Source organism: Desulfomonilaceae bacterium (assembly GCA_041662605.1).
Taxonomy (GTDB): domain Bacteria; phylum Desulfobacterota; class Desulfomonilia; order Desulfomonilales; family Desulfomonilaceae; genus CAJBEZ01.
The window spans coordinates 1-57,671 of record JBAZSD010000015.1 but is presented as its reverse complement, the minus strand read 5'-3'; the positions used below and the strand labels follow the sequence as shown (position 1 = coordinate 57,671).

Here is a 57,671-nt window from a genome sequence, read left to right as displayed (position 1 = left end):
GTTTCATCTTTTCCTGTCGGTCTCAACTTTGAGCCCTGGATGGAAAGATGAGCCTCATGCAAAAAATGAACGCGCCTATCGACAGAGCGGAATCAGCGATATTAAAAGCCGGCCAATGTAATCCCCTTGCGTAAACATCTATAAAATCAGTGACTTCTCCAAACAATATCCTGTCGATAAAATTTCCGGCGGCTCCCCCGAAAAATAGGGCTAATCCTATAACAGAATAAAAATCCAGCGGCTGAAACACAACTATCCAGGCTATTACAACCAGGGCCACAAATGACACGATCGACAAAGCGATTCTCCCCACGGTTCCAGCATTTTCGGCAAATACGCCAAAAGCGGCTCCAGGGTTTTTGACATGGGTAAAGTTCAATAAACCAGGTATTATGATTTCAGATGTATTAATAGGAATAGCGTTCAAGATCATAAACTTCGTTACTTGATCCAAAAGAATGACAAAAATTGAAACAAGCCAGAAAATAGTAAGTGTTTGTTTCCTGCTACGAACCATAATCTTAAAAATATATTCCGTCTGAGTCAGACACTGGATGTTATTCGACTTCGACCAACACAGCCGCGCACCTTGGGCAAAGATCAGGGTGCCTGGAGTTTGTTCCTATTTCAGAACTCCAGATCCAACATCGTGGGCACTTGGCGCCTTGGACGCGCACAACAGCGACCTCGACCCCCACTAGGGGATCCTCATCATCGGAAACTTTTGTCTCAATATTTCTCGACCGCAGTTCAATCTGAGACACTATGAAAAATCCCTCCGGATCTTCCATGGACTTCACTTTTTGAATGAAATCCTCTGGACCGCTAATTATGAGCTTTGCTTCGAGAGAAGACCCGATTGCTTTTGAAGCTCTAGCTTCCTCAAGCGCCTTTGAAGCTTCCTGTCTCAACGCCAACATATCGTTCCATTGAGACCTTTGTTCCTTCGTTAAGGTTACTCCCTCTATAGTGTCCGGAAAACATGTGAGATGAACACTCGACTGATTTCCTGCCCTATTTTGAAATTCGTTCCAAACTTCCTCCGCTGTAAACGCCAAAATAGGAGCCATCAATCTTATCAAGGCCGAAAGGATATTATCCAAGGCGGTTTGAGCTGATCTCCTCAGCCTTCCGTCTGACTTTTCGACGTACAACCGATCCTTGAGAATATCCAGGTACAATGAAGACAAATCCACTGTGCAATAATTGTACAGGGTGTGAAAGACCACATGGAAATCAAAATCCTCGTATGCCTTTTTAACTCTGGCTATGACAAAGTTGAGCCTGTCCAGAGCGAAGCGATCGAGCGCTGTCATCTCCCCGGGGGAGACCTGTTCGGCTGGATTAAAGTCAGCCAGGTTTCCCAACAGGAATCGGCATGTGTTCCGTATCCTGCGATAGGCTTCGGAAAGCCTATCGAGAATCTCGGGAGAAATTCTTATGTCATCACGGTAGTCCTCCGCAGAAACCCATAGCCGTAGAACATCAGCTCCATATTTGTCTATTATCTGAGAAGGTTGAATTACATTTCCTAAGGACTTGGACATTTTCTTGCCCTGGCCATCGACTACGAATCCATGAGTGAGAACGTTCCCGTACGGGGCGCGATCGCGCGTTCCAACAGAAGTGAGCATTGCGCTATGAAACCAACCTCGATGCTGGTCGCTGCCTTCAAGGTACATGTCACAGGGATATTTTAAAGATGGTCTGCTCTCAAGAACCGCTGCCCAACTCACTCCGGAATCAAACCACACATCAAGGATGTCCCGTTCTTTAATAAACGACTGTCCGTTACATGATGGACACTTGAGACCTGCGGGCGCAAGGTCTTGAACTGTAGACTCGAACCAAACATCCGCTCCTCTTTCTTCAAAGAGCTTCGCTGTTTTTTCAAAAAGTTCCGGCGGAGCTACCACCGTGTCACAGTCTGAACATCTAAGAGCGGTAATAGGAACCCCCCAACTGCGTTGCCTGGAAATACACCAATCAGGTCTGTGCTCGATCATGCCGTAAATTCTATCCCGGCCCCACTTTGGAATCCACCTGACAGTGTCGATCGCCTCAAGGGCGGATTCTCTCAAACCAGTTTTGTCCATGGAGATGAACCATTGATGGGTAGCCCGGAAAATGACCGGTTTCTTGCATCGCCAGCAATGAGGATAACTGTGATCCATTTCTTCGGAAGCCATGAGGGCGCCAACTTCGTGGAGCTTCTCTATGATCTCCCTATTTGCGCTGAAGACGAATTTCCCCGCGAAAAATCCAACTTCGTCGGTGAATCTCCCACGATCATCGACAGGCGCGTAAACGTCGATATTATATAAACGCCCGACTTCATAATCTTCCTGGCCATGACCAGGGGCAATATGAACTAGCCCTGTCCCTGTGTCCAACGTGACGAAATCCGCCAGAATTAGCTGCGAGGTTCTATCATAAAGCGGATGAGCGCATCTCAGACCTTCAAGAGTTTTTCCGGAGAATTCGGCGATAATCTTGAAGTCATTGATTCCAAACGTTTCCATATTTATCGACACTAATCGTTGAGCGAGAATGTAAACCTCGTCGCCCACCTTGACCGCGGCGTAAGTCTCGTTGGGGTGCGCCGCGATGGCAAGGTTTGCAGGTATGGTCCACGGAGTGGTGGTCCATATAATCACGGAAACCTTTTCGTTTTGAAGTCCTGGAATTCTGGAAGAAAAATCGTCAACAGCTCTGAATTTTACATATATGGAAGGACTAGCCGAATCGGCGTATTCCACCTCGGCTTCCGCTAAGGCCGTTACGCAGGATGAGCACCAATAGACCGGTTTCTTACCTCTATACACTGCCCCGGAATGAAAAAAATGGCCCAGTTCTCTTACTATCGCCGCCTGATAGCTGTAATTCATAGTCAGATAGGGATCCTGCCATTCACCGAGGACTCCGAGCCTTTGGAATTCCTTTCGTTGAATATCTATAAACTTCGTGGCATATTCACGGCATTTTTGTCGGACCTGCACCTCAGTCATCTGAGCCTTTGACTTCCCTAGTTCTTTGTCAACCTGATGCTCTATAGGCAACCCGTGGCAATCCCAACCTGGAACATAATCAGAATTGAAACCAGCCATGAATTTCGATTTCACAATTATATCTTTTAATATCTTGTTGAGAGCGGTTCCCAGGTGTATGTGGCCATTCGCATACGGAGGCCCATCATGGAGGATATATTTTGATCTGCCCTGCGCCGCTTCAAGGATTTTGTCATATATTTTTGACTCTTCCCAATGTTTTAAAATGTCAGGCTCTTTCTTGGGAAGGTTGGCCCTCATGGGAAAGTTAGTTTTCGGCAAATTTAGAGTATCTTTGTAATCCATTTTGTTTCCTCCGGAGCGCCGGTCGGAGTCGGTGGCGCCATTTTTCAGGTCCCATCATAATACAATCTTTTAAAATCAATCATTGTGCTGGTAAAGTCAACGAAAACATTTTTGAACGACGATGAAGATGGAGAGATTCTTTTGAACTTGGTTGAGTTATTTGATAGTAATTAGTATAATTGATTATATATGGTTAACAACAAAATATTATGAACAAGTTATTTTTATACATATTATTATCTGTTATAGCTGCTATTAATTGCAGTTGTATTGTGAAGTCCCTCAATCCAACTCAAGAGGAAGCTGTTCAACCTACTAAAGGTTACGGAACCCTATCAAACTTTCCATTTAAAGAAGCATGGTACGGCCTGTATTTTCAGGAAGATAAAATAGGGTATAGCCATTTCAAAATACAGCCTCAAAGGGAAAACTTTGTCATAGAAAGCGATTCGATGATGAGGCTGACAGCCATGAAAAAAACCAATGAAATCAAAATGAATGAAAAAATAACCGTGGCTCCGGACCTGTCATTAATCTCTTTTGACTCTACTGTGAAAATGAACCAAAAGAATCTTAAAGTTGAGGGCCATATAGAATCATCGACACTGCTGTTGAAAATGGACGCGGATAGCGAAAAGCTCGAACGCGAATTTCCATTAAAGGGGAAAATATTTCATACAAGCGCTATTTCTTTGATGCCTGCGATGAAGGGATTGAAAGATGGGTCAAAGTATTCATTCGATGTGTTTAATGTTGAAAGGCAGTCAATTGAAACAGTAGAGCAGGAAATCTCCAAAGTAAAGGGCGCTCCTGGGCCTTCAGACGCTGTATGGAAAGTAACGAACAACTATGGAAAGTCGGTTGTAATTTCATGGCTGAATCGCAAAGGGCTTGTGGTCCTCGAAAAAGGGTTGGACGGATCTTTGCTAACTATTCTCGAGGATGAAGAATCAGCCAAAAAGTTCCTTGAACAAAAAGCTCAGCAAAAAGACTTGGTTCTTGATTTCAGTTTGGTAAAAACTCCCAGGAAAATAATTAGTCCGGCAAAAACAAAATTCCTGAAAGCTCATATCCAGGGTGTTCAGTCAGAGATGTTCGCCCGCGATCATCGTCAAACCGTCAAGGATTCAACTCACGGTACGTCCGGGAACGATTTTGACGTCGAAGTACAAGTTGAAGATCTGAAACTTTTCAAGGGCGCGCAAGGCTTTGCAAAGCTCCATAATACGGCTGATGACGCCGGAGAAAATTTGTCCAGGTACCTGGTTTCAACATCTAGTATTCAATCTGACCATCAAGATATTAAGCAACAGGCTGGATTAATAGTTTCAGGAGCGTCCCAGGATTTGGAAAAGATTGTAAAGCTCGTGAACTGGACCGCTGACAACATTAAGGGGTCCATGAGAGATTCATTTTCATCACTGGACGTGTTAAAATCCAAGGAAGGAGAATGTCAGTCGCACTCTAAATTATATACTGCCATGGCCAGATCCGTTGGAATTCCTACACGCCTGGTTACTGGTCTGGTGTATTCAGACAATCTTGGTTTTTTGTATCACTCCTGGGCGGAGTCGTACGTCAAAGGATGGCTATCGGTTGACCCTACCTTGAGACAGGTTCCTTCAGACGCTACCCATATAAAGCTCGTCTCCTTGAGTGATGATGACCCCGGTCCAGTGCTTAAAGTCATGGGAAAAATCAAGATGCAATCAGTGGACTACCAATAAAAGTTAACCTAACCTTGCAATAGATTAAACACGTCAATATACTTGGAGAAGTCGCCGGGGCATTTTGAATTGGAGGAATAACAAATGACGGAAAAATGTAAAATAACCTACTGCGTAAGTTGAAGCTATCGTCCAAAAGCCGCTAGTTTGGCGGAAGAACTTACGAGAGAACTCGGAATCAAGCCCGAACTCGTCAAGTCCAGTGGGGGAGTGTTCGAAGTTGAATATGGAGATGACCTGATTTTTTCAAAGAAGGAAATAGGTCGGTTTCCTGATATTGGCGAAGTAGTGAACCTGATCAAGAAAAAATCGTAAACGTTGGATATATAATGGTAGTAAAATGTTTCTATTGTGAGAGCCTTCTTCATGTCGATGAAAACCGAATTCCTGGAGATCAGGATGTCCGTATCCGATGTCCAAAATGTGGAAAAGAAGGTTTGATCCAAAAAGAAGAAAATCCATTGGGTTCGATTGCCGACCATTCTCCAGTAATCGAGCCTGGTGGCCCAAGCTTAACCGAACAGAGCCCGATGACCGAAAAAAAAATGGACCAATCCTCATCAAAAAGGTCGGCTTCAGGTAAAGCGGGCGAATTAACACTTCCTGAAGACGCTTTCAATAATTTCAGGTTTCCAGCCGAAACGGGCGCGCCAAAACAAAAAAAGTCGTTTTGGAGTTCCCGTTCGGCATTAATTGCCTTTGTAGCCGTTTCGATTTTTGTGGTGATTTTTTTCGCAGCCCTTGTCAATATCATTCTTCCCGGGCTACCTCCGGCGGGAGTTGAACAAGTCACTTCATCAGACGCATCGGCTCATTGAAGCCGTAGGGAATACACCCTGAGCCTCCGGACTTTTCTTAGGCTCCAATTTCGATCAGATGTTTCTTGCCTAATAGTCTAATCTTAAGAGAGTCCAAGTGATTATTGACAGAGCGATTCAGGAAAAAAGAGAACGAGAGTATCTGGCCCCGTACGCCTTTCTCGCTGAAAATAGCGCAGGTAGGCAGTGGCAAGAACCTGAATGCAAATATCGAACTTCGTTTCAAAGGGATCGAGACAGGATAATTCATTCCAAAGCATTCCGGAGACTGGAGTACAAAACTCAGGTCTTTGCATATTATGAAGGTGATCATTACAGGACCAGACTTACCCATACTCTGGAAGTGGCTCAAATAGCGAGAAGCGTGGCCCAATACTTCGGAGCGAACGAAGATTTGACCCATGCGATTGCGTTGGCGCACGATTTGGGACACACTCCTTTCGGGCATGCAGGCGAAAAATCACTGCACCGATTAATGGCGGATTTTGGGGGATTTGAGCATAACCGCCAGTCTTTGCGGGTGGTCGATTTACTCGAAACCCGGTACCCTGATTTTCCCGGACTGAATCTCACATTTGAAACACGATCAGGGATCATCAGGCATACCACAAGATATGATCAAGCTCCGGAAGAAATGCTCTCAGAATTCTTGACTACGCCGCAACCAGCGCTGGAAGCCCAGATCGTCAATATAGCGGATGAGATAGCATACAGTTGCCACGACATAGAAGATGGATTGCGATCAGGCTTTTTCACTGAACATGACCTTGGAGAACTAAGTATTTGGAACGAAGTTACGAGACTCGTCAAAGACCGGCTCAAGGCTTTAGAACAAGACACATTTCTTTACCAATGCATTCGTTTTCTCATAGATCTGTTCATCAGAGACGTTGTAAGTCGCACTGAACAGCTTTTTAACAGGCTATGCGTAACCAAACCTGATCATGTCATGGCCGCGTCTGAAAATATTGTTTCATTTTCAGATATTATGCAGGGTTGGAAGACTCAACTCGACAGTTTTCTGTTCAACAATTTTTATACGCACTACAAGATAATGAGAATGCAGTACAAGGCTGATCGCTTATTGTCTGATCTGTTTCTTGAGTATGTTCAAAGACCTTTTCAGTTGCCTCCCGGAGTACAACGAAGAATTGACAACGCAAAAGAGCCCGTGGAGCGAATAGTCTGTGATTATATAGCTGGAATGACGGACAGGTTTGCTCTGTATGAACACCGCAAAATGTTTTTGCCCTATGAGTACTAAATAGAAGGTTAACACCTTTTTAGAGTTTGTGGAATCCGCGCCTAGCCGCTTTATTAGCCGCAGCCAGATCATCCGGGGTATTGACATTAATTTGGAATTTCAAATCACAATCTACGGCTTCGAGTTGATCTTGCCCGATTTCCAAAACATCAACGTAAGGGAATAGGTCAACAATTTTTAAATCCCCTATTTGCAGTAGCTTTTCTATGAACGGAATGCAGCGGCGGGAATAAACAGCATGAAGTGGTTCCAGAAAGCCATTTATCCTGGGAATGGTCACATCATGTCCTTCGTGTTTTCCGCAAATGTAACCGACAATACCTTGATTCAGGAAGGGCATGTCACATGCGAATACAAAGCCATATTCGGTAGAGCAATGACTGAGGCCTGTGTACAGCCCTCCCAAGGAACCATAGCCCGGTTTAATGTCACTATACATCGGTCTTCCCAAAAAAGAATAATCTTCAAAGGTATTAGTTATAAGGATGATGTTTTTAAAAAGGCGGTCGAGTATGTTCAATTCCCTTTCGATTATGGATTCCCCATCGATTTTGATCAGCGCCTTGTTGTGTCCACCCATCCTTCTGGACGCTCCTCCTGCCAGAACTATGGCCGTCAGGTGGGAGCAAACTTGTGACTGAACTGCTGGAATTTCGAGTTTCATGAAATCTGTTGTTGCCAATCCGGCCTCATGACCATAATATGTTGGTAATAACAAAAGAAAAGGCTAAAACGTGGACGATCATACGATACTTGCCACTGAGGAGAATTTCGGAGCCATATCGGTCTGTCCCGGAGGAATAGTCCACATCAATCTGGCTCATGTAACACTCAAGCTTCTTCCTTCGGATTTTGAAAAGTTTTCTGAACTTGTCGCAAAAGCAAGGCTAAATTTTGCCCGCCCCAAACGGACTGAGGGCAAGCCTCGTCTTCAAGTGGTCCCGTCCGATCCTGATCCCGTAGATGGTGATAAAAAAAGCTGAGAGATTTTCAGGATCTCTCTCTGGTTGAGGCTCAAAGCGTCAACAGTTGAAAATGTTTGGGAGTGAGACATTCATTTCGGAGTTGTGAGTTCAAGCTTTAGAGATTGAAGCTCATCAAAAACATTTCCCATCTCTTTTTTTAACAATATGAACGCTTCATGCGCCTTAGAAAAATCGTTGTTGCGTCCCATCATTTCAAGTGACAGCGCTGCCTGGACGGCGGCGTCCGCAGCAAAATTGCCTACTGAGCCCTTCAACGTATGAGCGGTTCTTTGCAGATCATCGGAAGAAGCCCGATCGATTGATTCGCCCACTTCATTAAGCATGTTGGGGCCGAGTTCCAGCAATAGCTGGATAAGTTCTAGAAGCAGCTCAGAGTTTCCACCAACTTGCCCCATAAGTCTATCCCTGTCAATTACCGGCACTTTTCCATCTCCTCCTCTTCTTGAAGCCCCGACTTGACGATATGAGTCAGAAATGTTGGGATTTCCTTGAGTACGTCCGTGGCCAAAATAACCCTGGCTCCATCCCTTTCTATGAGCCTATCTGCCAGGAATCCGTGAAGCCATACTCCAAGAGGCAAAGCTTCTTCTAACTTCAATTTTTGGCTGATCAGACCGGCGAGAATCCCGGTCAGAGCGTCTCCTTGTCCTCCGGAAGACATCCATGAGTTTCCTGTGGTATTTATGAAAGACTTACCGTCCGGACAGAAGGTCATTGTTCCAGCGCCTTTGAGAATCACCCAACACTTATATTGGTCAGAAAAACGCCTTCCTACATTAAATCGGCTCATTTGAATTTCCGAACAGGAAGCTCCGACTAACCTGGCCATTTCTCCCGTATGAGGTGTCAAGATAACTTTCGCCTTGGTTCCGGAAAGGAAGCTTAAATCCTTAGCGAGGCAATTGAGGCCATCAGCGTCAATAATTAAGTTACCGTCATAATTCTTGAGAAGATTCTGAATTATTGCGGTTGCTCCAGAGTTAGTGGACATTCCGGGACCAACCGCGACAATGTCCTTGTCTCTACATAACTCCAAAATACAATCTGCAGCGGAAGGGATAAAATAGCCTGATTCGTCTGGAACCGGCTCCGTCATCTCTTCAGTAAGTTTAATTTCCAGAATATGATTAAGGGAGGATGGAACGGCTACAGTCACCAATCCGGTGCCAATACGAGAGGCTGCCATGGCAGCCATAGCGGGAGCCCCTGTCTTACCAGTTGATCCCCCGACAATGAGCGTTCTGCCGAACATTCCTTTGTGAGCTGTTGGGTCAGATCTAATTTCCAAGTAGTTGGTCAGGTCAGGATTTTCATAGAGAACGACCGAAGGAGGATCACGTCGAACAGCCACTTGGGGAATACTTATGTCGACCAGCTCTACTTCGCCACAGAGAATTCGGCCCGGATACATGGCCATTCCCAATTTCTTAAACCCGTAAGTCACAGTGAGATCCGCGTGGATGGCCGCGCCCCTAATCTCACCTGTATCGGAATCAAGCCCTGATGGTATATCAACAGAAAGCTTGAAAGACGGCAGGGTGTTTATCATTTCTATGACTTCACGATAAGGTGATCTCACATCCGATTTCAGTCCTGTCCCTAAAATAGCGTCAACTATAACCTCACTGCCGGCCCATGTCGCCTCGACGGATTGGATCCCTTTCACCGTATCAACTTGCCAAATCTTGGCCCCCATTTTTTGCAGGATGTTGAGATTCGTTCTGGCGTCACCCTGTATTTTCTCAGGGGGGCTTAACAGGAATGTTTGAACTTCAGCTCCGGAGTTAATCAGATATCTGGCTATAACATAGCCGTCGCCGCCGTTGTTTCCTGGGCCCGCGATAACTGAAACCGACAGGTCGTCAAGTCTGTCCTCGAAAAGCGCTCTCAAAATTTCAAAAGTGGACCGGCCCGCGTTTTCCATTAGGACAACGCCGGGGATCCCAAATTGATTAATGGCCGCAGAGTCAAAGTCTCTCATCTGAGCGGCTGTCACCAAATATGAGTTCGCGAACTCCTCCAATTTCTAGACCTCCACAAAGACTAATTCTCCAAGATTATAGGAAAAGTGTCTAAGTCAGGCTTTGCCTCTAGCGCCCATAAAATCGCACGAATATCCGCTGCAAAGCATATTGTAACGACCGATTTGCTCTAGGGTGACCAAACCTTTCAATTCTGAGCCGTTCATGATCGGGACAGCCTTACTGCCACTTGCTTGCATTTTTTGAAGTACATCAGTCACAGGCGTATATTCACCGGCCGTAGGGAAATCTCTGACCATAGTTTCCGCAATGGAGGTCAATGGTCCTTTTTTGTGAAGAGTCTCTACGATGGCTTCTTTTGTAACAAGTCCTACAAGTCTTCTGTCATCGAGCACCGGAAAATCACCTTGAAAGCTTCGGCAAAAATGCTCGGCCGCGTCTCCAACGGTCTGAGAGGGCGTTAATGTCTCGAGTTCACTGATCATAACTCCGCCCGCTGTTACACCACCCAGGGCCACCATGAGTCCCATCTGACGTTCTTCCGCTTCAGCGCCCAGGTAGACAAAAAGCGCGATGAGAATCAAGAATATGTTTCCCGAAAAAAAACCCCAGAAAAACATAAAGATGGCAAAGCCCTGACCAACCCCGACTGCAATCTTGGTCGCCTTTAATGGCGATAAATATAGCGCAAGCGCGCCCCTTAAAACTCTACCACCGTCCATGGGGAAAGCAGGAACCAAATTAAAAAGGCCCAGAATAAGGTTGACGGCTGTCAGTTCGGCCAGCAGCCCCCCTTTTACCGAAAAATCGGAAATTGTCACACCAGTTCCAAAAATGTCGGCAACGAACCATAACAGAAAAGCCAACAAGAAACTTGAAGCTGGGCCTGCGATTGCTATCAATACCTCCTCAATGGGCTTGTCCGGGGTTTCCGCCATTCTGGACACCCCTCCAATGGGAAGTAGAGTAATATCCGTTACATTAATTCCGAAATGCCTTGCCACTATGGAATGGCTAAGTTCATGAAAAACTACTGAAGCGAAGACTAGAACCACAAAAATGACCCCTGCCAGGCCACCTGCCCCTATGACAGATCCTCCCACAAAATAAACTAGTATTAACAGCAGGATAAATGTTATATGCAGATTTAGTGGTATACCTAATATTGACCCGATTTTAAAAGACCATTTCATGGCCAACACCTCCTGATAGTGTATACTGGAACTTAATCGACTCAGTTTCAAAGGGTTAGAATGTTGGCATCCATTTTACTAGTAAAGGCATAGGTTCGCAAGGACACAGGTTGCAAGAAATAGCCAAAAAAACTCAAACTGATTCAGGGGGAGTTTAATGAAACAAATACTTCAAAACCTCGGTTCCGGTAAAGCGGAACTGGCGGAAATACCCGCTCCAAAGGTGAGGCCCGGACATTTACTGATCAGAACAGTGGCCAGCCTTGTGTCCTCCGGGACTGAACGAAGTGTCGTTGAACTTGGACAGGCGAGTTTACTTCAAAAGGCCAGAAAACAGCCTGAAAAAGTTTTTCAAGTTCTGGATAAGGTCAAAAACGAAGGGCTGTTCCAAACTATCGACGCGGTACGGGAAAAACTGGATCACCCAATTATTATGGGTTACTGCAATGTTGGGGTGGTAGTTGAAATTGGCGCAGGGGCGGATAATTTCAAGATAGGAGACCGGGTAGTCTCGAATAGCGCTCATGCTGAGATCGTACTTGCCCCGAAAAATCTTTGCGCCAAAATCCCCGACTCGGTTACTGATGAACAGGCCGTTTTTACCGTCTTAGGGGCAATAGGACTTCAAGGTGTTCGTCTCGCGAATCCCACACTTGGCGAAAATTTTGTAGTCACCGGATTGGGGCTTATAGGCTTGCTAACCGCTCAAATCCTAAGAGCGAATGGTTGTAGAGTGTTAGGCGCCGATCTGGATCCTGGGAAAATCGCGGCGGCTGAAGGTCTTGGAATTGAGACCGTAAACTTGTCTCTTGGCCAGGACTTGATCAAAACTGCAGGCGCATTTTCAAACGACCGGGGGATAGACGGGGTAATAATTACCGCGGCGACCGAAAGCGACGAACCCGTCAAACAGGCCGCCAAAATATGCCGGAAGCGTGGACGCATAGTCCTTGTAGGTGTAACTGGGCTAAATCTCGATCGATCCCTGTTCTACGAAAAAGAGCTTAGTTTCCAGGTTTCATGCTCCTATGGACCAGGACGATATGACCCGGAATTTGAAGAAAAAGGTAATGATTATCCTTACGGGTTTGTAAGATGGACTGAACAGCGTAACTTTGAAGCGGTCCTGACGCTTCTGGCTGGTAACGGGATCAGCGTGGAATCCCTGATTTCGAGACGTTTCGGATTTGAACAGGCGGTTGCGGCTTACGATCTGCTCGCCTCTAATGAGCCGTGTCTGGGGCTATTGCTGGAGTATGATTCTGGCGATTCGAATATTGTCGCGCTAACCAGTAAAACTGTCAGGTTGACCGATAAACCACCCAAGGACCATTCCCGGACTCAGGCTGATGGGGCGGAACCTCATATAGAACCTGTTGTTGGGGTCATAGGAGCGGGCAATTATGGGCTGAGAACCTTTCTTCCCGCGTTAAAATCCATTGGTCCGAGACTTGAGACGCTAGCCACATCTACAGGTGTAAGTGGGGCTTATTCAGGACGAAAATTTGGCTTTAACAACGCGACTACTGACACTCAGAGCCTGTTTAATGATCCTGAAATTAACACCCTTTTCGTGCTGACCAGACACAACACGCATCCTACTCTTGTTTGCAAGGCCCTGGAATCCGGGAAAAACGTTTATGTGGAGAAGCCTCTGGCAATCCTGCCGGAACAGGTTGAAACAATTGAGGACGCATACATAAGGTCACGCGGTTTTAGTCCCGCTCCAATTTTGATGATCGGTTTCAACAGAAGGTTTTCGCCTCATGTACAAAAGATGAAACAATTGCTGTTAGGCATCCGTCAGCCAATATCAATAATAATAACAGTCAACGCAGGGGAAGTTCCTGCAAGCGATTGGACTCAAGACCCTAAAATCGGGGGTGGCAGAATAATCGGCGAAGGGTGCCATTTTGTAGATTTGTTGTACTATCTGACAGGCTCCCAGGCTGTTTCGGTCTGCTCAACAAAGATGGGCTCCGCCCCAGGGGTATTTATCGCTGATGATAAAATGAGCTTTACCATTAAATTTGAAAATGGCTCATTCGGAACGGTTCATTATCTTGCGAATGGAGCAAAGTCTTTTCCGAAGGAGCGTATCGAAGTCTTTTGTGAAGGTCGTATCCTTCAACTGGACAATTTTCAGGTTTTGAGAGCATATGATTGGCCAGGATTTAGGAAAATGTCACTATGGAGACAAGATAAGGGACATGTGGAATGCATTAAGAGGTTTCTTGACGCTATTCGCGTTCGCGGGGAAGCCCCTATTCCATTTAGAGAGATCATAGCGATAACCAGGACAACGTTTGAAGTTGTTAAATCCGCTGTCAATTAATATGAAGGGAAAAATTGTTGAGTAGTCTTTATGAACATGCGCTTTGTATTCATCCATACTATCGGGACAGTCACGCCGGATCACTTGGATTAGCGGTGTTTCCCCCGATTGGACTTGAATATGTCATGGCTGCCCTGCAGCCACACGTAAAAGAAATAACTTTTGTTGATCTTCGACTTCCAGGTCCTTTGAGAGACCTCAAAAAACTGAAGGGCTTCATAGAAAAAGAAATCGACCTGTTATGCGTGAGCATTAACTGGGAATACCATTTCCCAGAGGTCTGCTCCCTAATAAATAGTCTCCCTTCACAAGTCACAACGATTGTTGGCGGTCAGCAGGCGACCGATAGCGTTGAAGAAGTTTTTCAGCTATGCCCATTTGTAGACATTCTGGTGAGAGGAGAGGGTGAGGAGACCATCGCCGAAATAGCTCAGGGGATCCCACTTAAGGATATCCTGGGAATATCATATCGAAACGGCTCTCAGATTGTTCACAACGCCAACAGACCTCTAGGGGAAATTGATCGGTATCTCCCCCCAAATCGTAGCTTAAGAAGCCAGGAATACGACCTTAATTTCGGCGGTTATGCGCTACCGCTAGAATCTTTTGATATGATCCTGACATCCAGAGGTTGTCCTTACAATTGCAAGTTCTGCACTTTCAACCTCAACCCATGGACTCAAAAACGTCGTTATTCAGTGCGTCCCATTGACGCAGTTATGGACGAAATCAACCAGATCAAAGCGGGAATCATCCTGATAGCGGACGAGAATTTTTTTGTAAACCCTAATAGAGCAAAGGAAATCTGCGAGCGTCTTACCGCGAGTGGTTCCAAAAAGAGGTTTCTTGTTCAGGCCCGTATTGAGATATTTGAACGTCCCGATGTATTGGAAGCCGCCGCAAAGGCGGGAATAAAGATATTCCTGCTTGGAATTGAGTCTCCCAGTGACAGGATCCTCGAACAACTCAACAAGGGGTTTGACACGGGTAAACTGCGCAAGGCCTTCGAAGAATTCCGAAAACATCCGTTTTATTATCATGGCTATTTTATCTACGGTAATGTGACCGAAACGGAACAGGAAATGCTTCGCATTCCATCGTTTGCGAAAGAACTGGGTCTTGATTCAATAACTTATCAGAAACTTCGTGTAGACAGATATTCACCTTTGAGAGAGCTGGTCGAAGCGACACCCGGGTATTACGTGGGGGACGACAGGATTGTATATTTGGAAGGATTTGGGCGTCCAGGCCTTAAGCGGATCAGCCGGGAGATAACTCGTCGATTCTATACGCCCAGCCAATTAATTTCGCTAATTCGAAAACTGTTTTCAGTTGAAATGTTCACTTCGAAAAATATTCCGGCCCTGTTGTCCAGTTTACCTATGGTGCTGGCAAATATGATCGGACGAAAAATAGACAAGAAAGCCCGGCGACTCGCCGCTCGATTCAACTTATGAGATGAAACCGGCCCTCTTTTATTGTTGGATTGACCAAAATTACCAATCGGAACGGTAATAGAACATGTCAAGGGTTTATGATTATGATCTGGTTGTAATCGGCGCCGGCATCGCCGGTTTCGTCTCCGCCGTCACAGCCAATGGCATAGGTAAACGAGTCGCGGTAGTTGAGAAACGTAAAGTAGGTGGTAATTGTACAAACTTTACGTGTATTCCCAGCAAAGCTCTTATAAGACTGAGCCATCTAAACCGTGATATTAACCACCTTGATCATCTCGGCCTGTGGTCCGGCCCTACACCTGACCTTGATGGCCGAAGAGTGTTGGCTCATGTCCGGTCAATAGTCCAAAAAGCTTATGAAAAAGACCTGCCGGAGACGTTTGAACGGATCGGAATAGACATTCTTTTAGGGGTGGCGTCGTTTGTGGATCATCATAGAGTAGATGTAAACGGAAAGGTGATCTCAGCGGACAAGGTCATTATAGCTTCCGGGACCAGACCCATGGTTCCTCCGATCAACGGCCTTCAAGATGTTGATTACCTAACCAACGAAAACCTCTATGAACAGGAGGATCTACCAAAATCAATCATCATCCTGGGTGGAGGAGTGGACGGGCTTGAATACGCTTCGGCTTTCGGCAGGCTCGGTGTTGAAACAACCATGATTGAGATGGCCTCAAGACTTCTGCCCATGGCCGAACCTGAACTCATAGCCCATCTGGTAAGAGCTTTGGAAAACGACGGCATTCACCTTCTCACAGGCGCCAGAGCAACAGGTTTCAGCCAGGACAACAACAAAGTAATTTTGAAATACGAACGGCTGGATAAGACGGCCGGCGAAATTCATGCCGACCGCGTCCTGGTGGCAATAGGAAGAACACCGGATATTGAAAGCCTAGCGCTGGAAAACGCGGGAGTGGATTTCAACGCGAAAGGTGTCATCACAAACAGGAAACTTCAAACTTCCGTCCCGAATATATACGCATGTGGAGATATCGCCGGCCCTTATCAACTGGCTTCGATGGCGGAGTACCAGGGAATTGTAGCGGCTAACAACGCCTTTTCCCCGATCAAACAGAAAGTGGATTACAGCAACAACGCCAATGTTATTTTTACGGAGCCACCTTTGGCTTTTATTGGATTGACGGAAGAGAAAGCTCTCAAGAAATACGGGCATAAACTGCGGGTTTACCGATTCGACTACTCGAACATGCGTCGGGCGCTTATAGACGGTCAGACCACGGGGATGGCCAAATTCTTGTGTGATAGAAGCGGTCGTATCGTTGGAGCCCATATTCTGGGGGAAGCAGCCCCGGAAGTCATCCATGAAGTTCAGGTTATCAAGGCCTTGAACAAGCCTTTGAGCCGACTTCATTCCGTTACCCACGCGTACCCAACCTATGCCCAGGCTCTTGTTGGTAGGGTCTCTCAGTTGGTCTTTCTAGACAAAATGAGGGAATCCATTTTTGTTAGAGCGGGGTTGGCTTTGTTGCCCGGCTTCACGAATCGTTTAAATCTCGCTCGTGACCGCTTGGCTGAAACAGAACCACCGTTGTCATCCGTCAAAAAGGCCACTCTCAATGTTGTTGTTGAATCTGACGGTCAGGATCGCGGCGCAATCCGTGCCGACGCTTCTTTAATAAAGGCTGGAGCTTGTGTAGTTGATCTTCCAGAGAACCTAACCGATTTCGATGAAAGACCCTTTCTCTGGGTATGTGAGCAAGATACGGCAGCCCCCTCAAAATACAGTGTTCTGAACTTCTCCCGCGTTAGGATCATGAACGGGCTGGGCGTGTCAATGTTGGCCAAGCTGAGCGCCCACGCAAATCGAGAGAAGCAGGAACTTTTGGGTTATGGTCTGGTCCCGGGTTTTCAGGATGTATTGAAATTAACCGAACTTGATCGTGTCATACGATTGTTTGAAACAGAAAAGGACGCTCTCACCGCTGCCGGAGTGGAGCGGTCGTTTGACAAATCGTTGAGCGAATTAGTATTTCAGCCAGTTTCGGTCGACATATCATGTTGGGCCAAGCCGGTTCCATACCTGACAGTGTCTTTTCGGCCGCCGGCAGCTCGAAACCTTAATGTAGACGGGTTGAAAACGGTCAGTCCTGTAAGCGGGTTTGGTCAAATGTGGGAGAAGACCTACAGGCTCTTCATACAAGATTCGATGTACAGTCCGGAATATCTAATCTCGACCCTCAAATCAAAATTCACTGATTTTCAGCCCTCATTTAACCGTTTCTTTGCTTCAGAAGCAGGAATCAAACCTGGAGAAATAGTCCTTATAGATTCCATGACGCCGGGCGGACCGGTTTCTACTGGCGTTATGATACTGTATTCCGATGAGACATCATTTACTTTTTGCACCCCGGAAGGACATCCTGAAGCCGGCTGGGTAAGCTTTAGCGCTTACAAGGCTGGTGGATCGACAGTTGTTCAAATTTATGGACTGACCCGGTCAAATGACCCCTTGTTCGAAGCGGCATTCCACCTTGTCGGCACTAAAATCCAGATCAGGATATGGAAGCACGTTCTCGCGTCTCTGGCGGCGCACCTTGGGACACCTCCGGAAATCACCATCCAATCGAGGTGTGTGGACAGCAAGATACAGTGGTCCCGAATTGGAAACATTTGGCGCAACTCGCAGATACGAACCCTGGGGATGGAACCCTTTAGATGGTTAGGCTCAGTTCAACGACTTTTAAGTCGCAAGAAACAGAATGACTCCTAAATCGGAGTACGACGCCGTCATTGTGGGATCGGGCCCAAATGGCCTGGCAGCGGCCATAACTTTAGCCAGGCGCAAAGTTTCCGTCTTGGTAGTTGAAGCAAAGGAAACCGCCGGCGGAGGCGCACGCACGCAAGAGTTAACTCTTCCGGGTTTCAGGCACGACGTGTGTTCAGCGATCCATCCTTTGGCCCTTGCATCCCCGTTCTTTCGAAGTGTGGACCTATCATGCCACGGTCTAGAGTGGATTCATCCGCCTGTGCCACTTGCTCATCCGCTTGATGACCAGGGATCTGTCCTGCTTGATAGGTCGGTTGACGCGACCGCTGAAGGGCTCGGCAATGACGCGGAACGGTATCTCAATCTTTTTGCCCGTCTTGTGAAAGACTGGGAGAAACTGGTTCAGGACCTGTTAAAACCTCTGGGGCTACCGAGCCATCCATTAACGCTATTGAACTTTGGCCCTCAAGCAATGCGGTCCGCAACAGGATTGGCCAAAGGGTGTTTTAAATCGAACAGGGCCAGGGCTCTGTTTGCCGGGAACGCTGCTCACTCGATTCTACCTTTGGAGCATTGGTCCAGCGCAGCATTCGGTTTGATGCTGCCTACCTTGGGGCACGCTGTTGGATGGCCCATAGCCAGGGGTGGTTCCCAGGCTATTGCTGACGCCCTTGTTTCGTATCTGGAGTCTTTGGGAGGGTCTGTTAAGGTTGGGACAAATGTTTCCCGGGTCAACGATCTTCCCAAAGCGAGAGCCATTCTATTCGATGTGTCGCCGAGACAACTAGCCCAGATAAACGGTCTTCAATTTCCGCCCGCGTATCGACAACGACTGGAGTTTCATCAATATGGACCGGGAGTTTTTAAAATCGATTGGGCGCTAAGCGCCCCCATTCCATGGAAAGATCCAGCCTGTTATCTGGCCGGCACGCTACATGTCGGGGGAACTTTGGATGAGATTGCGAGCGCTGAGCGTGAGGTTTGGAGCGGCGGAATTCCGGAAAGACCCTTTGTGTTTCTGTCACAACCGAGCCTGTTTGACTCAGACCGCGCGCCAGACGGTATGCAAACAGCGTGGGCCTATTGTCACGTTCCTAATGGATGTCCCGCAGACATGACGGATCGAATCGAGGCTCAGATCGAACGATTTGCGCCGGGTTTTCACGATGTCATCATGGCGAAACATGTAATGGCGCCAGCCGATATGGAGTTATACAATCCAAACTACATCGGAGGTGATATTGCAGGCGGCTCACAGAGCTTCGAGCAAATTTTTTTACGCCCGCTGGGACAGTGGCGAGCCTACGCCACCCCTATGAATGGTATTTATATCTGTTCATCGTCAATGCCTCCAGGTGGGGGAGTGCATGGAATGTGCGGGTATCTGGCCGCCAAACGAGCGCTCCGTGACCTTTTTTGAGTCCCTTTGACTCCATTTCCTGGCAATAGCTTCTATATCACTCCTTTTTTTCTCAAATCATCAATTTCAGCGGTATTGTAACCGAGATCCGAGAGAATTTGCTCCGAGTGCTCCCCGAGTTCAGGGGCCGGCAATCTGCAGGAAGCGGGCGTATCGCTGAAATCCCAAGGGAAACCGACCATTTTGGTTTTGCCGTATTCAGGATGATCTGAATACACAAAATAATCGTTGGCTAACGCCTGGGGATCGTTTGAAACTTCCGTCGGTGTCTGCACAGGTGTGCAAATACAGCCCTCACTTATTAGGGCGTCCATCCACTCACTCCTGGGCCTGGTTGAGAATCTTTCGTCAAAAATCGAGACTAAAGTCCTGGCGTTGTTACTTCGCGCCTCTATTGTGTTGAATTTTTGATCCTCAATTAGCTCTTCCAAACCAAGGGCTTTGCAGACCTTTGGCCAATACCTGTCTGGTTGGAGGTGCGCAAGAGCGATCCACTGATCATCCTGGCATCGATAGTGGTTGTATATTGGGTTTCCCGCTTTTGCCCTAACTTCTCTAGGAAACTCACTATTCAAGATTGCTGGAGCGGCCATTATGAGACCAAGCGACGAAATGACGCTTCCCATCAAAGATGTGTCCACCACTTGCCCTTTTCCGGTTTTTTCTCTCGCGTAAAGCGCTGCGGTGATGCCCCAAGCGCAGGCCAAGGCGCCGACTTCGTCCCCGATTCCGGGCAGAATTTGAGTTGGAGGCGCTCCGTTTTCTCCACATGCCATCATCAGACCGGAACGGGCAATTCCAGTATAATCGAATGAATAGTCATCTGAGTCAGGGCCCTTTCGCCCCCAACCAGACGCATGGGCGTAGATAAGTCTCGGATTGCGAGCCAGGAGCGTTTCCGGTCCGATCCCCATTCTTTCCGGCGCCGGAATGCTCATGTTATTAAGGAAAACATCCGCTTTATCTATGAGATTTAGGAACACTTCCATTCCTTCTGAGGTCCTCATGTCCAAAACAATGCTTCTCTTGTTCCGGTTGCAGTGCTCAAAGTAGTAATTACGACCCCTCAGTCCTACCATTGCCCCGATGATCCTCATGAAACTTCTACCCGGATCTCCTGTTTTGGGCTCTACCTTGATGACATCGGCGCCAAGATCACCTAGCCGCATACCCGCCACCGGGCCCTGTTGAAACATTGATATTTCCACCACACGAACACCTTCTAGAGGTCCACTCATTTTCTGTATCTCCTTTTCGTAAGATTTTATATGTGCGCCGACAGAAAAATCTGATTCGTTGTCTATAGATCCTCCGAACTCCTTTTTGGGAAAGAACGATGATCTCGAAACGAGCTGGTTCATGCCAATAGAACAAAAAAAGCGGAGTGTGGACTCCGCTTTTTCGTGTATTGCTTGATGGTCACACTCAGCTCACGCGGCTATACCTCCTAAAGCTAAAGAAAAAGAAAAATTGGCCGCCGATATTAACCATCGTTAACTCCCAATAGTTGCACTATACACCACACCGGTAACCTGTCAACATACAACTGAAAACTGTAACAAAATAGCGGCAATGTCATCGTGTAATTGACATTTTATTCAACCTGGCTCGTCGCATTCAGATTGCAGCGATAAAGATACGAATGTAAACTCAATTAAATGGATAATGACTATATGAGCAAAACCAAACAGATAACAGGACTTGTAGTAAGCTTGGGACTGGTCTTTTTGGTGGGTTGGCTGGGGGTGATTGTTACCCAAAGGTCTCTCGGCGTTTGGTACACTTCCCTGATCAAACCATCCTGGACTCCTTCCGGGGCCACCATAGGGTTGATATGGACAATCTTCTACGCCTCGATGGCAATTGCCGCCTGGTCTGTCTGGTTATGTGGCGGTCTGATTAAACAGCGACGTCCGCTCGGGTTCTATGCCTTTCAACTGCTTTTGAACGCGGGTTGGACGTTTTTGTTCTTTGATCTGCGATGCCCGGGTCTTGCTCTTGTCGAAATCATTATCTTATGGATAGCAATTCTTGTCACATTGATAAGTTTCTGTAGAGTATCTCGGTTTGCGGCCGGATTGATGGGGCCCTATTTGATTTGGGTAACCATTGCGGCCGGCCTCAACGCAATGATTTGGCGACTAAACTGATTGCGCATCCCCACTGTCGCAAAAACCTTATGAAGCGACCTCTGTTATTCCGACGCCCATTTTCTCATGATATAATATTTAATTATCTAGTTTTGGAGAAGCGTGCCCATTCGAAAAGCAGCTTAGCGACAATATAATGTGGGGTTGCTTGACAAAAAGTGTCAGACAAAGCTTGACATCATTTTCTGAATCAATTCTATGAGAGTAGAGGGATAGACTCCCAACCAGACGAGTAATAGCGTTAGCATGGTCAACGCCAAACCGGCAGCCGCAAGTCCAGACACGTCTGAGAGCCCGGTGTCCCTGGAATCTTCCGTAACCTTGGAAAACATAACGGAAATGATTCGTAGGTAATAAAACAATCCTATTACGCTACTCATTATGAGACATACGACCAAGAACCATAAATGCGAACCAATCCCCGCGGCCAGAACGTAGAACTTACCCACAAACCCGGCAGTCAACGGAATGCCGGCCAACGACAACAGCATGGCGGCAAAAACTCCTCCCAAGAGAGGGCGAGTCCAAAACAGGCCTCTATAAGAGGCTAGAAAATCAGGTTCACCTCGAGCGCTTGATAGCGAGGTTATTACACCGAATGCCCCAAGGATGGTTACAAAATAGGCGACTAGATAATAGCTCGTGGCAGTAACAGCAAGGCTGCCGCTTGCCAGAAAGGCGGTGAGCAAATAACCGAAATGCGCAATCGATGAATAGGCCAACACTCTCTTCACATGATTTTGCATGAGGGCAAGCAGATTTCCCCCGAACATGGAAGCTACCGCAATAACGGTAAATACCAGAACCAGAGAATTGTTGGTGTGAATATCTACCCTAGTGAAGTAACGCAGCATGAGCGCAAAAACCGCTCCCTTGGATACAGAAGCGAGAAAGCCGGTAATTGGCGCAGGAGCCCCCTCATAAACATCGGGTGTCCACATGTGAAATGGGACTAATGATAGCTTAAATCCTAGCCCCACGATCAGAAGTCCAGTTCCGGGAATTATTAACCCAGCATGTCCCGACCCCGCCACTTGAGCAATCTGGGCGAAATCCAGGAAACCGGTATCAGCATATATCAGAGCGATTCCAAAAAGCAGAAAGGCATCAGATGTAGCGGCCAACACCAGATACTTGATGCCCGCCTCTATCCCCAAAGGACCATTGCGGTTGTAAGCAATGAGCGCATACAGCGAAACACTGAGGATTTCCAGGCCCAGGAAAAAAGAAGCAAAATGGCTGCTCGCAACTATTACGGCGGAACCTAGAGCGCCTAACAATAAAAGAACGTAATATTCCTCTGGATTTTCCTCCAAGAGTTCCAGGTAACGATAAGACAGCAGAGTCACCACAAAGCCTGCGCCAAAAATAAGCGCCATATAGAAAATAGAATAACCGTCGATGATGATCAGACGTGTTACTTGAAGGGGGGCAAATGAATAAACCGCTAAAGTTGATACGCAAGCCCCGAGCAACCCTGCGCTGGTTAATACTGCCGTCAGGATATGATTCCTGTAAAATGCTATGGCAAACAAATTTAATACCACGACGCTAGATATCAGCAGTAGAGGCAATAATGGGAACAGATCAGCGATTGTCATCTGTATTGCCCGCTCCTTTGGATCCCAGTGACAAGGTGTGATGTTTGAGCATGTGTCAAGACATCGAAATAAACAGCAGATTGCCCGGAGTTGTACGACATCGAACCGGCTCTTTCCTGGATCGCTTTCAGAGCAGGTTCAGCGGTGTTTAAAACTCCCTGAGGAAATAGCCCCAACCACAGAATTGCCAGGATCATGCCTGCCATGAGCAAAGCCTCCCTAGGCCAAAGATCCTGAATTATGCGGCTATCATCCGAAGGACCATAGAATGCCTTTCCCACAATTCTTAATGAGTAAATAACCGCCAGAACGAGGCCCATTGCGGCAGGAATCGTCATCCACGGGCTCACCCTGTAAACGCCCACCAGAACGAGAAACTCTCCCACAAAATTACCAAGTCCAGGAAGACCGAGAGAAGCTAGAGCGAAAACCAGCCCAACAGCGCTTATGCGTGGAATCGACGCCCACAGTCCCCCCATCCGATTTAGATCACGAGAGCCTATCCTTTCCTGAAGCGCTCCAACGATTATGAATAGCGCCCCGGTACTTATTCCATGACAGATCATCTGCATTACAGCGCCCTGCAAAGCCAACTCGTTGAACGCGAATACACCCAGTAGCACAAACCCAAGATGGCTAACACTACTGTAAGCGACAAGTCTCTTGAGATCTGTTTGAGCAAAAGCCAGCAATGCGCCATAAATTATTCCAATCACTCCCAATGTCATGGCTACGGGAGCCAAGGTGTGAGCCGCCGCGGGAAACAACGGCAATATGAACCGTATCAGCCCATAAGCTCCTGTTTTCAACAACAAACCCGCAAGAATGACACTTCCGGCAGTTGGGGCTTCTGTATGAGCGTCAGGCAACCAGGTGTGAAAAGGCACAACAGGGAGTTTAACAGCGAAGGCTGCAAAAAAGCCCAGCATTAAAAACATGGATGACCATGACGACAGGGGAGTTCCTAACAGGTCAAAATAATTAAAAGTATATACGCCAGCGCTACTCCCGTGGAGAAAATACAAACCGAGTATGGCGATCAGCATCAACAGGCCACCCGCCTGCGTAAATATGAAAAACTTGATTGAGGCGTAGATCCTGTTTTCGTGGCCCCAGATTCCAATCAGAAAATACATCGGGACCAACATCACTTCCCAGAAAAAGTAAAACAGGATCAGATCCATGGCCAGAAAAACTCCGACTATACCGGCCAGGCAAGACATGAGGTTAAAATGGAAGAACCCAACACCATCCTTAATCTCAGTCCAGGAACAAATAACGGCGGCAATCCCAAGCAGAGATGTCAGGGCTACCATCAACAGGCTTAATCCGTCCATAGCGAGCCGGAAACCGATCCCCAATTGAGGTACCCAATTCCAATCTACGGATGCTATCCAAACTGTGTTATGACCAGAATCCAGTTTGAGTGAGTGACCAATCCACAAAGAGATAATAATCAACATTTGCGCAAAAAGAGCTGACAGAGAAATCCAGCGAGCCCATACAGGTTTTCTTCGGGCCGAAACCCATGAGACTATGCCTGCGATGAAGGGAATTATGATAAGCCAAACAAGTGTCATAGCCACACCAGCATCCACAGGATCAAAACAGCTCCTATTGATATCCCCAGAGCGTACTGTCTCAGCCTGCCCGTTTGTGTGAGGCTCAGCCCGTTGTGCAGCGCTGTTGTCATGAAAGAGACAAGCGCATAAAAAGAATCGATAAAATCATTACGGTTCAGTCTCGTGATTCGTGTAAAAGGGCTAACAAAAACAGTGTCATAGATCCAGTCGAATCCCCAGCCTGATTGCCATAAGGAATGGATTTTTTGGGACACACGGCCTCCAAAAAACCTTTCCGGATACTTAGGATGTTTAAAGTAAAATACGTAGGAAATAAGAACACCCAGCAAACAAGCGACTCCAGCAATGATTTCCAGAACAAGTTCACTGCCGGCGACAAATTTGTCAACGTGGAAAGACGGCAAAGCGGAACTCAGGAAATCAGAGAACAAGTGAAGATTGCCGATGTTGTGAGGCAGTTCGACAAAACCAATCACTATGGATAATATAGCCAGAATTATCAAAGGAATATGGATTACATTACTTGAACGCTGTTTTAACGGTGTTTTGGGGGCGCCAAAACAGGTCACAAAAACCATGCGAAAGGCGTAGAGAGCAGTGAGCAAGGCGCCGACGACTCCTCCCAGCCACAGCCAGAAACCACCAGTGGACGAGGACCAAACCTGCGACAGAATCATGTCCTTGCTGTAAAAACCATCAGTAACAAGCGGTATTGAAGCTAACGATGACGCTCCAATCAAAAAAGTCCAGAAAGTAACGGGTAATTTTCTTCGAACTCCCCCAAGCTTGAACATATTCTGTTCATGTCCTGACGCCAGAATAATTGAACCGGCGGCCAGGAACAAAAGAGCCTTAAAACAGGCGTGTGTGACGAAGTGAAAAATTGCGGCGGACCAGGCTCCTACCCCTAGGCCCAGAAACATGTAACCGATCTGGCTTATAGTGGAGTATGCCAGAACCCGTTTGATGTCAGTCTGGGTCAAGGCGCTGAACCCTGCGAGGAGCAAAGTAGCCAAGCCGATAATGGCTACGGCTGACTGTACCCCCGGCGCGAGGGTAAAGAAAACGTTCATCCGGGCTATCAGGTATACCCCCGCAGTGACCATCGTAGCGGCGTGTATAAGAGCGCTTACCGGCGTTGGTCCCGCCATGGCGTCAGGCAACCAGGTTTGAAGCGGAAGCTGAGCGGATTTCCCAAGAGCCCCGCCTAGAAGCAAAGCCGCTGCAAGCATTGGCATAGTGGAGCCGACAGCCCATGCCTGAGTCGCTCTTATACTCAACTCCTGAATTTGCAGGGTCCCCAAGCTATTAAACAGAAGGAACAACCCGATCGCCATTGACGTGTCCCCGATTCGTGTCATGACAAAAGCTTTGGTGGCGGCTTTTATATTATCCGGTTCCTTGTACCAGAAACCAATGAGTAAAAAGCTGCACAACCCCACACCTTCCCATCCCAGATAAAGTAGGAGAAGATTGTCCGCCAGCGTCAAAACCAGCATTGAGGCCACGAAGAGGTTCATATAAGCGAAAAAGCGGCTAAATCCTTCATCATCGGCCATGTATTCCACGGAATAAAGATGAATCAGAAAGCCGATTATTGTAACCACTAGGATCATGCATACAGACAGAGCGTCTAAATGGAATCCGATTGTCGGCGAGAAATTGCCTATACTTATCCAGTTCCAGAGCGTTTGATCATATTGGTAATCGGGAGGAGGAAACACTATGAAACTTATCGAAATGGCTGAGCTTAGAGCCGCTGCGCCCCCGACTGACCCGACACCCACCAGGGATTGACTGTGTCGTGACAGTCTCGAACCCGCAAGGGCCAGGATTAGGAATCCCAGAATCGGTAACGCCGGAATCAGCCACAAAAGATGTAGCATTCTACCCTCGTGCCTTTCTTGCCTCGTCTGTGTCCAATGTCTTGAAACGATGATAAAACTGAATCGCCAGCGCCAGGCCCACGGCAACCTCGGCCGCTGCCATGGATAGAATAAAAATGAACATTACCTGTCCATCAGTCTGTCCCCATCTTGAACCAGCCGCCACAAAAGCCAGACCAGCGGCGTTCAGCATTATTTCGACGGACATGAGCATGAAGATCAGGTTTCTGCGGATAAGAACCCCCACAAGACCTAACGCGAAAAGGGCGGCAGCGACGATCAGAGCATGTTCCATCGGCACTGCCGCTGTCATGTTCTATCTCCTGTTATTGACGATGAATTTCGGGTTCGTCTGGCGCCGAGGTGGTAAGCGCCGACCAAACCGGCAAGAAGCAGCATGGATGCGAGTTCAACGCCGATAGCGTAAGGACCGAAAAGAGCTATACCGACCTGCTTGGGTGTAATTTCTACCGAAGGGGAAATGGCCGCTTCACCTGTATAGACTATCAAGTATATCAATTCCGAAAAGAGGACACCTGCAAGCAGAGACGGCCCTATCCACATTTTGGGCTCCAGCCGCAGCCTTTCCTGTTCTCTTGATCTAGGGCCAAGGTTAAGCATCATGATCACAAATACGAAAAGCACCATGATCGCTCCAGCGTAAATGATAATCTCCAGGGCTGCCACGAACGGCGCTCCAAGGGCAAAAAAGATTAACGCCACAGAAAAAAAGGAAACTATTAGATACAAGAGAGCATGCACTACGTTTAGCCGTGTAATTACCAATACGGTAGACAAGATCGCGACTAAAGCGGATACATAAAAAACGCTGTTCATAGCCATGTCCTCAGCACGATTCTTTCTAGAGCGTCAAACTGTGAATATCCACTGGCGGTTCTTCATTTTCAGCCTCGCCCTTGTCCTTGCCGCCAACAGAAACGCCCGCGACTCTGTAGAAATTGTAGCCAGGATATTTCCCCGGGCCGCTTATTAAAAGATGTTCTTTCTCATACACGAAATTGCGCCGGTAGTATTCTCCCATTTCAAAATCGTTTGTTAGCTGGATCGCATAAGTAGGGCAGGCTTCTTCACAGAACCCACAGAAAATGCAACGTGAAAAATTGATTCGGAAAAATTCTGGATAACGTCTTCCATGTTCATCCTGTGTAGCCTGTAGGGCAATGCAATCTACCGGACATGCGGCGGCGCAAAGATAACAGGCGACACACCGTTCCTCTCCATCCGGATCACGCGACAGTATGATTCTGCCTCTCCATCTGGGATACAGACTAGGCTTTTCTTCAGGGTAGAGAATCGTCTCTCTTTTTCTGATTGAGTGTTTGAGGACTATCCAGATTCCCTTGATTAAACTAAGCATATTTATCCTGCATCAACTTGCCGCGACAATAATGGCCCCGGTTACCACCACATTGAGGAGCGCGAGAGGAAGCATCAACTTCCAGCCAAACGAAAGCAACTGATCGTACCTGAGCCTAGGTAGCGACGCTCTAACGAGTATAAAGCCACAGATGAAGACAAAAGTCTTGATTATCATCCAACATAGAGGCGGCAACAAAGGTCCTAGCCAACCACCGAAGAAAAGTGTGGCTATCAGGGCGCTGATTAGGGTGACTCCCATGTATTCCCCGACAAAAAACATGCCAAACTTCATTCCGGAATATTCAGTGTGAAAGCCGGCTATAAGCTCATTTTCGGCCTCAGGAAGGTCGAACGGAATTCGTCTGGTTTCCGCAAGTCCTGCGATTACAAAGATGATCAATCCAGGAAATTGGGGGATAAAAAACCAGACTTTACGCTGCGCTTCCACTATTTCACGAAGGTTAAAAGAACCTGCGAGCATGATGACTCCGGCGAGCGCCAGGCCCATGAATACTTCGTAGCCGAGCATCTGCGCAGCGGCCCTTAAACCGCCGAGCAATGAATATTTGTTGTCCGAAGCCCATCCCGCCAATGCCACGCTGTAAACACTTAACGACGACATCGCAAGAAAGAACAAAAGCCCGATATTCAGGTTCACAATCTCTATGCCTGGAGCAAACGGGATGACTGCAAAGGATAGGAGCGTTGTTACAACTATAATCGCAGGGGCTATTACAAAAACAGGTTTGTCCGCAAAGGGTGGAATCCAGTCCTCCTTTGTGAATATTTTGATCATGTCGGCCGCAACCTGTAACGACCCAAATCGACCAGCCCGGTTCGGGCCATAACGATCCTGCCACAGTCCCAGCAGTCGTCGTTCGAGCCAGATCAATCCCGCGGCTGTAAGCAGGACTCCGACTAGTATTAAGTACAAAATTATAATTGATCGTTCTGGTTCGTTCATTTCAGTCTTCTATTATTTTTCCCATGGCAGGCAGATTTAAGCCTTCCAGACCGGGAATCCCCACCGGGAGCGCAATCAACCCACTGCAAAGCGTCGGGATAATTCTCACGGGAAGCTTCAACGAAACTTCTCCTATGATTAGTTGCGCTATGTGTCCATTGTCTTTGCCTAAGGAAGCGGCGTCATGTCCGTTCAAGCCGACATAAGGATGAGGAATCCTCTGTGCGATAGAATCCCCACGCGAACTGAGTTCTTCAGAGCCGAATATGTGAAACGACTGGATCACGAGCCATTCGGTATTGTCAAATCTGAATGCATCTGGAACTTCCCGGAAATAAGCGCCATTGCCGGTAATCGATGGTCCGATGAGGCGTTTCCCGGAATCTCCGCCTATAGAAGGCCCGGAAATCTCTTTTTGATACTTGTTCACAGCTTGGCATGAATTCCATGAGGGGGCCCAGAACCGTGGGTTAACAGAAGCCGGAGGAATACCGGGGTAACCCTCCATTGAAAATGACAGGGGCGATTCAAGATCGTCAGTTGGTTTAGGTTCATGAACGGATATATTTGCTCGCATAGCAGTTCGTCCACTATACCGATGGGGCTGACGGGGTATTTTCTGCCCAACCATTCGGAAATTCGCTGGTGGAGATACCTCGGCAAGGTCTTTAAAGATAGGGAATTCTTTCTCAATCTCTTCGGCGACATTTTCAATAGTGGAATAATTAACGGCAGAATCTCTACCGAGCGCTGTCATCACTTCCGAGATCCATCGGTAGCTTTCCTGAGTCTGACCTGCTGGCGGCATAACGCTAAACTGACGCTGACATCTTCCCTCACTGCTTACCAGTGTGCCAGTGGTCTCGGCAAAGGTCCCAACCGGCAACATTAGATCGGCTTCTTTGCCGGTTCGGTTTAAGATGTGGTCGATCACTACAACGTGTTTGCACTTTGCCAGAACGCCCTGAGCCAAATGGGTTTCCGTACGTCTGAAAAGGTCATTCTCAAGGATGATCAAACTGTCAGCCTCGCCCGAAAGGACTTTTTCAAAGCAGTCCCGCATGCTAAGTCCGCCAATAAGGCCCAGCCCGAAAGTATTACACTCAGGCAATGTGTAAGATAATGCGGCCGTCCTTCCCGCTCTATTCAACGACCAGGCTATGTTTGCCGCAGCCTGAATTATGGACAGGACTCCACAACTCGTCCCGGAAACTATCAAGGGTCGCTTTGAACTTTTGAGGACAGCGCCGATGAGAGCGGCGAATCTTGTGAGTTCCTCCGGCAAGTCTAATACCGGCGGGGAGTCTGGACCAATTTCGTGAGCGATCTGGTAACCCAGTCTGGCTACATCATCAGGCGCTGCATGCAGAGTTTGCGCCGCAATGTCATCCAGTCCGGAGCCCATGGGACTCACAATGTACAAAGGCCCCTTTTCGGCTTGAACAGCCTGCCGGACGGACGCGTCAGCCCAACGGGGGATCCTTAACCTGTCAGCTATATCCATTGGTTTTTCGCGAACTGACTGGCGCAGAGACAAGGCCAACCGAGGCGCCACGTTGGTAACATCCTCGCCCAGAATCAGGATGGCGTCGCACAATTCAACGTCCCGGAGCGAAGGAGAATAGGTGGGGCCATTCTGGAGAATGTTGATTATTGCTGAGACGAGCCTCTCTTCATTCTCCGACATACCGCCGCAGAAATTTTCAACCCCTACAAGCTTTCTTAAAGAAAAATTCCCTTCCAGTGTGGCCCTGGGAGAACCAATGCCAAGCGTGTGGACGCCATCCATCAAGATTCCTTTAAACAGGCCGAGAGCTTCTGTCTTTTCAACAGGCTTCAACAAGGTGTTGGACCGGTCAAGGTTATGTCTTGACAGTGGTTGACGGATTCGGTCGGGACTCTCAACAAATTCATATCCGAACCGACCGCGATCACAGAGGAAATAACCATTCACTTCATGATTGTATTTATTAAGGATTCTGCGTAATGAGCCATATCTTTCGCCTACTATGATGTTGCAGCCCAATCCGCAATGTGGACAAATTGACGGAGCTGTCTCCATGTCCCATTTGCGGGTGTAATGTTTCCTCAGCGTTTTGTCCGTAAAGACCCCAGTAGGACAGACTTCAACCAGATTTCCACTAAATTCGTTCTCAAGGATCCCATCATTGCATCTGCCGAAATAAATCCGGTTGTTGATCCCAAAAACGTTAAAGTCTCTTCCTCCGGCGTAATCCCGATAAAACCTGACACACCTGTAGCACTGGATGCAGCGGTTCATCTCGTGATTTATAAAAGGCCCCAAATTCTGATTTAGATAGGTCCTCTTTTTGAACTGATATCGCCGATATACGTGACCGGACATTACCGTCATGTCCTGTAGATGACATTCCCCTCCTTCATCACAGACAGGGCAATCGTGGGGATGGTTGATCATCAGCCATTCAATGACCCCGGCTCGAAACTCCCTGACATCGTTGTCATCAATTGAAATTCTCGTTCCTTCATCCGCCGGGGTCATACAGGACATGACAATGTGGCCGCGGGTATCATTCTCATCACGGAATTGCTTTACCGCGCACATCCGGCAGGACCCGACGGAGTGCAATGCAGGATGCCAACAGAAATAGGGGATGTTGAAGCCGAGGGAAAGGCATGCGCTAAGGAGATTTTGTCCTTCGGGAACTTCATAAGGGACATTTTCTATGTAAATTTTGGCCAAGTCTTATCTCCAGGGACAACGCTTCTCAGTGATATGCCGTTCAAAGTCTTCTCTGAAAAACCTTAATGCGCTTTGCAGCGGTTCCATGGCTCCTGGAGCCAGAGCGCAAAAAGTTCGGCCAGGCCCGAGCAATCTCGTTTGAGATTCCAGGATCTTCAGGTCATTAAATTCGCCCCTACCTTCTTCAATGGCCTTTAGAATCTGGGCGATCCAAGGCAATCCCTCCCTGCATGGCGTGCACCATCCACAGGATTCCCTGGCGAAAAAGCTTTCCAGATTGTGAACCATTCCAACCGGGCATGTATGATCGTCGAGCGCTATCATTGTGCCTGTGCCGAAACGGCTCCCGGCTTTTTGGACTGAATCAAAATCCATCTGAACATCAAGGTGTTTTTCAACCAGAAACTCGGTCGATCCCCCGCCAGGAAGAATCCCCCGGAATCTTACCCCTTCACTCATGCCGCCGGCGTGTTCTTCCAGGATTTCCCGGATGGTTGTTCCCATTGGGAGTTCCCACGCGCCGGGCTTTTTTACTTTCCCACTGACGCCGAAAATCTTAGTCCCCCCGTCCTTACATTTGCTGAGGCCCTTGAACCACTCGGCTCCATTGTTGACAATGTGCGGAATGTTGCAAAGCGTTTCAACATTGTTCAGCAGAGTCGGCATGCCCCAGAGTCCGGACTCGGTTTGACGGGGTGTTTTATATCGAGGGACAGCTCTGTTGCCTTCAAGAGAATTTGTCAAAGCTGTCCCTTCACCGCAAATGTACCTGCCGGAACTGACATGCAACCGCAATCCAAAGTTGAAGCCTGATCCTAGAATGTTGAATCCCAGATAACGCTTCTCATACGCTTCGGCGATGGCCCTTTTGAGACGTGTTGCCGCAAGGGTGTATTCAGATCTTATGAAAATGTACCCGACTTCGCTGTCGACTACATAGGCGCATATTATCATCCCTTCAATCAATTGATGCGGGTTTCCTTCAATTAATATTCTGTCTTTGAATGCCCCGGGCTCCATTTCGTCCGCATCGACTACTACGTACCTTGGCCTCGGGCTGTTTGAGACAGACGGCACGGAACTCCATTTCAGGCCGGTAGGGAAACCGGCTCCGCCTCTTCCTCGAAGGTTAGAATCCTTGACTAGTTGTAGAATGTTTCCTTGGGTAAGAGATTTGAGAGATTCACGCAGGGCGCTATAACCTCCCACTCTCTCATATTCTGCAAGGTTAAGAGGCTCTCTGTCTGTGTCTATATAATTTGTAAGAGGTCGGTCCATCTGCCTGTCTATTCGTAGCCCTTGAGTATTTTCTCGATCTTGTCGAGAGTGAGGTCACCATGCAATGTTCCGTCAATCATGATGGCAGGAGCCCGTTCACACGCTCCAAGACACTGAATTGGCAACAAAGTGAAACGACCGTCCGGCGTCGTCTCTCCGAACCCGATGCCCAGCCTCTTTGTGATATGAATAAGAATATTCTCGAACCCCATTATCCAGCAGCTTACGCTGTCGCAAACGAGAATTACGTGGCGTCCAACCGGTTTTCGGTAAATTCTATTGTAAAAAGTGGCGACCCCGTCTACCTCTTCAACGGTCAAGCTGAGAAAATCGGCTACCGCCCCGAGACTTTCGTCAGAGACCCATCCGTGACGCTTCTGAACTATTTCCAGGGCCTCGAGAATAGCGCATCGCCTTGTAGGGCATGCGTCGATCCCACACTGTATCTCCGATTTTATCTCATCAGAAAGCATTTACAATTTTACCTGTCCACATCCGCCAATACGTAATCCACACTCCCGAGGATCGCGATTAGATCAGCTATTGTTAATCCTCTGGTGATGGATGGGATCATTTGGAGATGGGCGAAAGATGGCGTCCGAATTCTAACGCGGTATGCCATAGTGTTTCCATCACTGATCAGATAATAACTGTTGGCTCCCTTGGTGGCCTCGATTCTAAAGCACGCCTCGCCGGGTGGGATTACCGGTCCCCAGCTTACACTGAGAAAATGTGTGATGAGGGTTTCGATGTCCTTCATCGTGCGCTCTTTACGGGGCGGAGTAGCGAGAGGATGATCTGATTTGTAAGGGCCGGCGGGCATGTTTTTCAGGCATTGTTCGATGATTCTGAGGCTCTGTCTGAGTTCTTCTACTCTTACGACCGCTCGATCGTAACTATCACCGTTTTGAGCCGTCGGCACATCAAATTCCATTTGATCATATCCTGAATAGGGCCTTTTCTTGCGGAAATCCCAATCGAGCCCGCACGCCCGTAAACCCGGACCAGTTACGCCCCAATCTATAGCTTCATCTAGACTGTAGGCGCCGACACCTTGAGTCCGCGCCTTGAAAATCCGGTTTTGCATGACCAGCTTGTCGTACTCATCCAACCTGGCCGGAAAATAGCCGATGAAATCTTTGATAAGCCTGTCCCATCCTTTGGGAAGGTCCTGGGAGACTCCTCCAATTCGAAACCAGGCCGGGTGCATTCGTCCCCCTGTAATAGCGGAAACAATTTCGAATACCCGTTCCCGATCGTTGAACATATAAAAAACCGGTGACATTGCGCCCAAATCTTGCGCAAAGGTCCCGTACCAGACGAGATGACTCGCAATCCGAAAAAATTCAGCCATCATAATTCGAATCATCTGCGCTTTTTCAGGCGCGTTAATCCCAGCAAGAGTCTCGACGGCCTGAACGTAGGCGAAATTGTTCATCACTCCGCCAAGATAGTCTATCCTGTCTGTATACGGGATGAATGTATGCCATGATTGTCGCTCACCCATTTTCTCCGCGCCCCGGTGATGGTAGCCGATGTCCATAGCCGCGTCCGCTATTTCCTCTCCGTCTAGCGCAAGAATTATTCGAAGTAACCCGTGAGTGCCTGGATGCTGAGGGCCGAGATTGAGAAACATGAAATCAGTGTCTTCGCCACCGAGTTTCATGCCCCATTCCTCGGGGTGGAACTGCAAAGCATTTTCCAGAAATTCAGCCTTGTCCTCGGGAAGCTGAAAAGGCCCCATTTCGGTCGCTCTTGCTGGATGTTCCTTGCGCAGAGGGTGGCCTTCCCATGTTGGTGGCATAAGAATTCGCTTGAGATGTGGGTGTCCTTCAAAGCGGATTCCGAAGAGATCCCAGATTTCTCGTTCGTACCAGTTGGCTGATTGCCAGATATCCACAATACTGCTAAGGGAAGGGTGTTCTCCTGTGAGGGGCGTCTTGAGCCGGATGTCGGCGTTGCGGTCAAATGACAACAGATGATAGACAATCGTAAAATCACTGTCCGGTTGGTCGTTTCTATGTGTACGAAGCCTCTCGTCTATGGCGGTCACATCGTAAAGCATTCTGTATGGCCTGGGAATGTCCACTTTCAAATAGCGCAGGACATCACAAATTCTGTCCTTTGGCGTCCAGATAGTCGGGACATCATCAAGGGTAACCTGTGGCGTAAATGTTTGTTCGCCGAATTTGAGTCTCAATTCATGGAGGATATCTGTGTTTTTATCCATAAGATTTGAGGAAACGCTCCTAAAGCTCATCAGGGAACGGAAGCGTTGTCATGCGCTTCCTTGATTCTCTCTTGAGATCCCGCATTGACGGTTTTTGCGGACGAATTATATCCTGAGGTCCCACGAATCGACTAAGAGGGCGACGCTCTTCGCCCACTGCGCTTTGCAAAAGCGTTAAGCCTTCAAGAAAAGCGTCTGGTCGGGGAGGACAACCCGGCACATAAACATCTACAGGAAGGAATTTGTCCACCCCCTGCACAACGCTGTAAATATCATACATCCCACCGGAATTGGCGCAGGACCCCATGGAAATTACCCAGCGGGGCTCCATCATTTGCTGGTACATCCGTCTGATTATTGGGGCCATCTTGATGAAAACGGTTCCGGCGATTACCATCAGATCCGCTTCACGGGGAGTCCCTCGAAGGACCTCAGATCCGAATCGGGCGACGTCGTACCTGCTTGTAAATGAGGTGGCCATCTCTACGTAACAGCATGACAGGCCGAAGTTAAAAGGCCAAATTGAGTATTTGCGGCCCCATGCGACTAGATCTTGCAACTTTGTAAGGATAACGCTAGCCTTTACAACCTCTTCAACCGAAGTTTCAGCCTCATAGGCGCCACCTTTTCTGTCCATGGGATCCTTTCGACTATGTTTACGTCTTGAACTGACCGAGTGTTTGGTTCTGGAAAAACCTAACTGTTTTCAGCCTCAACTCGATCGTCCGGTGTTTCCGACTGAGGACGAAATGTCCAATGGATCTAGTCTGCGCTTGCTGCGTAAATCAAGCGCACCCACACGCCAAAGATAGATAAGAGAGACAAAAAGAACAGTAATGAAGATCAAAATTTCGATGTACCCTAGCCACCCCAGTTCACGAACCGCAACTGCCCAAGAAATGATGAAAAGAGTCTCGAGATCAAAAATTACAAAGAAAACCGCTATTAAATAAAAGGGCGCATTGAGACGGACATGAGCGGAGCCTGTCACAACCATGCCGGACTCATAGGGATCGTCGGTAGTTCTCTCTTTGTGACTCTCTCCTAAAAGATACGAAACCCCGATCATTATGGCTGCAAGGGCAATGGCGGAAAAGAAATAGAGGGCCAAAGGCCACAAGCCCGAATTTAACAAAATTAGGTCTCCATATTCTTGTCCCAAGATGATTCCCCCGATCGTTAAATATAACAATAAAACAGAAAATTCCGGAAATCAATTTGTTAAGAGGATTTCTTAACCGCCAACCCGGTAATGATTTTTCGGAGACTTTTGCTCAACACTCGCGAACAGCCCCCTTTTTCACAAACCGGAACGCACATAAAAAACCCTGACACAATGTTGGTTTATGGGTAAATTAACTGTCCCTGGGAGGTGACGAGTGAGCCTGGGGTCATCTCGTGAGGGATTGCCTGTTTTCTGCTGAGGATATGGATCACGTCTACACCATGGCCAACCAGATAATCACTCAACAGGCGCCGGTGGCATCGCCAATACACGGCTTCTGCGCACATACACGCCGTAATGGATTCCGACGCTGTTTCAAGCAGTTCCTGAACACCATCTACAAAATTATCAGTCCCCATGTAATCAGCATAGCTCCGAAAACTTGAATTGGTTAGTCCGATATTCGGGGACTGAAAGTCCTTCCGGGAATGACGTAAACCCCCGAGTTTACGCAACCACAGGTAACGGATCCCATTTTGAGGCAGAAAGCTCTCCAGGTTTTCTCGATTGAAACCAGGAAATTTTTTGGAACCGGGGAGGCTGCGAATATCAGCTAATGCCTCGACCCCAAATGTTTGCAATAGATCTACCAGCTCTTCCAAAGACCGGCTGGAATGCCCGATGGTATAGATTTTTAAGGAGCGTTCGGTCAGAAGCTGAAAAATATTAAGTCTCCCCGTCATTCGGGACTAATTAACTGTTTTCAACGCTGCTGAAATGTTCACGGTCGAAGGTTGTGTCCAGGGGAGCGTCTCGGGTAATACGTTTAGGGCTCGTTGTTCGCTGGAGTCAACGAGAGAAACGCTCTTCAGATATCGTTGTAACTGAGAAATTAACCTTCCCTGACCTGATTGAAGCAGTTTCATGTATTCGGCAAAAAGCTCACTCGTAAAAAATTCCCTGTAATTAGATCTTTCAATTAGCGCTGTGTAAGTTTTCACAAAACTTTCAAGTTCAGGGGTGTTGGCAAGATACCCAAAAACGCGATTGACAAGTTCACGATCCAGCTTGGCCGAGAAATTGGTAGATAATCCCGATGGGCGGGCTACCTCTAGGAGTTGCTTTTCCGTGTGATAACAATTCTGAATGTTGCATTTAAGCGACTCAATGTCTCGGATCTGTGTAATCACCTGATAGATCTCTTTATCCATTGTTGAGTTGGTCTCAGCGGATAGAGAGAGCGTTGAGGACAAAATCATCATGCAGAGCAGCGTCAATAACCAAAAGGGTTTAATATTATTTTTCATCTGGTTACCCCCTCATCCCATAGGGCGCTTTTGCGGCCAAAGCGCTACTTCGGGTAGCCACAGAACTGTTTTTGAAATTATCATTCACGGAAAATCCCCTTGAAAATGTAGCCTTAAGTGAACTAACCTATGAGTTTCCGAATTGTTGTAGCCTTGTTAATTCTTTTCCTGATTGTTTCATTTTCATCAACACGTCGCGTTTGGTGGCGTCAACCAGGCCTCTACCCAGAAAAAGGCTGTCTAAATCGCAGTTCCGGACATACTCAGAAAAAGAGCGGGTGTATGGGTGTTCGGCCCCCAACAGAGACGAGATACAAGCAATGGCCTGTTGCCTCCATTTCTTGAAAGTTATTTCATCAAAATCGCTATCGACAACCTGATATCCAGCCTCAATAAGAGAAGCGAAAGCCTCATCATGAGGAAGCGGCGCTCCATCCAATTTCATAGCAGTCTCCTTTCTCACCTAATTAATAGCCCTGGTCCAAGGTTCCCAGCAGAGACAACTCTCCATGCTTCTTTTCTCGAGCCATTGAAATGTTTTAATTCTGAGATATTGGAAAGCCGCCACATGGTAACCCCTTGCCATGCGAGCCCTCTGGAAAATGCGACAGCCCGACCTTTCGCGACCATTCCCAGAAATGCGCGAATAGACACCGATCAAAAAGCACAGAGCATATACAATTCGTCTGTTTTAATTTTATTAGCAATACATGTGCCATACAGATGATGCCTGTGTGGCTATTCACAAAAATGGAAATAAAACCGATGAGTTAAAAATGTGAGATGTTAATTGTAGCTCAAACGGGGCGGTACATTAGGCAATAAGAATATCTCAGTGAGACGTCATTCTTGTGGCAGATTCGCACAAAAAGATTGAATCTGCCAAGTTATTTTATGATCTTAACGGGTTATCCTGTGTGCGACTAACGCTCCGATCAACAGGTTAACTACTCAGCTTCGCACGTTCATGCCGAGTTTTTGTATCCAGCGCCTCAACGTATAACGGGAAACCCCCAAATAAGACGCTGCCAATTCCTTTTTGCCCTTTGAACGCGTTAGAGCTTCCTCGATCATTGAGCGGCTCAAATTCTGCATTGAATCGGCTAAGGTCGAAGTATCGGTGATATTTAAGACTTTAGGCGGGGATGAAACAGCGTCACAAGGACCAGTTCCCTCAATATCCACCTTTATGATTCCCCCGCCTGACAGGATTATCGCACGTTCCAGGACATTTCTAAGTTCCCTGATGTTGCCGGGCCAGTGATAATTGTAAAGCTTGGCCATATCTTCGGCCGTCAGTTCCGGCGTAAAGCTCATTTGAAGGTCTTTGGCCAGGATAGACAGCAACTGCGCAACCAGGATCGGCAGATCTTCGGTTCGTTCCCTGAGAGGTGGAACTTTTATCGAGAGCACATTCAAGCGGTAATAGAGATCAGCGCGAAAACGGCCAGCCGATATTTCATATTGGAGATCTCTATTTGTGGCTGCAAGTATACGAGCGTTAACTCGTATTTCTTGTTGTCCTCCCACACGGGTAAATGTCCTGGTATCAAGAAAGGTGAGAAATTTTGCCTGAAGCGCAGGGGAAAGTTCTCCGATTTCGTTAAGTAACAGAGTCCCGCCCTCAGCCAGTTCCAATAGGCCGCGCTTGCGTCTCGCTGCTCCGGTAAAGGCTCCTGCTTCATGCCCAAAGAGTTCGGATTCCGCGAGTTCTGCCGGAACAGCGGCGCAATTGAGAGAAAAATAGGGTCCCGAAGAATAGCTCGATCTCTCATGTATATATTTGGCAAGGTAATCTTTGCCAACCCCACTTTCGCCCAGGAGCAGGATGACACTTTTTCCGGACGCTGCGAACGCCGCCTGCTTAAAAACGGACCTCATAACCGCTGAAGGATATTCCTGCGGCTCAAACTTTGACGTATCCTCATGCCTGTTCAGATCAGTTACGTCTCGAAATATTCCACAGACCCCTATGATCTCTCCGGAATCGTTATGTAGGGGTACCCTGACCTCATGGAAAGTCATGGGCACGCCTCTTGTTTCTCTGGTGCTTATCTCTTCAATCGATTCCCCTTGCAACACTCTCGCTTCAGCCTCTTTAATGTATTGAGCGGCGTCTTTTTTAACAAAGTCCTCAGCGGTCTTTCCCAAAATCTCGGATGCCTGAATGCCAAGAAGTGTTAGCATAGAGGGATTGACATGTGTATATCTCAATGAGACGTCCTTGATGAAGATGAAGTCCTTAGCGCCTTCAAAGATGGCCCTAAAACGCTCCTCACTTTTCTTTAGCTCTTCGGCGGCCAGCTTTCGCTCCATGATTTGCTTTTCGAGTTCTCCGTTGGCTGTTGACAGTTCCGCCGTACGTTCCTCAACCCGTCTTTCCAACTCGTCCTTCGCTCTGATAAGGTCTAATTCCATTCGTTTGCGCTCTATGGCGTAACGTATGGATCTGAGCAACAGGTTTCCATCCACATTGCCTTTGAATAAATAATCCTGCGCTCCCCTTTTTACCGCCTCAACAGCTACAACTTCATCTTCCTGGCCAGTGAGCACGATGACTGGAATTTCAGGAAACTCAGAATCAACGCGAGTTAACGTTTCAATACCATGACTATCGGGCAAATTCAGATCCAGAAGCACCGCATCAACGCCACCTTTCCCGAGACGGGCTAATCCCGAAGTCAGACGGGATTCACGCTGGATATCAAGGTAAACGCCCTCACAATCCAGGCACATTTCCTTAATGAGGCGGGCATAGGCTGCATTGTCCTCTATCAGCACGATTTTTAGCTGATCTTCCAGCATTTCAGTCCCTCGGAGGAAGTTTTACGACGGTGAGCCAGAACTGTTCTATGTTTTTTACCACTCCTATGAATTGATCCAATTCCAATGGCTTGGTGATGTAACAATTCGCGTGGAGGTTGTAGGTCTTTACAATGTCTTGTTCAGCTTCCGAAGAAGTCAGTATCACAACAGGAATACGCTTGAGATTATCGTCGTTCTTAATCTCTGCGAGCACTTCCCGACCGTCCTTTTTTGGCAAATTCAAGTCCAGGAGTATAAGTTCAGGCCTCGGGGCCTTGGTATGTTTTCCTTCTCGCCTAAGGAACGCAAGCGCTTCAACTCCGTTGCTCACAACACTCAGGTTGTTGAGTATCTTCCCTTCCTTGAGCCCCTCTTCCGTAAGTCGCACATCGCCGGGGTTGTCTTCGATCAACAGTATTTCAACGGGCTTCAAAATACACTTGGCGTCCATTTCTGCCTCGCTTGTCAGGACTCTGAATCCTGTCTGGGAATTGTGAAAATGAAAGTGGCTCCGTGGTCCGGCTCTGATTGAACCCAGATGCGTCCTCCGTGTCTTTCCACGACTTTTTTGCAAATAGCAAGACCTATGCCTGTCCCTGGATATTCATCACTACCGTGCAACCTCTGAAATATTTCGAATATTCGATCCGCAAATTTCGGGGCGACTCCTATGCCGTTGTCCCGGAACGAAAAGAGCCAATTGCCGTTATTGGGTTCCACGGAAATATGAATCGATGGGGGCTCATCCTTCCTGAATTTCAACGCGTTGTTGATGAGATTCTGGAACAACCGGGTAAGTTGGACATCGTCCCCGATTACAGTGGGAAGATGGTCATGAGTTATCGTGGCGCCGTTGTCCTCAATCAACAGTTGAAGATGTTCGAGGACCTCAATTAATAGCTTTTCGCAGTCAACTGGCCCAAACATCTTGCCGTGAGTCCCCACCCTCGAGTATTGCAACAGGTCATTAATTAGCATCTTCATACGTTTTGCGCCGTCCACAGCGTACCCTATAAAATCATCGGCGTCCGGGTCAAGTCTTCCCTTGTAGCGGCGTTCAATAAGCCCCATATAGCTCGATATCATTCGCAACGGTTCCTGCAGATCATGTGAGGCTACATAAGCGAACTGTTCTAATTCTGCGTTGGAACGTTCCAATTCATCGTGAGACCGCCGCAATTCCTCTTCGGCTTTTTTTCTGGCGGAAATGTCTTCAGCGAACACGAAAATTCCTGATTCTCCCTGATAATTGATCGGAATCCCTGACACGCTCACATCCACTATTCCACCGTCAAGTCTGATGAATTTCTCCTCAATTTCCGGGGTGGGTATACCTTCGTTTTTGATCTCTTCGACTCTTGATCTAGCGATCTCACGATACTCGGGGCTTATTATTTCCAGTACGTCCTTTCCGAGTAAATCTCTCTCATGCTTGGCTCCCAGGAGTTTCACCCCGGCTGGGTTTATGAAGACCCACTTTTTATTGACATGAACACCTATCATTTTAGGCAGAAACTGAACCAGCCTTCGATAGCGTTCCTCACTCTCCTGGAGCTTCTGTTCAGCGAGTTTGCGTTTAGTGATATCGACACCGGCGCAGATAATATTCTCGACATGGCCTTCATTGTCACGTATGGCGGTAAATGACCCCGAAATTAAACGAAGACCACCATTCTTTTTCAACCAGTAATATTCACGGTCATGAACTGAACTGCCGGACTCAAGCTCGCTGAAAGCGGCCTTTATTTCGTAGGCCTGTTCAGGGACCAGGAAGAGATCCCCAAAATACCAGTCCCGAGCCTCTTCGAGAGAATAACCGGTTACTTCTTCGCAAGCCCTGTTAAATCTCACTATTCTTCCAGCAGGGTCCAGCACGGTTACCAGCGCTCCAGTGGTATCAAGAACTGTGGAAACGAAATTCCTTTCCATTTCCAGGCGATCCTGCTTGACCCGCACTTCCTTGGAAAGAAGAACAAGGGGCTTGGTCACGCCAGTTTCTACAATCGCCTGGTACAGCAGGACGAATGAAACAATTTTCAGGTAATGCCCGATCAAATTGTAGAAGTCATACATTTGAACATAACGGGTCAATACCAATTCCTGTGCGATGGTCACGATTATCGACAAGGCCACCAGTTTCAAAACCCTCTTGTCGAAAGAATCTTTATGTTTGAGCAGCAAAACCAAAGCGACCACAAGAATGGCGCAAATGACGTATTCTGCTATGACCTTGAAGGGGGTGAGCCCAACACCTTCGACGAAACATACTGGAAAAATTTTCCAGTAAAATATAGACGCTAGCAGGAGAGCCGACAGAACCGTCAAAACCGCAAGTAGAATTTCAATCCGCAGGCGTCGTTTCAAAAATAACGGAGCTATCATCAGGGAGCAGCTCTCTATGGAACGAGCGCAGAGCCAAAGTTGCGGCGAAAGGTTTGGGCCATACTGTGGGAACACTCCCATGCCCTGATAACCCAGGGTATGCAACAAATCAAAGCCCGCCACAAACAGGTAAGAGACTCCGACAAGAAGAAGATAGTTGTTTTTCAGGACGTGTCTTGAAGCCCAGGTGACTGCAAACATTCCCCCGACAACGGCGATGCTGAATAGTTCTGCGATACTGTGAAACAAGAGGTAATTATCCATTCGGACAATGTACAGAGCCGCGAACGTTGCCACGCCGAGAACGATGTCACGATAGATGTCAGTTTTGGATGACGCCTCTTGCATCGGATTTGTCCCCGACACGTTATCTTCGAGCTAGATGAGGATAATAGCCTTTAGTTATCTGTAAAAGATCAAATATAAACAATCCTAAACACAAACGCACAGCTTGAGTAAAGGATTTTTTGTGGGATCAAAAATTGCTAGGTTGACTTGAAGATCGAAAGCACGGGATCGAGACTCTAGGCAGAAGCCGTAATTAGTCTTGTTTCGGACAGGGTTTGGCAACCTCTATAGCAATAAACCATCTCTTCTGGCCTTTTTCAGTTCTAATTTCATTGAGTATGGGACCCGCTGAAAGAAGATGAATCTTTTCGCCCTTTTTCAGCACTGCGATTTTTTCTTCCAAGGATAATCTGGTGAGTTTTTCCATCTCCTGATTCCTGAGCATCATATTCGCCATCTCCCATGTTTGTTGGGAATCCGCAATCAAGGCGTCCTCAGTAACGACGTAGCAATCAGATTCGGCGTAAGCCGACCCAATGAGGAGACAACAGCATACTATACAGGTAATAAAATTCTTCATCGAGATGTCCCGGGTATAGGAGTCGAAATTCAGTTAACCGATATATTTCATAATAAAAGGAACCGGCCTGGCGCTCACGCCTGACCCTTCCACGAGTGACAAAAGACATAAATCATATTCCTGTTCGTAACGAAAGAGAAAAATACGTTACAAAATGCTTCTGCATGCGGTTTGACAGTCGCGAAAAAAGGCGCTAGGCTTGTAACAGGTGTATCCGGAGCGTCCGACATTTTCGAAATCCTGGGGGTTGACCTGGATTCACCGTTAACCCAGGCAGAACGATGCCTCGAAAAATATGGATTTTGTTGTCTTCCCGGTTAGGCGTTTCTGAAATCAGGGTGGGCCCGTCTCATTATGTCGATGCGTTTTACATCGGCCTTCAACATAATTGGCCGCCTCAATGGAGCGAATTTGGAACAATCACTGCAAAAACTCGTAGAGTTCGCCAAATCAAGAGGGGCGTTGGACGCAAAGCCTATCGCCGCCAGCGATATTGTTTTTGACCCGCGTTCAATACTAAAATGTCGTTTTGGATGTAAACGTTGGGGGAAATACTGGACTTGCAGTCCCAATATAGGCATTTCTATTGACGAGTTCAAAAAGGCCCTACAGTGCTATCGGAATGCGATAATTCTGAAATCTGCAGAGCCCAAAGCTGCCCAGGAAATAACTTTGGCAGTGGAAAAAGAAGCAATCTTGGAATATGGGGCTGTGTTCGCTTTTGCATTGGTTTTGTGCGTCCAGTGCGAAGAATGCGCTTTTCCTGAGCCATGCGGATTTCCTGAAAAGGCTAGACCATCCATGGACGGTTTAGGAATAGACGTGGTCAAGACTGTAGAGTCCCTGGGGTTCAAGGTGGAATTTGACAAAACGGGAAGTCTGTTGCCGGCCTGGTTCACCATGGTCCTTGTTGACTAAACAGGTCGATTTAGAAGCGGCTCAAAATTTGCATCAAACAAGAGTGAGAATTATAGTCGCATTAGAATCTATCAAAATAAATGAACGATGACAGGAGGCGTCAATGAGCAAAAAGCTTATGGAATATTTCAACAAACAACCCAGACTGGGTACTCTCAGCACAGTGGATAAAAACGGGAAGGTTGATTCGGCGTATTTTGGATCACCGCGAATGGTCGACGAAAAAACCATCCAGATGGGTACGGGGAAAAACCGGACATTTTCAAATCTTCTTGAGAACCCTCATGCGGTTTTTTTGATTATGGAACCCGGCAAAGCGGTCACGGATTGGAAAGGTGTTCGTATTTATGTGGAAATGAAAGAACATGAAACTTCCGGGCAAAAACTCGATCAGATAAGGGCGGCGATTGCTGAAAAAGTCGGGCCTGAGGCAGCCAAAAAAATGATACACGCCGCATTGACTTTTGAAGTTACGGATGTCAGGCCGCTTGCGGACTTTGGACAAGGTTGGGAAAAATCGATTTAGACCATTGAAATTAGTTGGGGTCGTGTTGTTCCGAAAGGAACGCCGCATGATGAGGTTCTAATACTCAATTCCGTTACGAGCCCTGACGCCTTTGTCAAAGTGATGTTTGATCTTTTTCATTTCAAGGACGACATCGGCGCGATTTATTATTTCTGGGTGGGCATAACGTCCTGTAAGGACCAATTCCACGTTATCAGGTTTCGAATTCATGAGATCCAAAACCTCCTGGATATCGATTAAGCCCAAATTCTCGGCTATGTTTACCTCATCCAGGATGATCATATCAACTTCCCCGCTCAACATGGCTGAACGAGCTTCCGCTAAAGCCTGTTTGGCCATTTCCACATCCCTGGGCTCACATCCTCGCTCGAATATGAAACCCTTTCTACCCATGGGTTTGATAGTGATCATAGGCGCCAAGGATTTCAAAGCGATCTGCTCTCCTGACGTATCAGGAGCCTTGAGGAATTGAACCATGAAAACCCTGAAACCTCTGCCGATTGCGCGAACAGCTAACCCTACAGCCGCTGTAGTTTTTCCCTTTCCTTCGCCCGTGAACACCTGTATTTTGCCCGGCCCATCCATGAACGACCTACTTCAAAAGAAAGAGGGTTTCGTGATAATATTAATTCGTGAGTCCAGCTAAAAAGGCAACCGCGATTCCGCTTAACAATTGTGCAGACTCTTTGAAACGTCAAGTCAACTATACTTAAAGGTCATCGTATGTCAAGTGCTCGTCTGTTGTGGATCGGGTCCTCCGCTGAAACGGCGGAGTCCGCTCGAAAAACGCTTGAAGCTGAGCTGGATCAACTTTCCGTAAATATAGCGTCCGAGGCTGTGGAAGCTCTCAATATCCTAGCCAGGAAGCCCAGCGAACACCTCATTGTGATAATTGACGCTGGCAATACCGAAATGGAGCTGGCTACCCTGGCCACGGGGATAAAGCAGATAAATCCTTTGATAGAAATAATTATTCTTGGCTATCCCGGACTCGCCTGGGGCAATCTGACTTTGCCAAGGTATTATAGGCCAATCATTCTGGACGAGTCGTTTAGTTCGGATACGCTTATTTCATGCGTGGCCAAACTTCAAGAAATGGTGGAGGCCAAACAAGATTATGATCAACTCTGTCGTGGCATCGGTGACAATATCGGAATGTCCAGGACAAGCACTGAAGCGGTTCTGACGCTTCTGGCCAGACAGAATTGTCTCGGAATGATTAGTATGCGCCGTGACGGTTTTTTCACGTCCTACAACGAAGAAGCCGAACGCTTGACCGGGTATTCAATTGAAGAACTTGCTCACATTCAGGTATGGACGAACGCTGTTCTTTTCGATCATGAAACCGTTCAGACGCTTCTGGATTCGATAGCCATGTTTTGGTCAAAAAAGACTGGACGTGAAAACATGCGTCTCATGATCAAACGGAAAGATGGACCAATTTTAACTCTGTCCATGACGGCGGTGGTCTTGCTGGACAACTTCGGTCAGGCCAGGCAGATAGTGATGCTTTTTTTCGATCCTCTGGAAATTGGCGCAGCCAGAGAATATGAACTTTTGGTTAACTCAGGTCATTGCGCTCTTTACTCGTATCTTCCGGAAAAAGGGTTCGTCAAAATTTCTACACCGGCTGTGGATATTTTAAACCGGGCGTTTTCCCTGAATCTCACTGTCCAGGACATCCTGGACAAGAAAGTGCAAGACTTGCCGATACCCAGAGAGACGGCGCAATCGTGGCAGGGACTTTTGGAGAATCTAGCGTCAGGTTCCACGTCAATGCCAAACGGATTCAGTCCAATGGGGTTGCCCGGTCGGCGCCTGATGGAACACTCCTTCGTAGAGCGAATACCCACTGGAACAAGAGAAAAATTCGCTGTTTTTTCTGTGGTGGTCCCGAGGGAAGATCTTTGTTTCGATGCAGTTGAGAATCAATCGGATAAAGCTTTCGCAGAAAAGACCCTGAACGAAATTCCACGACCTTTTCTGTTGATCCAGGCTATAAGGAACCGGGATGGAGTGATTCTGGACTTTCAATGCTCAAGAATGAACCCGGCCGGAATTAGGGCTGTGAACCTCAATGAAGATTTCCGCCCAGGAATGTCTTTTAGAAAAATTTTTAAAGACCCGGTGAAAATGAAAACGCTTTTCGAATCAGCGTGTGAAGTTACTGAGACGGGAGAACAGAAAAATTTCGAGATTCGGATGAATTTGAATCCAAAGGATACCGGTGAAGCTCTGGTTCGGTTTTGGTTCGGGAAAGTGGGCGATGGAGTGGCTTTATTTTTTCAAGATGTTACGGCTATTCGCAACGAGGAAGCTGAACTTAAACACTACCGCCACATATTTTCTTACATGGATGAGGCTATCATCGTTACTGATCTGGAGGGAAACATCATTGACTGGAATCCTGCCAGCGAACGCATGTTCGGATACACCAAAGGGCAGATTCTTGGACGTTCGGCGTATTTGCTGACACAAAACTCCGATGGCGGTCAAATGAAGCAACAGTCCCGAGATGTCCTTCGTGATGGAGACGTTTGGAAGGGCGAATATCAGTTTATAAGAAAGGATGGAACACGAGGCGTCGCCATTTCAGTCTTTGCATTGCTCAAAGATGATCAGGGTGTCGTATACGGAACCGTAGGTCTCAGTCACGACCTTACTGAGCGCAAGCGTCTTGAAGAGCGTCTCACAGTAAAAAGTCAAGAGCTTCAGGAAAAAAATCTGGCTCTCAATACCCTCCTGCGTCACGCCGAAACGGAAAGAATAATGGCCTGTGAAAGAGTAGTAGGTGATCTGTCGCACAGAATCAACGATCGCTTATTCCGGATTCTTGAGGCTAAAAACAAGCCACAGGCCGTGGAAACACAAGTTAGCCTTCTACTCCAGGAACTGGGGACAGCTCCGGAAACAAGGAAGGTGGAACAAACAGACCACTCCCCCAGATTGACTGAGAAAGAATTGGAGGTAGCGCAGTTGATACGCTTGGGTAAAACTAGTGAACAGATTGCTTTCATTCTCGATAAGAGCCCTGACACCATTCGTCTTCAGCGGATTTCGATTCGAAAAAAGCTCGGTATAGACCGAAAGGACCGGAATTTGGCGAGCCACTTGAAAAAAATTGATCTGGCATAAATTCCATGAGATTCAGGGCTAATTAGATTGACCGCGGAATGGACCCTTCAGATCATCGAGTTGAAAAGACTTTTATTCTCTTACCCTGAACTTTTTGCATCTTGTTTTTTGGTTCATAGTCTATACACGTCACAAAATAGATTTAGACAAACTGAACTTTACAACTCGCGATACCGACAAGCAAATATAACTAATACACATTAAATCAGCAACATATCTGCAGTAATAAATTGCGTAAGTTAAATCTGATGGTCGTCCAGATCCGGGAGCCGCCTTTAGACTTTAATAGACCTAACGTAGATCTTGACATTCCGTCTGCTGAACTTTAACCTCGATAAACAAGGAAATGGACAGTCATCAATCCTGGATTCCTGAAGACAACTTCTAACTCGTCTGAAGGTGGACATTTCTTTGGAACCCAGTCTCATAACAGTGCTTTAAACCCTTTCGCAGTTCATTGGCGGCGAGTCGGATCAATGAAATAGAACTGACCCCTAACAAAGCTTGCCACGCCAGGTATCGCGCGGAACCTTTTCAGGAGAAAAATGGGGAAACAGCACGTAATCAATGCCGTAAAAGGGCTTGCCACCGAAAAAGTTCCCTGGGTTCCTTACTCTGGAGTCCATAGCGCCTTTTTAATTAATGAACCCGCCGACAAATTCCTGCAGGACCCTGACCTCATCGCAAAAGGGGTCTTGTTTGCCGCCCAACGCTATAAGGCCGATGGAATTCCTTTGCTGTTCGATCTCACTGTAGAAGCTATTTCCATGGGTTGTAGTCATAAGTGGTGGCCTGACAACCCGCCATCTATTACAGGACACCCGCTTGATAAAAAGACACTCACCGAATCTGGATTAAAAATTCCAGGGCCTAAAGATGGTCGATGGCCGGTGATAGTGGAGGCAGGGAAAAAGGTCAGGGCAGAACTTTCGGATGTGGCGCTTTATGGGATATTGTGCGGGCCTTTGACCCTCGCAAGTCATTTGCGGGGTGTTCGGATTTTCACGGATGTAATTAAAAATAGACCCATCGCAAAAGAAATTATCGAATTTAGTGGAAAAGTGGCTGGTGAAGCGGCCCGAATTTATGCCGAAGAAATCGGATGTGACGTGATCGCCATTACAGACCCTGTGGCATCGTTAATCAAGCCTGAAATCTTTCGTGAATTTGTAACCCCTGCTGCTCAGCCCGCAATCGAGGCTGTCAAAAAAGCCGGTAAGGTGTCCAGCTTTTTCATCTGTGGTGATGCGACCAAATGTCTTGAGGAAGTGGCTGCGGTAGGGACGGATGGGTTCGCCATCGATGAACAGCTTAATCTCAACTATGTGCGGGATGTAGCTCTAAAATACGGAGTGGGTTTCGGCGGAAACCTCAAGCTTACACTTGCCCTATCCTTAGGGCTGGTATCCCCGCGAGAGGACGCATTGGTTGCATTAGCGGCGGGGGGTAGCACTGGGTTTGTCTTAGCCCCAGGCTGTGACATTCCGTATGACGTTCCCAGGGAGCACATCGATCAAGTTATTGAGGCCATAGAGTTTTACAACACGTATTACGCAAAATACCCGCACCATATCGTCAAGAAGCAGGATGGGAGTAAATAAAAATAGATATTTACAACAAAGGTTAAGATGTTGACCTCAAAGTTCGACTCGTATCATGTGATTCAATACCAAAAACTGGAAAAAAGGAGGATGAAATTCGTTTACTGCCAAAAAGCGCCAATATTGTCGAGAAATCCGACTTGAAAGCCTCTTCTTACTTGAGTGGACAAATCCTCAATGAGAAGATTCTGCACAATAAGCGGACTCACGCGTCCAACCCAGAATTAGCTACCACAAAAAAAGACGGTTGTTTAATCAAAGCCGTCTGTCCTCAGGAGGATTGCTATGTTTAGTTTTCAGACCGAGCAGAAAGTGTGCGAGGTCGGAGGAGTTAAATTCGGAGGCAAGCCCGGTCAATACCCTACGGTCATTGTTCCCTCAATCTTTCAAAAGGGAGACAAGGTTTTCGAGGGAAAGCGAAAAGAGGGATTTGACCGAGAACGCGCCACTGAACTCGTGAAAATGTGTGACAAGCTCTGCATGGAGACTGGCATTCCATACATGGCTGATATCGTTGGAACAAAGGGGGAAGAATTTAAGACATACATAGACTTCTATACCGAGGTTACGTGCATGCCCTTTTGTGTAGACGCCTGGGTCATGAAGCCAAAACTCGAGGCTGCAGCTTATTGCGCTGAAAAAGGTCTACTGGATCGAATGTTCTATAATAGCCTTACTGTCTGGGAAAAAGATGTGGAGACCGAAATCAAGGAAATCATGGCCATAGGTGTTAAACATGTGCTGTTGGTAGCCTTTGATCCTGCTGACCAGATGCCCACAGGCAGAATTAGTGGAACCCAAAAACTCCTGGACGCAATTGACAAGGTTGGAGCCAAATTCGACAGCCTTTTTGTAGACACTTCCGTCATGAATGGCCCTGCAACGGCTTTATGTTCCCTGTCCAACAAGCTCATTAAAGAAAAATGGGGCTTTCCTTGCGCGAGCGCTCCTTCGAACGGCTCATACATGTGGAAAGCAGCTCGAGAGATGTGGGGTCAAAAAGGGTGGGCCGGCGCGGATGCCGCTCTGGAAGCCCTATCCTCATGCTTCTATCACGACATGATCTTTTCCGGTCCAATGGCAGGATCAGACAGGATTTTTCCCGCAGTGGCCATGGCGGACTCGTTCCTCGCTACATTGGTATATGGAGAAACCAAAAAACTGCCGGAACTGGATAATCATCCGCTGAAGAAACTCTTCCCGGAATTTATAGAGCAACTGAAAGGCATGTAAGCGCAAGAAGGTATTCAGAACAATGTAAGAAGCGCCCCTGTAAAATTTTCAAGTCGAAAAAAGAGAGGAATTAATAGATGGCAGCAATGACCCCCAAAGAACGGGTAAAAAAGTTTATGAAAAAAGAGCCTGTAGACACCATGCCCATTTTTAGCGGGATGGGGATGGTAACCGTTCAGGCTATTGACAAAATGGGAATCCGTTTTGCTGAAGTGCATGGATCCTCGGAATACTTGGCTAACTCAGCTACAATGAGCGCCGAAATTTTTGGATTTGATTCTGTCATCGTACCGTATGACATGTGCACAATTCCTGAAGCCATGGGCCGTGGCTGTAGCACATATGCGAACGCTGAGGGAATCCTTTACCCCACAGTGCCTTCCAAGTGGGACCAACTCGATAGTGTCGACATCAATCCTGATTGGGTATCCAAGGCGAGAATGCCCGTGGTCGAGGAAGCGCTCAAGAAGCTCATTTCCGAAGGGAAATATGGCGTGGGCGGCTGGGTGCTCGGGCCTTTCACTTTAGGTGGGCAGGTCATAGAACTTGATCTCCTTCTGAAGGGAATTAAAAAAGAGGCCGAAAAGGTCAACGCATTCATGAAGAAAATGACCGCAGTGGTCATCGATGTGGCGAAGCGCTACCAGGATCTGGGCGTTGATTACATGACTATACGTGAAATGGGTTCTGGAACCGATCTCCTATCTCCCCGAATGTGGAAACAACTCATTCAACCGTATCTACGAGAGATTTTTGAGGCTCTCGAATCCCCCAAGATTCTCCATATTTGCGGTGGGACCGATTTGATAGTTGAAATGATGAATGACTGCGGGGCGGACGCTCTTAGCTTTGACCAGAAGAATAATCTGGTTGAGACGAGAAAGAAGATTGGCAACGATATTCTATTGCTGGGCAACTTTGATCCATACGGAACCCTTTGTCAAAAAGACGCCTCCGAAGTGCCGGCTATTATCAAAGGCTGCATAGATGCGGGTGTAGACGCTGTTTGGCCCGGTTGCGATATATGGCCGGATGTAAAAGCAGAAAATGTCGAAGCATGGGTAAAAACCGTTAGAGAGTTTGGTGGGCAACCTTCTCCAGCGGTGGGAAGAATATAAACGACTACAAATCAATCGATGGAGGAAAGTAAATGGTCTCAGAAGAAAGACGCGCAGAAATTCTGAAGAATCTCTCTGAAGGAGTGGTGGAGTACGAGGAAGACCGAGTTAAAGAATACTCTAACATGGCTCTTGACGAAGGACTCGATGCCTACGACGCAATTATGAATGGCTTGGCGGCAGGCATGGAGATCGTGGGCGATCTTTATGATCGCCAGGAATATTTCGTCCCGGAAATTCTCATGTGCGCTGACGCCCTTTATGTAGGACTAGACATACTTAAGCCTCACATGAAGATAAGCGATTCTACCGGAGTTAAGGGACAGGTTGTTATCGGAACCGTCCAGGGCGACGTGCATGATATAGGCAAGAACCTCATCAAAATGATGTTCGATGTGGCTGGCTTCACTGTCCATGATCTTGGCAGGGATGTGCCTCTAGAGAAATTCGCTGAGGAGCAGTTGCGCACCGATTCTGAAATTGTGGCTTTATCCGCAATGATGACCACCACCATGATGGGTATGAAGAAAGTCATAGCGATGATCAAGGAGAAAAACCCGGATGTGGCTATCATGCTTGGGGGCGCTCCAGTCACGAAAGACGTCGCTAACCTTTTTGGAGCCGATGGTTACGCCGAAAGTGCAGGCAACGCTGTTCAGGAAGCTATAAAGATGATTGGACAGCTCCGTAAATTAAAGGAATAGGGGATTAGAGCATAACCACCAAGTTTCCCAGTTAGGGATTGTTAGATTGTACGTACGTTTGCCGTATAGCTACCGAATCAGCGTCATCAGTCGCTCATTTTCTAATCAACGTGACGCTGATCGAACCCAGGTTCCATGTGCTTGTGACGGAAAAGTGTCTTTGAAAACAGGATTATTTTTGAAAATTGTGGCTGTTGGCAGCGACTAAACAATCCGGGATGGGTTATCTAAGGTCCCTATCTTAAAATAGACACCAGCACAAGCCACGCGGGAATAAACCCGGCGGACTATCCATGTAGTGGTCAACGGAGTATTGCGCCCAGACGACCTTCAGGAATAAAAGGGGAATTGTTTAATGGACAACAAGCAGCACATGGTGATCTTCCAGCCTTCGGCGCGCCGAGGGTTGGTAGACGAAGGAACCAATCTTATTGAAGCTTCTCGCCAGTTGGGCGTCGATATTGAAGCCCTGTGCGGGGAAAAGAAAGTCTGCGGAAAATGTAAGGTAAGAATAGAAGAAGGTTTCTTTGAGAAATTCGGCATTACGTCCAACAAATCACACGCGAGTGAGTGGCAGGAAGAAGAAAGCAAGTTTTTCACTCCCACTCAAAAAAAGGAAGGTTACCGTTTAGCCTGTGTAGCCAAAGTACAGGGCGATTTGTTGGTATTTGTGCCTGAGGAAGCCCGAGCCGGGAAGCAAATAGTCAGCAAAGCGGCGAGAGATATCCACATAGATTGGAATCCCGCTGTAAAACAATATCATGTCCAGGTAGTGCCTCCAACGTTTGAAGAACCCGCAGGAGATTTCGAACGGATTTGCGCTGAACTTGAGCGAAACTACGGTCTAAAAAACCTGAGTATCGATTGGTACTCCTTGAGAAAGCTTCCCCGAAGGCAGAGAGATGGCAATTGGGGAGTCACCGTAGCCGTTTGGATGGATAAAGAAATTGTGAGGATTCTGCCCGGTAAGATGGATGATTGCTACGGAATAGCCATAGATGTCGGCACCACGACTGTGGCGGCCTATTTGTGCAATCTACGGACCATGGAAGTCATCAAGACTGTGTCGATGATGAACCCACAGTGTAAGTACGGCGAGGACGTAATGGCTCGCATCACCTACCACATGATGAACCCCAAGGGCCTTGAGACCATGAGCAACGATCTCATAGAAGGGTTAAACAAGCTGGTTGTTGAAGCATGTGATTCCACACATCCTCCAAAAAAGAGAAAAAAGAAAAAATCTGAAGATGATGAAATAATAGAAGCGCCGGATGTAACCGAGGCAGCGGAGAACGAAAACAAAAAGTACCTTAATCTCAAACCTAACGATATAGTTGATATGACAATTGTCTGCAACACGGCGATGCATCACATCCTGCTTAAACTGGATCCTGAATTTGTGGGGTTGGCGCCATTCCCTCCGGTTATTCACAGAAGCCTTGACATTCATGCGCGAGATCTTGGAATCAAGTTAAATGAGTCGGCCTATGTACACATTTTGCCTAATGAGGCTGGTTTTGTCGGGGCCGATAACGTCGGGGTTCTGATTGCGGAAGAGCCTTATAAGCATGATCAGGTACAACTTCTCATTGATATAGGCACAAATGGTGAACTAGTTCTTGGAAACAACAAAAAATTGATTTCATGTTCATGCGCGACTGGGCCGGCTCTGGAAGGGGCGCAGTTGAGTTACGGCATGCGAGCCGCTCCTGGGGCAATAGAACGAATAACTATCAGCCCCGAGACTCATGAAGTCGATTATAAGGTCATAGGAAGAGACGCCTGGAAAAACTATTCCAAACCCGAAGAAATGAAAACAAAGGGCATCTGCGGGTCAGGGATCCTCGATGTTCTTGCGGAGCTTTATTCTGCGGGTGTAATCGTCAAGAGCGGCAGGTTCAACAAGAGCCAAAAATCCGATCGCTACAGGGTTAACCCGGACACAAAGCAGCCAGAATTCGTAATAGCTTGGGCCAATGAGACATCTATAGGTAAGGACGTCGTTATAACCCAAAAGGACATTCGACAGATACAATTGGGTAAAGGAGCCCTTTACACAGGATGCAAACTGATGATGAGGCGAATGGGCCTCACCCAGGTTGACACCATAAAAATAGCGGGCGCATTCGGGACCCACGTAGACAAGACCAAGGCCTTAATAATGGGGCTCTTTCCTGACTGTGACCTGGAAAATGTTTTGGCCGTAGGCAACGCAGCGGGCGATGGCGCAAGAGCCGCCCTGTTAAACCGGGAGAAAAGAACCGAAGCAAATTGGGTTTCACGGAATGTAGAGTATATAGAACTCACGGTAGAAGAAGACTTCCAACAACAATTTATGGAATCTATGCAGATTCCTCATATGAAGGATCAGTTTCCTCATCTGGAAGGCATCGTAGCGCCGGAAATCCTTCATCAGAAATAAGTCGATCAATTGGGCGGCCGTTGCTGGTCGCCCAATTAATCACATGTTTAAGACTCTCGACGTTCCGGAGGACAATTTGACTGTAATAAGAGTCGAAGCCGGTTCATGCGGATTTGTCAGTCGTATTAAGGCCAAGAAAGAAAATAAACGGACTGTGCGAATCCAGATAGAGTCCGACTGTGAATCTTTAGACGATCTTGGGTTTATACTGGAGGAAAACGGTCCATTTGGAATCGTAGACTTTATGAGCACAAACCCTGCGAAGAATAGGGTGTTCCAGTTGGCTTGGGATAAATTGCCGCACGCAGCCTGCCCGGCGGCCATGGCCATTATAAAGGCCTGCGAAGTTGAGTTGGGCTTGAATGTTCCGTGCCCTGTTTCCATACAGTTCGAAGAGTGCGCAGAAGATTAGATCTTGAGTTTGGACTGCTCCGCATTTACAGTGGTGGCTGTTCAAGATCATGTCCAACCGTATGAAATAGTTTTAGTTGAGAATCCAATGAACCAAGAGGCGCCCAATGGCCGTTAGAATCGAAGACTTGATAGACTTGCGGGATGTTCGCCAAGTCCGAGGTAAGCATTCTCCGAATATGATATCCCCGGATTCTTTTAGACAAATAGAAACGTTAGCCAAAGAATTAGGCTTTCATGAGGTTCACCTTATGGAAACCTCCAATATTGTCACTGGACGTTGGGTGAGGCTGAAATGCCGTTATGGCTGCGCCAAATACAACACCAGTTGGTGTTGCCCACCCGCCGCGCCCAATCTCGAAATGACCAGAGAAATTTTGTCGGAATACGATTTAGCGCTTCTCCTGGTAAGCGAAGACACAAACGAGCATTTCTATCGCAATTCACCTAGTAAGCGGCGGAAACAGATAAAACAATGGAAATCCACTGTGGCCCTCGAACGAAAGCTTTTTTTGATGGGATATTATAAGGCTTTCGGCCTTCCTGCCGACACCTGTGCGCTCTGTAAGGAATGCGCATATCCAAAACAGTGCAAATTCCCGAATGAGAAAAGACCTACGTTGGAGGCTTGCTCCATCGATGTGTTTCAGACATTAAAAAATTTGGGACAATCAACTGGGCTTGTCCGCAAAATTGAGGATTGTTTCCATAGCTATTCCATGATCTTGCTTGCCTAGTGAGATAATTTTCAACGATTGGGCGCTACAGTTTTAGCCTAGGTTACGTCTACGCAGAACCAATCAGATATTGCGCCGGTAACACAAATGGATCAGTCAGGAATAGCTGTTTGCCTAATTTCCGGTTTTTTGGGTAGCGGGAAAACAACTTTCCTCAATCACATGCTCAAAGAGCATCCTCGGGACTTGAAACTTCTGATATTGATAAATGAATTTGGGGAAGAAAGCATTGACGGAGCTTTGGTGGAAGATCCCGAACTTGAAATGCTTGAAATTAGTAAAGGATCTATCTTTTGCGCATGCGTAAAAGGCGATTTCATAAAAGCGCTCTACCGAATAGCCTTTGTCCTTCAACCGGAAGCTGTGGTAATCGAGGCCAGCGGAGTGGCGAATCCTACAGATATAAGTAGAGACGTTTTCAACCCGATATTCAAGGGGATGTTCACGTCTCTAAACAAAATCTGCATTATTGACGCCGCCAACTTCCTCGAACAATACAACGTATTTGCATCTATAGAAAACCAGATAGAAGCTGCGGATAAATTTATTGTCAACAAGATCGAACTGGTTGATAAAAGGGTCTTGGTCCGGATAAAGGAAGTGATTAGACGACATAATCCTAACGCGACTTTTGTCGAAACGTCTTTTTCTCTGCTCGATCAGAAATATTTCGTCGACTTTGGCGCTATGATAAATTCGAGGTCATCTTTGGAATCTGAGACCGAAACAGAGTTTTTGAATGATGAGGCGCTCGAAAAAGTAATCGACAGAATTCTTGAGAACCAACTTGCTCAACTCTCGCCTCCGGAAAATCTCATTTCTATTACTTGCCGGTGGGATTCAGGTGGGCTAGCCGAGTTTAGGCGAATTGCCGACCGGCTTCCTTCAGACGTGGTTCGAGCCAAAGGATTTATATTTGACAAAAGAATCCCCTACTTATACAGCCACGTAGGACATTCTTACGATATCCAGCGGTTTGACGGGCCCAGGCTCCTTGACAGATCAGTCAATCGGGTTGTCTTTATCAGAAGTGAATCAAAGGAGAAGGATATTCGTTCCATGTTTCTAGAACAGGGCCTGAACTTATTCAAGTAACGCCCGATTTTACAACTGGCTATCTAGCCTTGATGTTTGAATTCATCACAAATCGAGCCTTTTGCAAAACTCCCCTAGGAATTAGTGTTTTCAGGGTCCATCAAGCCTTTTATGGCAATTTTATAGGTCAAAATAATCAGTCAGTCAAATTTTGTGGGTTTAGCTCACAATTTTTCTGTTT

At 47.2% G+C, this 57,671-nt stretch carries 50 protein-coding genes (1 of these 50 running past the window's edge); 21 read left to right on the top strand and 29 right to left on the bottom strand.

Annotated features, from left to right (window positions below; translation table 11 throughout):
* The 3 genes in view from WC647_12615 to ileS are tightly spaced (at most 40 nt apart) and all read right to left on the bottom strand, a layout consistent with a single transcriptional unit that may run on beyond the window.
* Positions 1 to 26: the 5' portion of a DUF167 domain-containing protein gene (locus tag WC647_12615; protein ID MFA6223148.1), read on the bottom strand. Its footprint begins 259 nt before the window's first position; 26 of the gene's 285 nt are visible here — the first part of the coding sequence; the start codon lies at positions 24 to 26; its stop codon lies off the left edge, out of view.
* Entirely contained in the window at positions 23 to 517 is a 495-nt protein-coding gene (lspA, locus tag WC647_12610) for a signal peptidase II (GenBank protein ID MFA6223147.1), read from the bottom strand. The genes WC647_12615 and lspA overlap by 4 nt, the downstream gene beginning before the upstream one ends.
* A gap of 40 nt (positions 518 to 557) precedes the next feature.
* Entirely contained in the window at positions 558 to 3,353 is a 2,796-nt protein-coding gene (gene ileS, locus WC647_12605) for an isoleucine--tRNA ligase (protein ID MFA6223146.1), read from the bottom strand.
* A gap of 470 nt (positions 3,354 to 3,823) precedes the next feature.
* Here ileS and WC647_12600 point away from each other — a divergent pair, with 470 nt between their 5' ends.
* The 4 genes from WC647_12600 to WC647_12585 all read left to right on the top strand — a co-directional run bounded on the left by WC647_12600 (position 3,824) and on the right by WC647_12585 (position 7,162).
* Complete coding sequence (locus WC647_12600; GenBank protein ID MFA6223145.1) at positions 3,824 to 5,080, top strand: transglutaminase-like domain-containing protein; 1,257 nt, start codon at positions 3,824 to 3,826, stop codon at positions 5,078 to 5,080.
* A gap of 84 nt (positions 5,081 to 5,164) precedes the next feature.
* Entirely contained in the window at positions 5,165 to 5,395 is a 231-nt protein-coding gene (locus tag WC647_12595; protein ID MFA6223144.1) for a SelT/SelW/SelH family (seleno)protein, read from the top strand.
* Positions 5,396 to 5,409: 14 nt separating this feature from the next.
* Complete coding sequence (locus tag WC647_12590) at positions 5,410 to 5,898, top strand: hypothetical protein (protein MFA6223143.1); 489 nt, start codon at positions 5,410 to 5,412, stop codon at positions 5,896 to 5,898.
* Positions 5,899 to 5,995: 97 nt separating this feature from the next.
* The gene (locus WC647_12585; GenBank protein ID MFA6223142.1) at positions 5,996 to 7,162 is read left to right on the top strand and encodes a deoxyguanosinetriphosphate triphosphohydrolase; all 1,167 of its coding nucleotides are present in this window, start codon (positions 5,996 to 5,998) and stop codon (positions 7,160 to 7,162) included.
* A 19-nt stretch (positions 7,163 to 7,181) separates the two neighbouring features.
* On the opposite strand, the gene WC647_12580 is transcribed toward WC647_12585, so the two are convergent.
* On the bottom strand, positions 7,182 to 7,844 hold the full coding sequence (locus WC647_12580; protein MFA6223141.1) for a molybdenum cofactor guanylyltransferase: 663 nt from the start codon (positions 7,842 to 7,844) through the stop codon (positions 7,182 to 7,184).
* A 52-nt stretch (positions 7,845 to 7,896) separates the two neighbouring features.
* Between WC647_12580 and WC647_12575 the strand changes: the two genes are divergently transcribed.
* Positions 7,897 to 8,145 carry a hypothetical protein gene (locus WC647_12575; GenBank protein MFA6223140.1) on the top strand — a complete coding sequence of 83 codons (249 nt, stop codon included), beginning with the start codon at positions 7,897 to 7,899 and terminating at the stop codon, positions 8,143 to 8,145.
* 71 nt (positions 8,146 to 8,216) lie between these two features.
* Here the strand turns inward: WC647_12575 and WC647_12570 are convergent, their stop codons facing one another.
* Genes WC647_12570 through WC647_12560 form a run of 3 tightly spaced genes read right to left on the bottom strand, consistent with a single transcriptional unit; the run spans position 8,217 to position 11,323 of the window.
* A complete protein-coding gene (locus WC647_12570) occupies positions 8,217 to 8,570 on the bottom strand; it encodes an Hpt domain-containing protein (protein MFA6223139.1) in 354 nt (117 codons plus the stop codon).
* Positions 8,561 to 10,171: an NAD(P)H-hydrate dehydratase gene (locus tag WC647_12565; GenBank protein ID MFA6223138.1), complete on the bottom strand. Its 1,611-nt coding sequence runs from the start codon at positions 10,169 to 10,171 to the stop codon at positions 8,561 to 8,563. Before WC647_12565 ends, WC647_12570 begins: the two co-directional genes overlap by 10 nt.
* Before the next feature lie 54 nt (positions 10,172 to 10,225).
* On the bottom strand, positions 10,226 to 11,323 hold the full coding sequence (locus tag WC647_12560) for a site-2 protease family protein (protein MFA6223137.1): 1,098 nt from the start codon (positions 11,321 to 11,323) through the stop codon (positions 10,226 to 10,228).
* 157 nt (positions 11,324 to 11,480) lie between these two features.
* Between WC647_12560 and WC647_12555 the strand changes: the two genes are divergently transcribed.
* From WC647_12555 to WC647_12540, 4 genes are all read left to right on the top strand, one after another.
* A complete protein-coding gene (locus WC647_12555; GenBank protein MFA6223136.1) occupies positions 11,481 to 13,658 on the top strand; it encodes a bi-domain-containing oxidoreductase in 2,178 nt (725 codons plus the stop codon).
* A gap of 17 nt (positions 13,659 to 13,675) precedes the next feature.
* A complete protein-coding gene (locus tag WC647_12550; GenBank protein MFA6223135.1) occupies positions 13,676 to 15,115 on the top strand; it encodes a radical SAM protein in 1,440 nt (479 codons plus the stop codon).
* A 64-nt stretch (positions 15,116 to 15,179) separates the two neighbouring features.
* A complete protein-coding gene (locus WC647_12545) occupies positions 15,180 to 17,849 on the top strand; it encodes an NAD(P)/FAD-dependent oxidoreductase (GenBank protein MFA6223134.1) in 2,670 nt (889 codons plus the stop codon).
* A complete protein-coding gene (locus WC647_12540) occupies positions 17,839 to 19,266 on the top strand; it encodes an NAD(P)/FAD-dependent oxidoreductase (GenBank protein ID MFA6223133.1) in 1,428 nt (475 codons plus the stop codon). The genes WC647_12545 and WC647_12540 overlap by 11 nt, the downstream gene beginning before the upstream one ends.
* Before the next feature lie 32 nt (positions 19,267 to 19,298).
* On the opposite strand, the gene WC647_12535 is transcribed toward WC647_12540, so the two are convergent.
* Positions 19,299 to 20,504 (bottom strand): CoA transferase, encoded by a 1,206-nt coding sequence (locus WC647_12535; GenBank protein MFA6223132.1) that lies wholly within the window; start codon positions 20,502 to 20,504, stop codon positions 19,299 to 19,301.
* Positions 20,505 to 20,939: 435 nt separating this feature from the next.
* Here WC647_12535 and WC647_12530 point away from each other — a divergent pair, with 435 nt between their 5' ends.
* The gene (locus tag WC647_12530) at positions 20,940 to 21,416 is read left to right on the top strand and encodes a TspO/MBR family protein (GenBank protein ID MFA6223131.1); all 477 of its coding nucleotides are present in this window, start codon (positions 20,940 to 20,942) and stop codon (positions 21,414 to 21,416) included.
* A 161-nt stretch (positions 21,417 to 21,577) separates the two neighbouring features.
* Here the strand turns inward: WC647_12530 and WC647_12525 are convergent, their stop codons facing one another.
* The 20 genes from WC647_12525 to WC647_12430 form a co-directional block, all read right to left on the bottom strand.
* Positions 21,578 to 23,017 (bottom strand): NADH-quinone oxidoreductase subunit N, encoded by a 1,440-nt coding sequence (locus WC647_12525; GenBank protein MFA6223130.1) that lies wholly within the window; start codon positions 23,015 to 23,017, stop codon positions 21,578 to 21,580.
* Complete coding sequence (nuoM, locus tag WC647_12520) at positions 23,014 to 24,615, bottom strand: NADH-quinone oxidoreductase subunit M (GenBank protein MFA6223129.1); 1,602 nt, start codon at positions 24,613 to 24,615, stop codon at positions 23,014 to 23,016. Before nuoM ends, WC647_12525 begins: the two co-directional genes overlap by 4 nt.
* Positions 24,594 to 26,486, bottom strand: coding sequence for an NADH-quinone oxidoreductase subunit L (nuoL, locus tag WC647_12515; GenBank protein MFA6223128.1), 1,893 nt, complete (start codon positions 26,484 to 26,486; stop codon positions 24,594 to 24,596). Before nuoL ends, nuoM begins: the two co-directional genes overlap by 22 nt.
* Position 26,487: 1 nt before the next feature.
* Positions 26,488 to 26,799: an NADH-quinone oxidoreductase subunit NuoK gene (gene nuoK, locus WC647_12510; GenBank protein ID MFA6223127.1), complete on the bottom strand. Its 312-nt coding sequence runs from the start codon at positions 26,797 to 26,799 to the stop codon at positions 26,488 to 26,490.
* Entirely contained in the window at positions 26,796 to 27,323 is a 528-nt protein-coding gene (nuoJ, locus tag WC647_12505) for an NADH-quinone oxidoreductase subunit J (protein MFA6223126.1), read from the bottom strand. The genes nuoK and nuoJ overlap by 4 nt, the downstream gene beginning before the upstream one ends.
* Positions 27,324 to 27,348: 25 nt before the next feature.
* The gene (gene nuoI / locus WC647_12500) at positions 27,349 to 27,864 is read right to left on the bottom strand and encodes an NADH-quinone oxidoreductase subunit NuoI (protein MFA6223125.1); all 516 of its coding nucleotides are present in this window, start codon (positions 27,862 to 27,864) and stop codon (positions 27,349 to 27,351) included.
* A gap of 12 nt (positions 27,865 to 27,876) precedes the next feature.
* Positions 27,877 to 28,830, bottom strand: a complete 954-nt coding sequence (nuoH, locus tag WC647_12495; protein ID MFA6223124.1) for an NADH-quinone oxidoreductase subunit NuoH — start codon at positions 28,828 to 28,830, stop codon at positions 27,877 to 27,879.
* A 1-nt stretch (position 28,831) separates the two neighbouring features.
* Positions 28,832 to 31,552, bottom strand: coding sequence for an NADH-quinone oxidoreductase subunit NuoG (gene nuoG / locus WC647_12490; protein ID MFA6223123.1), 2,721 nt, complete (start codon positions 31,550 to 31,552; stop codon positions 28,832 to 28,834).
* Between the two features lie 3 nt (positions 31,553 to 31,555).
* Positions 31,556 to 32,830 (bottom strand): NADH-quinone oxidoreductase subunit NuoF, encoded by a 1,275-nt coding sequence (gene nuoF / locus WC647_12485; GenBank protein MFA6223122.1) that lies wholly within the window; start codon positions 32,828 to 32,830, stop codon positions 31,556 to 31,558.
* Between the two features lie 8 nt (positions 32,831 to 32,838).
* Complete coding sequence (nuoE, locus tag WC647_12480) at positions 32,839 to 33,303, bottom strand: NADH-quinone oxidoreductase subunit NuoE (GenBank protein ID MFA6223121.1); 465 nt, start codon at positions 33,301 to 33,303, stop codon at positions 32,839 to 32,841.
* A gap of 8 nt (positions 33,304 to 33,311) precedes the next feature.
* Positions 33,312 to 35,060 (bottom strand): NADH-quinone oxidoreductase subunit C/D, encoded by a 1,749-nt coding sequence (gene nuoC, locus WC647_12475; GenBank protein ID MFA6223120.1) that lies wholly within the window; start codon positions 35,058 to 35,060, stop codon positions 33,312 to 33,314.
* A 19-nt stretch (positions 35,061 to 35,079) separates the two neighbouring features.
* Complete coding sequence (locus tag WC647_12470) at positions 35,080 to 35,697, bottom strand: NADH-quinone oxidoreductase subunit B family protein (GenBank protein ID MFA6223119.1); 618 nt, start codon at positions 35,695 to 35,697, stop codon at positions 35,080 to 35,082.
* A 75-nt stretch (positions 35,698 to 35,772) separates the two neighbouring features.
* The gene (gene ndhC / locus WC647_12465) at positions 35,773 to 36,222 is read right to left on the bottom strand and encodes an NADH-quinone oxidoreductase subunit A (protein ID MFA6223118.1); all 450 of its coding nucleotides are present in this window, start codon (positions 36,220 to 36,222) and stop codon (positions 35,773 to 35,775) included.
* A 182-nt stretch (positions 36,223 to 36,404) separates the two neighbouring features.
* On the bottom strand, positions 36,405 to 36,968 hold the full coding sequence (locus tag WC647_12460) for a DUF488 domain-containing protein (GenBank protein ID MFA6223117.1): 564 nt from the start codon (positions 36,966 to 36,968) through the stop codon (positions 36,405 to 36,407).
* 6 nt (positions 36,969 to 36,974) lie between these two features.
* Complete coding sequence (locus WC647_12455) at positions 36,975 to 37,532, bottom strand: hypothetical protein (protein MFA6223116.1); 558 nt, start codon at positions 37,530 to 37,532, stop codon at positions 36,975 to 36,977.
* A 127-nt stretch (positions 37,533 to 37,659) separates the two neighbouring features.
* Complete coding sequence (locus WC647_12450; protein ID MFA6223115.1) at positions 37,660 to 37,977, bottom strand: hypothetical protein; 318 nt, start codon at positions 37,975 to 37,977, stop codon at positions 37,660 to 37,662.
* Positions 37,978 to 38,483: 506 nt separating this feature from the next.
* Entirely contained in the window at positions 38,484 to 40,337 is a 1,854-nt protein-coding gene (locus WC647_12445; GenBank protein ID MFA6223114.1) for a sigma 54-interacting transcriptional regulator, read from the bottom strand.
* 1 nt (position 40,338) lies between these two features.
* Positions 40,339 to 40,788, bottom strand: coding sequence for a response regulator (locus WC647_12440; protein ID MFA6223113.1), 450 nt, complete (start codon positions 40,786 to 40,788; stop codon positions 40,339 to 40,341).
* 14 nt (positions 40,789 to 40,802) lie between these two features.
* Complete coding sequence (locus tag WC647_12435; protein MFA6223112.1) at positions 40,803 to 43,067, bottom strand: MASE3 domain-containing protein; 2,265 nt, start codon at positions 43,065 to 43,067, stop codon at positions 40,803 to 40,805.
* 193 nt (positions 43,068 to 43,260) lie between these two features.
* Complete coding sequence (locus WC647_12430; protein MFA6223111.1) at positions 43,261 to 43,587, bottom strand: hypothetical protein; 327 nt, start codon at positions 43,585 to 43,587, stop codon at positions 43,261 to 43,263.
* 354 nt (positions 43,588 to 43,941) lie between these two features.
* Here WC647_12430 and WC647_12425 point away from each other — a divergent pair, with 354 nt between their 5' ends.
* Together WC647_12425 and WC647_12420 are read left to right on the top strand one after the other, a co-directional pair.
* The gene (locus WC647_12425; protein MFA6223110.1) at positions 43,942 to 44,505 is read left to right on the top strand and encodes a DUF2284 domain-containing protein; all 564 of its coding nucleotides are present in this window, start codon (positions 43,942 to 43,944) and stop codon (positions 44,503 to 44,505) included.
* A 103-nt stretch (positions 44,506 to 44,608) separates the two neighbouring features.
* A complete protein-coding gene (locus tag WC647_12420) occupies positions 44,609 to 45,031 on the top strand; it encodes a pyridoxamine 5'-phosphate oxidase family protein (GenBank protein ID MFA6223109.1) in 423 nt (140 codons plus the stop codon).
* A 57-nt stretch (positions 45,032 to 45,088) separates the two neighbouring features.
* Here WC647_12420 and cobO read toward each other — a convergent pair whose 3' ends face one another.
* Positions 45,089 to 45,616 (bottom strand): cob(I)yrinic acid a,c-diamide adenosyltransferase, encoded by a 528-nt coding sequence (cobO, locus tag WC647_12415; protein MFA6223108.1) that lies wholly within the window; start codon positions 45,614 to 45,616, stop codon positions 45,089 to 45,091.
* A gap of 138 nt (positions 45,617 to 45,754) precedes the next feature.
* Between cobO and WC647_12410 the strand changes: the two genes are divergently transcribed.
* The 9 genes from WC647_12410 (at position 45,755) to WC647_12370 (ending at position 57,490) form a co-directional block, all read left to right on the top strand.
* A complete protein-coding gene (locus WC647_12410; protein ID MFA6223107.1) occupies positions 45,755 to 48,166 on the top strand; it encodes a PAS domain S-box protein in 2,412 nt (803 codons plus the stop codon).
* 545 nt (positions 48,167 to 48,711) lie between these two features.
* Entirely contained in the window at positions 48,712 to 49,767 is a 1,056-nt protein-coding gene (locus tag WC647_12405; protein ID MFA6223106.1) for a uroporphyrinogen decarboxylase family protein, read from the top strand.
* A gap of 285 nt (positions 49,768 to 50,052) precedes the next feature.
* Positions 50,053 to 51,000 carry a tetrahydromethanopterin S-methyltransferase subunit H gene (locus WC647_12400; protein MFA6223105.1) on the top strand — a complete coding sequence of 316 codons (948 nt, stop codon included), beginning with the start codon at positions 50,053 to 50,055 and terminating at the stop codon, positions 50,998 to 51,000.
* A 77-nt stretch (positions 51,001 to 51,077) separates the two neighbouring features.
* On the top strand, positions 51,078 to 52,118 hold the full coding sequence (locus tag WC647_12395; GenBank protein MFA6223104.1) for a uroporphyrinogen decarboxylase family protein: 1,041 nt from the start codon (positions 51,078 to 51,080) through the stop codon (positions 52,116 to 52,118).
* A 32-nt stretch (positions 52,119 to 52,150) separates the two neighbouring features.
* Positions 52,151 to 52,822, top strand: coding sequence for a cobalamin-dependent protein (locus WC647_12390; protein MFA6223103.1), 672 nt, complete (start codon positions 52,151 to 52,153; stop codon positions 52,820 to 52,822).
* A 355-nt stretch (positions 52,823 to 53,177) separates the two neighbouring features.
* Positions 53,178 to 55,247: an ASKHA domain-containing protein gene (locus WC647_12385; protein MFA6223102.1), complete on the top strand. Its 2,070-nt coding sequence runs from the start codon at positions 53,178 to 53,180 to the stop codon at positions 55,245 to 55,247.
* Positions 55,248 to 55,323: 76 nt separating this feature from the next.
* The gene (locus tag WC647_12380) at positions 55,324 to 55,659 is read left to right on the top strand and encodes a hypothetical protein (GenBank protein MFA6223101.1); all 336 of its coding nucleotides are present in this window, start codon (positions 55,324 to 55,326) and stop codon (positions 55,657 to 55,659) included.
* Between the two features lie 106 nt (positions 55,660 to 55,765).
* Positions 55,766 to 56,395, top strand: coding sequence for a DUF2284 domain-containing protein (locus WC647_12375; protein ID MFA6223100.1), 630 nt, complete (start codon positions 55,766 to 55,768; stop codon positions 56,393 to 56,395).
* Between the two features lie 87 nt (positions 56,396 to 56,482).
* Entirely contained in the window at positions 56,483 to 57,490 is a 1,008-nt protein-coding gene (locus WC647_12370; protein MFA6223099.1) for a GTP-binding protein, read from the top strand.
* The last annotated feature ends 181 nt before the right edge of the window (positions 57,491 to 57,671 follow it).

Excerpts from the sequence above, each read along its gene's own strand:
- lspA (MFA6223147.1), bottom strand. The coding sequence starts at position 517 with ATGGTTCGTAGCAGGAAACAAACACTTACTATTTTCTGGCTTGTTTCA.
- ileS (MFA6223146.1), bottom strand. The coding sequence starts at position 3,353 with ATGGATTACAAAGATACTCTAAATTTGCCGAAAACTAACTTTCCCATG.
- WC647_12600 (MFA6223145.1), top strand. The coding sequence starts at position 3,824 with ATGAAAAAAACCAATGAAATCAAAATGAATGAAAAAATAACCGTGGCT.
- WC647_12590 (MFA6223143.1), top strand. The coding sequence starts at position 5,410 with ATGGTAGTAAAATGTTTCTATTGTGAGAGCCTTCTTCATGTCGATGAA.
- WC647_12560 (MFA6223137.1), bottom strand. The coding sequence starts at position 11,323 with ATGAAATGGTCTTTTAAAATCGGGTCAATATTAGGTATACCACTAAAT.
- WC647_12555 (MFA6223136.1), top strand. The coding sequence starts at position 11,481 with ATGAAACAAATACTTCAAAACCTCGGTTCCGGTAAAGCGGAACTGGCG.
- WC647_12545 (MFA6223134.1), top strand. The coding sequence starts at position 15,180 with ATGTCAAGGGTTTATGATTATGATCTGGTTGTAATCGGCGCCGGCATC.
- WC647_12540 (MFA6223133.1), top strand. The coding sequence starts at position 17,839 with ATGACTCCTAAATCGGAGTACGACGCCGTCATTGTGGGATCGGGCCCA.
- WC647_12535 (MFA6223132.1), bottom strand. The coding sequence starts at position 20,504 with ATGAGTGGACCTCTAGAAGGTGTTCGTGTGGTGGAAATATCAATGTTT.
- WC647_12530 (MFA6223131.1), top strand. The coding sequence starts at position 20,940 with ATGAGCAAAACCAAACAGATAACAGGACTTGTAGTAAGCTTGGGACTG.
- WC647_12525 (MFA6223130.1), bottom strand. The coding sequence starts at position 23,017 with ATGACAATCGCTGATCTGTTCCCATTATTGCCTCTACTGCTGATATCT.
- nuoL (MFA6223128.1), bottom strand. The coding sequence starts at position 26,486 with ATGCTACATCTTTTGTGGCTGATTCCGGCGTTACCGATTCTGGGATTC.
- nuoK (MFA6223127.1), bottom strand. The coding sequence starts at position 26,799 with ATGACAGCGGCAGTGCCGATGGAACATGCTCTGATCGTCGCTGCCGCC.
- nuoJ (MFA6223126.1), bottom strand. The coding sequence starts at position 27,323 with ATGAACAGCGTTTTTTATGTATCCGCTTTAGTCGCGATCTTGTCTACC.
- nuoI (MFA6223125.1), bottom strand. The coding sequence starts at position 27,864 with ATGCTTAGTTTAATCAAGGGAATCTGGATAGTCCTCAAACACTCAATC.
- nuoH (MFA6223124.1), bottom strand. The coding sequence starts at position 28,830 with ATGAACGAACCAGAACGATCAATTATAATTTTGTACTTAATACTAGTC.
- nuoF (MFA6223122.1), bottom strand. The coding sequence starts at position 32,830 with ATGGACCGACCTCTTACAAATTATATAGACACAGACAGAGAGCCTCTT.
- nuoE (MFA6223121.1), bottom strand. The coding sequence starts at position 33,303 with ATGCTTTCTGATGAGATAAAATCGGAGATACAGTGTGGGATCGACGCA.
- nuoC (MFA6223120.1), bottom strand. The coding sequence starts at position 35,060 with ATGGATAAAAACACAGATATCCTCCATGAATTGAGACTCAAATTCGGC.
- WC647_12470 (MFA6223119.1), bottom strand. The coding sequence starts at position 35,697 with ATGGACAGAAAAGGTGGCGCCTATGAGGCTGAAACTTCGGTTGAAGAG.
- WC647_12460 (MFA6223117.1), bottom strand. The coding sequence starts at position 36,968 with ATGACGGGGAGACTTAATATTTTTCAGCTTCTGACCGAACGCTCCTTA.
- WC647_12455 (MFA6223116.1), bottom strand. The coding sequence starts at position 37,532 with ATGAAAAATAATATTAAACCCTTTTGGTTATTGACGCTGCTCTGCATG.
- WC647_12450 (MFA6223115.1), bottom strand. The coding sequence starts at position 37,977 with ATGAAATTGGATGGAGCGCCGCTTCCTCATGATGAGGCTTTCGCTTCT.
- WC647_12445 (MFA6223114.1), bottom strand. The coding sequence starts at position 40,337 with ATGCTGGAAGATCAGCTAAAAATCGTGCTGATAGAGGACAATGCAGCC.
- WC647_12440 (MFA6223113.1), bottom strand. The coding sequence starts at position 40,788 with ATGGACGCCAAGTGTATTTTGAAGCCCGTTGAAATACTGTTGATCGAA.
- WC647_12435 (MFA6223112.1), bottom strand. The coding sequence starts at position 43,067 with ATGCAAGAGGCGTCATCCAAAACTGACATCTATCGTGACATCGTTCTC.
- WC647_12430 (MFA6223111.1), bottom strand. The coding sequence starts at position 43,587 with ATGAAGAATTTTATTACCTGTATAGTATGCTGTTGTCTCCTCATTGGG.
- WC647_12425 (MFA6223110.1), top strand. The coding sequence starts at position 43,942 with ATGTCGATGCGTTTTACATCGGCCTTCAACATAATTGGCCGCCTCAAT.
- WC647_12420 (MFA6223109.1), top strand. The coding sequence starts at position 44,609 with ATGAGCAAAAAGCTTATGGAATATTTCAACAAACAACCCAGACTGGGT.
- cobO (MFA6223108.1), bottom strand. The coding sequence starts at position 45,616 with ATGGATGGGCCGGGCAAAATACAGGTGTTCACGGGCGAAGGAAAGGGA.
- WC647_12410 (MFA6223107.1), top strand. The coding sequence starts at position 45,755 with ATGTCAAGTGCTCGTCTGTTGTGGATCGGGTCCTCCGCTGAAACGGCG.
- WC647_12405 (MFA6223106.1), top strand. The coding sequence starts at position 48,712 with ATGGGGAAACAGCACGTAATCAATGCCGTAAAAGGGCTTGCCACCGAA.
- WC647_12400 (MFA6223105.1), top strand. The coding sequence starts at position 50,053 with ATGTTTAGTTTTCAGACCGAGCAGAAAGTGTGCGAGGTCGGAGGAGTT.
- WC647_12395 (MFA6223104.1), top strand. The coding sequence starts at position 51,078 with ATGGCAGCAATGACCCCCAAAGAACGGGTAAAAAAGTTTATGAAAAAA.
- WC647_12390 (MFA6223103.1), top strand. The coding sequence starts at position 52,151 with ATGGTCTCAGAAGAAAGACGCGCAGAAATTCTGAAGAATCTCTCTGAA.
- WC647_12385 (MFA6223102.1), top strand. The coding sequence starts at position 53,178 with ATGGACAACAAGCAGCACATGGTGATCTTCCAGCCTTCGGCGCGCCGA.
- WC647_12375 (MFA6223100.1), top strand. The coding sequence starts at position 55,766 with ATGGCCGTTAGAATCGAAGACTTGATAGACTTGCGGGATGTTCGCCAA.
- WC647_12370 (MFA6223099.1), top strand. The coding sequence starts at position 56,483 with ATGGATCAGTCAGGAATAGCTGTTTGCCTAATTTCCGGTTTTTTGGGT.